Source organism: Providencia sp. PROV175, from assembly GCF_032707045.1.
Lineage (GTDB): Bacteria > Pseudomonadota > Gammaproteobacteria > Enterobacterales > Enterobacteriaceae > Providencia > Providencia hangzhouensis.
The window spans coordinates 3690492-3748162 of sequence record NZ_CP120533.1; the positions used below are offsets into that span (position 1 = coordinate 3690492).

61 protein-coding genes and 1 other RNA gene (2 of these 62 cut by a window edge) are annotated in these 57671 nt (G+C 41.9%); 32 read left to right on the top strand and 30 right to left on the bottom strand.

The window, feature by feature from the left end; all coding sequences use genetic code 11:
- From P3L44_RS16785 to dagF, 4 genes are all read left to right on the top strand, one after another.
- Nucleotides 1-431, top strand: the 3' portion of a protein-coding gene (locus P3L44_RS16785) for a DUF4310 family protein (RefSeq protein ID WP_004258187.1). 220 nt of this gene lie to the left of the window's left edge; only the last 431 of its 651 coding nucleotides appear in the window; the start codon falls outside the window, past its left edge; its stop codon occupies nt 429-431.
- A 410-nt stretch (nt 432-841) separates the two neighbouring features.
- A complete protein-coding gene (locus tag P3L44_RS16790) occupies nt 842-1981 on the top strand; it encodes an amidohydrolase/deacetylase family metallohydrolase (protein WP_272661588.1) in 1140 nt (379 codons plus the stop codon).
- On the top strand, nt 1965-3077 hold the full coding sequence (locus P3L44_RS16795) for a DgaE family pyridoxal phosphate-dependent ammonia lyase (RefSeq protein ID WP_140171513.1): 1113 nt from the start codon (nt 1965-1967) through the stop codon (nt 3075-3077). Before P3L44_RS16790 ends, P3L44_RS16795 begins: the two co-directional genes overlap by 17 nt.
- A gap of 1 nt (nt 3078) precedes the next feature.
- Nucleotides 3079-3819: a 2-dehydro-3-deoxy-phosphogluconate aldolase gene (dagF, locus tag P3L44_RS16800; RefSeq protein WP_004258199.1), complete on the top strand. Its 741-nt coding sequence runs from the start codon at nt 3079-3081 to the stop codon at nt 3817-3819.
- 138 nt (nt 3820-3957) lie between these two features.
- Here the strand turns inward: dagF and P3L44_RS16805 are convergent, their stop codons facing one another.
- From P3L44_RS16805 to rsmI, 3 genes are all read right to left on the bottom strand, one after another.
- Nucleotides 3958-5034 carry a 4Fe-4S binding protein gene (locus tag P3L44_RS16805; RefSeq protein WP_272661587.1) on the bottom strand — a complete coding sequence of 359 codons (1077 nt, stop codon included), beginning with the start codon at nt 5032-5034 and terminating at the stop codon, nt 3958-3960.
- A gap of 311 nt (nt 5035-5345) precedes the next feature.
- An RNA gene (rnpB, locus tag P3L44_RS16810) (RNase P RNA component class A) lies at nt 5346-5719 on the bottom strand.
- A gap of 94 nt (nt 5720-5813) precedes the next feature.
- Nucleotides 5814-6686, bottom strand: a complete 873-nt coding sequence (gene rsmI / locus P3L44_RS16815) for a 16S rRNA (cytidine(1402)-2'-O)-methyltransferase (protein WP_004258206.1) — start codon at nt 6684-6686, stop codon at nt 5814-5816.
- A gap of 61 nt (nt 6687-6747) precedes the next feature.
- Between rsmI and P3L44_RS16820 the strand changes: the two genes are divergently transcribed.
- The 4 genes from P3L44_RS16820 (at nt 6748) to dolP (ending at nt 10158) form a co-directional block, all read left to right on the top strand.
- Entirely contained in the window at nt 6748-8448 is a 1701-nt protein-coding gene (locus P3L44_RS16820) for a penicillin-binding protein activator (protein ID WP_140171511.1), read from the top strand.
- Between the two features lie 37 nt (nt 8449-8485).
- A complete protein-coding gene (locus P3L44_RS16825; protein ID WP_004258211.1) occupies nt 8486-8866 on the top strand; it encodes a YraN family protein in 381 nt (126 codons plus the stop codon).
- Nucleotides 8867-8982: 116 nt separating this feature from the next.
- A complete protein-coding gene (gene diaA, locus P3L44_RS16830) occupies nt 8983-9573 on the top strand; it encodes a DnaA initiator-associating protein DiaA (RefSeq protein WP_004908326.1) in 591 nt (196 codons plus the stop codon).
- 9 nt (nt 9574-9582) lie between these two features.
- Nucleotides 9583-10158, top strand: a complete 576-nt coding sequence (dolP, locus tag P3L44_RS16835) for a division/outer membrane stress-associated lipid-binding lipoprotein (protein WP_004258215.1) — start codon at nt 9583-9585, stop codon at nt 10156-10158.
- Between the two features lie 63 nt (nt 10159-10221).
- Here the strand turns inward: dolP and mtgA are convergent, their stop codons facing one another.
- From mtgA to arcB, 3 genes are all read right to left on the bottom strand, one after another.
- Complete coding sequence (mtgA, locus tag P3L44_RS16840) at nt 10222-10944, bottom strand: monofunctional biosynthetic peptidoglycan transglycosylase (protein ID WP_140171510.1); 723 nt, start codon at nt 10942-10944, stop codon at nt 10222-10224.
- An 8-nt stretch (nt 10945-10952) separates the two neighbouring features.
- Nucleotides 10953-11603, bottom strand: a complete 651-nt coding sequence (elbB, locus tag P3L44_RS16845; protein ID WP_096864412.1) for an isoprenoid biosynthesis glyoxalase ElbB — start codon at nt 11601-11603, stop codon at nt 10953-10955.
- A gap of 232 nt (nt 11604-11835) precedes the next feature.
- Nucleotides 11836-14181: an aerobic respiration two-component sensor histidine kinase ArcB gene (arcB, locus tag P3L44_RS16850; protein ID WP_140171509.1), complete on the bottom strand. Its 2346-nt coding sequence runs from the start codon at nt 14179-14181 to the stop codon at nt 11836-11838.
- A gap of 300 nt (nt 14182-14481) precedes the next feature.
- On the opposite strand from arcB, the gene P3L44_RS16855 reads away from it, so the two are divergent.
- Nucleotides 14482-15888, top strand: coding sequence for an FAD-dependent oxidoreductase (locus tag P3L44_RS16855; protein WP_272661586.1), 1407 nt, complete (start codon nt 14482-14484; stop codon nt 15886-15888).
- A gap of 73 nt (nt 15889-15961) precedes the next feature.
- On the opposite strand, the gene sspB is transcribed toward P3L44_RS16855, so the two are convergent.
- From sspB to zapE, 5 genes are all read right to left on the bottom strand, one after another.
- Nucleotides 15962-16453 (bottom strand): ClpXP protease specificity-enhancing factor, encoded by a 492-nt coding sequence (sspB, locus tag P3L44_RS16860; RefSeq protein ID WP_172412237.1) that lies wholly within the window; start codon nt 16451-16453, stop codon nt 15962-15964.
- A 7-nt stretch (nt 16454-16460) separates the two neighbouring features.
- Nucleotides 16461-17102 carry a stringent starvation protein SspA gene (gene sspA, locus P3L44_RS16865; protein ID WP_004258227.1) on the bottom strand — a complete coding sequence of 214 codons (642 nt, stop codon included), beginning with the start codon at nt 17100-17102 and terminating at the stop codon, nt 16461-16463.
- 544 nt (nt 17103-17646) lie between these two features.
- On the bottom strand, nt 17647-18039 hold the full coding sequence (gene rpsI / locus P3L44_RS16870; RefSeq protein WP_004258235.1) for a 30S ribosomal protein S9: 393 nt from the start codon (nt 18037-18039) through the stop codon (nt 17647-17649).
- Between the two features lie 14 nt (nt 18040-18053).
- Nucleotides 18054-18482 (bottom strand): 50S ribosomal protein L13, encoded by a 429-nt coding sequence (gene rplM, locus P3L44_RS16875; RefSeq protein WP_004258237.1) that lies wholly within the window; start codon nt 18480-18482, stop codon nt 18054-18056.
- A gap of 307 nt (nt 18483-18789) precedes the next feature.
- The gene (gene zapE, locus P3L44_RS16880) at nt 18790-19920 is read right to left on the bottom strand and encodes a cell division protein ZapE (RefSeq protein ID WP_140171507.1); all 1131 of its coding nucleotides are present in this window, start codon (nt 19918-19920) and stop codon (nt 18790-18792) included.
- A gap of 347 nt (nt 19921-20267) precedes the next feature.
- Here zapE and zapG point away from each other — a divergent pair, with 347 nt between their 5' ends.
- The 3 genes from zapG to degS all read left to right on the top strand — a co-directional run bounded on the left by zapG (nt 20268) and on the right by degS (nt 23625).
- Nucleotides 20268-20672 (top strand): Z-ring associated protein ZapG, encoded by a 405-nt coding sequence (gene zapG, locus P3L44_RS16885; RefSeq protein WP_004258244.1) that lies wholly within the window; start codon nt 20268-20270, stop codon nt 20670-20672.
- Between the two features lie 378 nt (nt 20673-21050).
- Nucleotides 21051-22445, top strand: coding sequence for a Do family serine endopeptidase (locus P3L44_RS16890; protein ID WP_036958026.1), 1395 nt, complete (start codon nt 21051-21053; stop codon nt 22443-22445).
- A 115-nt stretch (nt 22446-22560) separates the two neighbouring features.
- Nucleotides 22561-23625, top strand: coding sequence for an outer membrane-stress sensor serine endopeptidase DegS (gene degS / locus P3L44_RS16895; protein ID WP_004258255.1), 1065 nt, complete (start codon nt 22561-22563; stop codon nt 23623-23625).
- A gap of 99 nt (nt 23626-23724) precedes the next feature.
- On the opposite strand, the gene murA is transcribed toward degS, so the two are convergent.
- The 7 genes from murA to mlaF form a co-directional block, all read right to left on the bottom strand.
- Complete coding sequence (gene murA / locus P3L44_RS16900) at nt 23725-24987, bottom strand: UDP-N-acetylglucosamine 1-carboxyvinyltransferase (protein ID WP_004258258.1); 1263 nt, start codon at nt 24985-24987, stop codon at nt 23725-23727.
- A 52-nt stretch (nt 24988-25039) separates the two neighbouring features.
- Nucleotides 25040-25294 carry a BolA family iron metabolism protein IbaG gene (gene ibaG, locus P3L44_RS16905; RefSeq protein WP_004258269.1) on the bottom strand — a complete coding sequence of 85 codons (255 nt, stop codon included), beginning with the start codon at nt 25292-25294 and terminating at the stop codon, nt 25040-25042.
- Between the two features lie 222 nt (nt 25295-25516).
- The gene (mlaB, locus tag P3L44_RS16910; RefSeq protein ID WP_004258270.1) at nt 25517-25807 is read right to left on the bottom strand and encodes a lipid asymmetry maintenance protein MlaB; all 291 of its coding nucleotides are present in this window, start codon (nt 25805-25807) and stop codon (nt 25517-25519) included.
- A gap of 1 nt (nt 25808) precedes the next feature.
- Entirely contained in the window at nt 25809-26438 is a 630-nt protein-coding gene (gene mlaC, locus P3L44_RS16915; protein WP_140171506.1) for a phospholipid-binding protein MlaC, read from the bottom strand.
- Between the two features lie 35 nt (nt 26439-26473).
- Nucleotides 26474-26977, bottom strand: coding sequence for an outer membrane lipid asymmetry maintenance protein MlaD (gene mlaD / locus P3L44_RS16920; protein WP_004258272.1), 504 nt, complete (start codon nt 26975-26977; stop codon nt 26474-26476).
- Nucleotides 26978-26980: 3 nt separating this feature from the next.
- A complete protein-coding gene (mlaE, locus tag P3L44_RS16925; protein ID WP_004258277.1) occupies nt 26981-27763 on the bottom strand; it encodes a lipid asymmetry maintenance ABC transporter permease subunit MlaE in 783 nt (260 codons plus the stop codon).
- Nucleotides 27764-27769: 6 nt separating this feature from the next.
- Complete coding sequence (gene mlaF, locus P3L44_RS16930; RefSeq protein WP_004258281.1) at nt 27770-28573, bottom strand: phospholipid ABC transporter ATP-binding protein MlaF; 804 nt, start codon at nt 28571-28573, stop codon at nt 27770-27772.
- Between the two features lie 476 nt (nt 28574-29049).
- Here mlaF and kdsD point away from each other — a divergent pair, with 476 nt between their 5' ends.
- From kdsD to rnk, 11 genes are all read left to right on the top strand, one after another.
- Complete coding sequence (gene kdsD, locus P3L44_RS16935) at nt 29050-30018, top strand: arabinose-5-phosphate isomerase KdsD (protein ID WP_036958027.1); 969 nt, start codon at nt 29050-29052, stop codon at nt 30016-30018.
- Nucleotides 30019-30032: 14 nt separating this feature from the next.
- Nucleotides 30033-30593 carry a 3-deoxy-manno-octulosonate-8-phosphatase KdsC gene (kdsC, locus tag P3L44_RS16940; protein WP_140171505.1) on the top strand — a complete coding sequence of 187 codons (561 nt, stop codon included), beginning with the start codon at nt 30033-30035 and terminating at the stop codon, nt 30591-30593.
- A 16-nt stretch (nt 30594-30609) separates the two neighbouring features.
- Entirely contained in the window at nt 30610-31185 is a 576-nt protein-coding gene (gene lptC / locus P3L44_RS16945; protein WP_004258294.1) for an LPS export ABC transporter periplasmic protein LptC, read from the top strand.
- A gap of 1 nt (nt 31186) precedes the next feature.
- A complete protein-coding gene (gene lptA / locus P3L44_RS16950) occupies nt 31187-31747 on the top strand; it encodes a lipopolysaccharide ABC transporter substrate-binding protein LptA (protein WP_004908264.1) in 561 nt (186 codons plus the stop codon).
- A gap of 5 nt (nt 31748-31752) precedes the next feature.
- A complete protein-coding gene (gene lptB, locus P3L44_RS16955) occupies nt 31753-32478 on the top strand; it encodes an LPS export ABC transporter ATP-binding protein (protein WP_004908261.1) in 726 nt (241 codons plus the stop codon).
- A 41-nt stretch (nt 32479-32519) separates the two neighbouring features.
- Nucleotides 32520-33965, top strand: coding sequence for an RNA polymerase factor sigma-54 (gene rpoN / locus P3L44_RS16960; protein ID WP_272661585.1), 1446 nt, complete (start codon nt 32520-32522; stop codon nt 33963-33965).
- 22 nt (nt 33966-33987) lie between these two features.
- Entirely contained in the window at nt 33988-34275 is a 288-nt protein-coding gene (gene hpf, locus P3L44_RS16965; protein WP_004258306.1) for a ribosome hibernation promoting factor, read from the top strand.
- A 93-nt stretch (nt 34276-34368) separates the two neighbouring features.
- The gene (ptsN, locus tag P3L44_RS16970) at nt 34369-34836 is read left to right on the top strand and encodes a PTS IIA-like nitrogen regulatory protein PtsN (RefSeq protein WP_004258311.1); all 468 of its coding nucleotides are present in this window, start codon (nt 34369-34371) and stop codon (nt 34834-34836) included.
- Nucleotides 34837-34955: 119 nt separating this feature from the next.
- The gene (rapZ, locus tag P3L44_RS16975) at nt 34956-35807 is read left to right on the top strand and encodes an RNase adapter RapZ (RefSeq protein WP_004258318.1); all 852 of its coding nucleotides are present in this window, start codon (nt 34956-34958) and stop codon (nt 35805-35807) included.
- Between the two features lie 5 nt (nt 35808-35812).
- Entirely contained in the window at nt 35813-36085 is a 273-nt protein-coding gene (npr, locus tag P3L44_RS16980) for a PTS phosphocarrier protein NPr (protein WP_272661584.1), read from the top strand.
- Nucleotides 36086-36299: 214 nt separating this feature from the next.
- Nucleotides 36300-36710 (top strand): nucleoside diphosphate kinase regulator, encoded by a 411-nt coding sequence (gene rnk, locus P3L44_RS16985; RefSeq protein WP_004908251.1) that lies wholly within the window; start codon nt 36300-36302, stop codon nt 36708-36710.
- Between the two features lie 133 nt (nt 36711-36843).
- Here the strand turns inward: rnk and pmbA are convergent, their stop codons facing one another.
- On the bottom strand, nt 36844-38184 hold the full coding sequence (pmbA, locus tag P3L44_RS16990) for a metalloprotease PmbA (protein WP_140171503.1): 1341 nt from the start codon (nt 38182-38184) through the stop codon (nt 36844-36846).
- A 185-nt stretch (nt 38185-38369) separates the two neighbouring features.
- Between pmbA and yjgA the strand changes: the two genes are divergently transcribed.
- The 3 genes from yjgA to P3L44_RS17005 all read left to right on the top strand — a co-directional run bounded on the left by yjgA (nt 38370) and on the right by P3L44_RS17005 (nt 39648).
- A complete protein-coding gene (gene yjgA, locus P3L44_RS16995) occupies nt 38370-38915 on the top strand; it encodes a ribosome biogenesis factor YjgA (protein WP_004258329.1) in 546 nt (181 codons plus the stop codon).
- A gap of 173 nt (nt 38916-39088) precedes the next feature.
- The gene (locus P3L44_RS17000) at nt 39089-39322 is read left to right on the top strand and encodes a hypothetical protein (protein ID WP_094961512.1); all 234 of its coding nucleotides are present in this window, start codon (nt 39089-39091) and stop codon (nt 39320-39322) included.
- Nucleotides 39319-39648: a low molecular weight protein tyrosine phosphatase family protein gene (locus P3L44_RS17005; protein WP_140171502.1), complete on the top strand. Its 330-nt coding sequence runs from the start codon at nt 39319-39321 to the stop codon at nt 39646-39648. The genes P3L44_RS17000 and P3L44_RS17005 overlap by 4 nt, the downstream gene beginning before the upstream one ends.
- On the opposite strand, the gene P3L44_RS17010 is transcribed toward P3L44_RS17005, so the two are convergent.
- The 11 genes from P3L44_RS17010 to P3L44_RS17060 form a co-directional block, all read right to left on the bottom strand.
- Nucleotides 39645-40232 (bottom strand): RBBP9/YdeN family alpha/beta hydrolase, encoded by a 588-nt coding sequence (locus P3L44_RS17010; RefSeq protein ID WP_094961511.1) that lies wholly within the window; start codon nt 40230-40232, stop codon nt 39645-39647. The genes P3L44_RS17005 and P3L44_RS17010 overlap by 4 nt on opposite strands.
- A 60-nt stretch (nt 40233-40292) precedes the next feature.
- Nucleotides 40293-40580 carry a barstar family protein gene (locus tag P3L44_RS17015; protein WP_004258345.1) on the bottom strand — a complete coding sequence of 96 codons (288 nt, stop codon included), beginning with the start codon at nt 40578-40580 and terminating at the stop codon, nt 40293-40295.
- A 13-nt stretch (nt 40581-40593) separates the two neighbouring features.
- Nucleotides 40594-41082 carry a ribonuclease domain-containing protein gene (locus P3L44_RS17020; RefSeq protein WP_004258351.1) on the bottom strand — a complete coding sequence of 163 codons (489 nt, stop codon included), beginning with the start codon at nt 41080-41082 and terminating at the stop codon, nt 40594-40596.
- Between the two features lie 109 nt (nt 41083-41191).
- Nucleotides 41192-42637 carry a metalloprotease TldD gene (gene tldD, locus P3L44_RS17025; RefSeq protein WP_110591211.1) on the bottom strand — a complete coding sequence of 482 codons (1446 nt, stop codon included), beginning with the start codon at nt 42635-42637 and terminating at the stop codon, nt 41192-41194.
- Between the two features lie 5 nt (nt 42638-42642).
- Entirely contained in the window at nt 42643-43494 is an 852-nt protein-coding gene (gene nit1 / locus P3L44_RS17030) for a deaminated glutathione amidase (protein ID WP_004258360.1), read from the bottom strand.
- Complete coding sequence (yhdP, locus tag P3L44_RS17035; RefSeq protein WP_272661583.1) at nt 43494-47285, bottom strand: AsmA2 domain-containing protein YhdP; 3792 nt, start codon at nt 47283-47285, stop codon at nt 43494-43496. The genes nit1 and yhdP overlap by 1 nt, the downstream gene beginning before the upstream one ends.
- A gap of 13 nt (nt 47286-47298) precedes the next feature.
- Nucleotides 47299-48768, bottom strand: coding sequence for a ribonuclease G (gene rng, locus P3L44_RS17040; RefSeq protein ID WP_004908223.1), 1470 nt, complete (start codon nt 48766-48768; stop codon nt 47299-47301).
- Entirely contained in the window at nt 48765-49352 is a 588-nt protein-coding gene (locus P3L44_RS17045; protein ID WP_140171498.1) for a Maf family protein, read from the bottom strand. Before P3L44_RS17045 ends, rng begins: the two co-directional genes overlap by 4 nt.
- A 35-nt stretch (nt 49353-49387) precedes the next feature.
- Nucleotides 49388-49876, bottom strand: a complete 489-nt coding sequence (mreD, locus tag P3L44_RS17050) for a rod shape-determining protein MreD (protein ID WP_004258382.1) — start codon at nt 49874-49876, stop codon at nt 49388-49390.
- Between the two features lie 44 nt (nt 49877-49920).
- Nucleotides 49921-50889, bottom strand: a complete 969-nt coding sequence (mreC, locus tag P3L44_RS17055; RefSeq protein ID WP_272661582.1) for a rod shape-determining protein MreC — start codon at nt 50887-50889, stop codon at nt 49921-49923.
- A gap of 85 nt (nt 50890-50974) precedes the next feature.
- Nucleotides 50975-52018 (bottom strand): rod shape-determining protein, encoded by a 1044-nt coding sequence (locus P3L44_RS17060; RefSeq protein WP_004908213.1) that lies wholly within the window; start codon nt 52016-52018, stop codon nt 50975-50977.
- 605 nt (nt 52019-52623) lie between these two features.
- On the opposite strand from P3L44_RS17060, the gene P3L44_RS17065 reads away from it, so the two are divergent.
- From P3L44_RS17065 to panF, 6 genes are all read left to right on the top strand, one after another.
- Nucleotides 52624-53604 (top strand): oxidoreductase, encoded by a 981-nt coding sequence (locus P3L44_RS17065; protein ID WP_140171497.1) that lies wholly within the window; start codon nt 52624-52626, stop codon nt 53602-53604.
- A 235-nt stretch (nt 53605-53839) separates the two neighbouring features.
- Nucleotides 53840-54304, top strand: a complete 465-nt coding sequence (gene aroQ / locus P3L44_RS17070) for a type II 3-dehydroquinate dehydratase (protein ID WP_004258402.1) — start codon at nt 53840-53842, stop codon at nt 54302-54304.
- Nucleotides 54305-54322: 18 nt separating this feature from the next.
- Nucleotides 54323-54793: an acetyl-CoA carboxylase biotin carboxyl carrier protein gene (gene accB / locus P3L44_RS17075; RefSeq protein ID WP_004258405.1), complete on the top strand. Its 471-nt coding sequence runs from the start codon at nt 54323-54325 to the stop codon at nt 54791-54793.
- Between the two features lie 12 nt (nt 54794-54805).
- Nucleotides 54806-56152 carry an acetyl-CoA carboxylase biotin carboxylase subunit gene (accC, locus tag P3L44_RS17080; protein ID WP_140171496.1) on the top strand — a complete coding sequence of 449 codons (1347 nt, stop codon included), beginning with the start codon at nt 54806-54808 and terminating at the stop codon, nt 56150-56152.
- A 174-nt stretch (nt 56153-56326) separates the two neighbouring features.
- On the top strand, nt 56327-56569 hold the full coding sequence (locus P3L44_RS17085; RefSeq protein ID WP_140171495.1) for a DUF997 family protein: 243 nt from the start codon (nt 56327-56329) through the stop codon (nt 56567-56569).
- Nucleotides 56559-57671, top strand: the 5' portion of a protein-coding gene (gene panF / locus P3L44_RS17090) for a sodium/pantothenate symporter (protein ID WP_272661642.1). Its footprint extends 348 nt past the window's final position; only the first 1113 of its 1461 coding nucleotides appear in the window; its start codon is at nt 56559-56561; its stop codon lies off the right edge, out of view. The genes P3L44_RS17085 and panF overlap by 11 nt, the downstream gene beginning before the upstream one ends.

A 57671-nucleotide genomic window follows, 5' to 3' on the forward strand; every position in this document is an offset into this window, starting at 1 on the left:
CTAGGATCATCGAAGGTTCATTGGTCGGTATTTTAGATATCGGTGGTGCACTGCAAACCGGTATTGGCCTCGGTGTTCCCGCCTTATTTTTAGCCGCTGGTTGGGATTTTTTAGTCACTAACTTCTGGATGTCGTTACTAACTGGCTTATTCCTTGGCGTATTAATCGGCTTACTGATTGTATTTGCACGTAAGTTCACGATTGCTCAGGCTAACTCAACCTTTGGTGCTGACGTCATGATGGGTGCGGGTAATACCTCTGGCCGTTTCTTAGGTCCATTAATTATTTTAGCTGCGATGGCCGCATCCATTCCAATCGGAATTGGCTCTTTAATTGGCGCATTGATTTTCTATGTATGGCAAAAACCCGTTGCCGGTGGCGCCATTTTAGGTGCTATGTTGTTCGGTTATTTCTTCCCAATCGTCGCTTAACCAGCTCTCTCCCGGGGCATATGCTCCGGGTTACTGAATAGCATAAATTAAAAACAGACTCGAAATAGTTCAAAGAGTAGCGGAAGTGCTGCCAACAACGCTGCGGTTGACATCATTTAGAATGCGCACTTAGGCATACTCTAAATAATTCAAATTGCAGATAGGCGGCAAACGACGATATCCCTAGGAGCATACAAAAGTATGTGACTAGGGTAGCGGAAGTGCTGCCAACAACGCTGCGGTTGACATCATTTAGAATACGCACTTAGGCATACTCTAAATAATTCAAATTGCAGCTAGGCGGCAAACGACGATATCCCTAGGAGCATACAAAAGTATGTGACTAGGGTAGCGGAAGTGCTGCCAACAACGCTGCAGTTTGAAGTATGACGAGTATCGAGAGGACAACTATGTACACTTTAATCATCAAACAAGGTAAGCGTATCGATGGCTCGATTATCGACATTCTTATTAAAGATGGAAAAATCGAAGCGGCAGGCCCTGAATTAGCGAATAATCAGCAAGCCGAAAAAGTCATTGACCTACAAGGAAAAACTTATGTCAGTGCTGGGTGGATTGACTCTCATGCTCATTGCTTTGTTGAGTCACCTATTTACTTCGATGACCCTGATTTAGCAGGAGCCGCTGGCGGAGTTACCTCACTGGTTGATGCCGGTAGTGTCGGTGCTGATGATATTGATAAATTTTATCAGCTCACCCAGAAAGCAAAAACGAATGTCTTTTCTCTGTTAAATATTTCACGTATTGGCATCATTGCGCAAAATGAATTGTCGGATATGAACAACATCAATGAAGCCTGCTTTCAAGACGCTATCGAACGCCACTCCGGCTTTGTTGTTGGTATGAAAGCCCGTATGAGTAAAAGTGTGGTTGGTGAAAATGGCATTACCCCACTGATTAAAGCTAAAGAAATGCAGAAAAAACACCATCTTCCACTCATGGTGCATATTGGCAACAACCCGCCGGATATTGATGAAGTCGCTGATTTACTGACGCGCGGCGATATCATCACTCACTGCTTTAATGGCAAACCCAATAAGATTTTAGGCGAAGATGGCTACCTAAAACCATCAATTGCTCGCGCACTCGCACGGGGTGTCATATTAGATGTTGGTCATGGCGGTGAAAGCTTTAGCTTTAAAGTTGCAGAGCAAGCGATGCGCATTGGCACTTACCCTGACATCATCAGTTCCGATATTTACCACCGCAACCGCGTTAATGGCCCTGTTTATAGCCTCGCTTTTGTGATGACCAAATTTCTGTGTATGGGCTTTAGTGCGGAACAAGTGCTTCGCTGCGTTACCGAAAAAGCCGCCAACTTCTTATCGTTACCCGCAAAAGGCTATTTAAGGCCGGGCTTTGACGCCGACATAACCCTTTTTGACCTTAAAGAAGAGCAAACAGAGCTCACGGATGCAGAAGGCGAACACCGTATAGGAACTCACCGCTTCGTACCATTGGCTGCTATCGTCGGTGGAAAACACATTATTCATGCACAAGGTGAATCAGAACATGCAATCGATTTATGATAAATATCAGTTAAAACACGTTATTAATGCCTCTGGCCGCATGACAATTCTGGGTGTTTCAACGCCAACTCCAGAAGTTGTTGAACGTGTTGCTTATGGATTAAATAATTATTTTGAAATTAAAGACTTAGTTAATAAAACTGGCGAATATATTGCTAATCTATTAGATGTTGAAGCCGCAGTTGTTGTTTCCTGCGCATCTGCCGGTATCGCACAAGCTGTTGCAGCGGTGATTGTACAAGATGATGATGATTTACTGCTCAATTTGCATTCATCCAACAAAGTTGTTCCACGTGAAATTATTTTACCTAAAGGCCATAACGTTAATTTTGGTGCCCCTGTGGACACAATGGTAAGCTTAGGTGGCGGTAAAGTAGTCGAAGCGGGTTTTGCTAATGAGTGCAGTGCCGCCCAGTTAGCAGCAAAAATCACCCCCAATACAGCCGCTATTTTGTACATCAAATCACACCATACCGTGCAAAAAAGCATGCTAACCGTGGAACAAGCCGCCAAAGTGGCTCATGACCACCAGCTACCACTGATCGTTGATGCCGCAGCAGAAGAAGAACTTACCGCTTACTACCAAGCCGGTGGCGATATTGTGATTTACAGCGGAGCAAAAGCAATCGAAGGCCCAACAAGCGGTCTGGTTATCGGTAAAAAACAATATATTGAGTGGGTAAAACGCCAAAGCCAAGGTATTGGCCGTGCGATGAAAGTAGGTAAAGAAGGTATTTTGGGGCTCACACTCGCTATCGAACAGTACCTGACTGCGACCAAAGAAACAGGCGCAGAAATGGTTAATCGAATGAGTCAATTCATCAGTGATTTAAATGCCATTAAAGGTATCTCTGCTCGAATCGTCTGGGATGGTGCAGGACGTGATATTGCCCGTACCGAGATTAGCTTTGATGAAAAAATGATAGGCAAAACCACTTACCAAATCATGGCTGAGCTAAAGCAGGGCGATACCGCGATTTACTTCCGTGAGTACAAAGCCAACGAAGGAAAAGTAGAGGCTGACATTCGTAGTGTTAGCACTGAACAACTTGATGTTATTTCTAAGAATATTCGTTTGTTAGTAGAAGGAATTTAAGATGAAATTGTCACCGAATTTTTATCGTGACCGTGTCTGTTTAAACGTACTGGCAGGCAGCCATCAGAATGCAAAAGATATCTATGCCGCAGCAGAAACCTTTGTTGTTGTTGGTGTTTTATCTAAAAATTACCCTGACTTAGAAAGTGCAATTGCTGATATGCGCATTTATGCACAAGAAACCGATAATGCATTATCAGTTGGTCTCGGCGCTGGCGACCCAAATCAGTCAACCATGGTGTCGTTAATTGCAAAAGAAGTTCAACCACAACACGTTAACCAAGTATTCACTGGTGCACCAATTAGCCGTGCACTATTAGGCCAAAACGAAACCTTCGTGAATGCGCTTATATCACCAACAGGCACGGTAGGTATGGTGAAAATTTCTACAGGCCCACTAAGCTCTCAAGCGCCAGATGGCATTGTTCCGGTTGAAACTGCCATTATGATGCTTAAAGACATGGGTGCTGACTCAGTTAAGTTCTTTAATATGAAAGGATTAACATATATTGAAGAATATAAAGCCATTGCCAAAGCTTGCGCTGACTTTGATTTTTCTTTAGAGCCTACAGGCGGCATTGATTTAGATAACTTTGCTGAAATTTTGCAAATTGCCCTTGATGCAGGCGTGAAAAAAATCATCCCTCATATTTATAGTTCCATCATTGATAAAGAAACGGGCAACACTCGCCCAGAAGATGTACGTCAATTATTGCAGATGGTTAAGCAAGCGGTTAATTGATGTGGTAGTAAGCAGTAAGTCAGAAAATAAATATAAGCGAGTAAATAAGTATAAATAAGCAGTACAAAATCTGTCATCATGACAAAACAACAAGTTGCCCCGCTCATCATTGTATGCAGCGGGGCTTTTTATTGCACATCAATGACCTATCATTCTTGCATTTGGTATAATATGAAACCAATAATTATCAGGTACTGGGCTATCCCAAACGCCAAAATACATAGCAATACCAATAATAATAAATAAAACTGCTAAGGTTAGAATTGCCATCATCCAACCCGATAAGCGAAATTGATGTTTTTTTGTTGGCACTTGCAATGAAAAATCCAACGTTGATGCAACAGGGCAAGATTCAACGCAAGTCATACATCCCGTACATTCCACCGTTCTTACAGTAATTAACTTATCGACAGGTATCCGTGATGGGCAGTTCTTGGCACATTTTCCGCAATCAATACAACTTTCCACATTTCGCCGAATTTTAAATGGCGAAAATAGCGAAAAAATGCCTAACAAAGCGCCATAAGGGCACAAATAACGGCACCAAGCATTACGAATAAACAAGCTTGCTATCACTAAAATGACCACAGTAATAAGCGAAAACAAGCTAATATAACGAAAAAAATCCAACATTTTTACGTCAATAATGATCCCATAAGGCGACATCATAAAATATTGGATCATCTGCGCAGACATGGAAAATGCAATATAAAGAAAGAAACCTAATAACAAATATTTTAGGCCTCTTAAAGGGATATCGAGCCATTTAGGTAAGCTAATTTGGTTTTGATAACGAAAGACTTTTTTCCCTAACTTACCAGTGTACTCTGATATTGTGCCAATCGGGCACATCCATGAACAAAATGCTTTTTTGAACAGTAAGCTAATCACAATAAAAGAGACTAATAAAAACATTGAGGCCGCATGAATTGGCGGAAAACTCCCCGTTTCCAAGGTATATTTTAAATTCATTAACCCCGCAATCGGCAGCCAACCTTCAATTCCACCAGGGCGAGGAAGGTGAATTGTCGCCCCTCCAGTTTCGTAATATCGTACCCAGTAATAGAAGGTAACTCCAATATAAATATTGATCGCCAATAGCGTGAACTGTACAAATTTACGCCATGTTGATGCATTTCGCCAATCATTCCAAGGGAGTTTTCCCCCAGTTGTACCTGGGCGACGTTGGTACCTTACACGTGATTTCTTTATCATCTACGCACATCTCTTTAACATGCATTATAAATACCACTATTGTAATTACATATTCACATAGCGTATTGATTTGCATCAGAGCGTGACGATATTGATGATTTCAGAAAAACGAGGTGACAAGATTAGCTTGCGGCAATAAACAGCTCTAAATAGTTCAGCTTGTAGGTAGGCGGCAAGGGAGGATATCTCTAGGAGCATACATAAGTATGTGACTAGAGTAGCCGAGAGCAGCCAACACCCCTACAAGTTAAAATATGACGAGTAATAAAAAAGGCTATAGCAATAAAAGTGCTATAGCCTTTTTTATTTGTCTGTGGAGTTGGCCGATAAGCCGGGTTCTGTCATGGACAACCATTCATCTAGGCCAGCACTTGCGCACTGGCTCCAGCAACCTACCCGAGTTCAATGCGGGCCGCACCATATGAACCCCTATTTGGTCTTGCTCCGGGTGGAGTTTACCGTGCCACGAACTGTTGCCAGTCGCGCGGTGCGCTCTTACCGCACCCTTTCACCCTTACCTGATCCTGTAAACAGGCCATCGGCGGTTTGCTCTCTGTTGCACTAGTCGTAGGCTCGCGCCTCCCAGACGTTATCTGGCACCCTGCCCTATGGAGCCCGGACTTTCCTCCCCTCTATCCGTCTCCCGAAGGGACTACGATAAAGCAGCGGTTGTCTGGCCAACTCCGCGGCGAATTATAGGCACTTTGTTGTTGCTTGTACAGACTCTAGCGTGGGCAATTTACCACTTATATCAATCAAATCGGGTATTTGCCCAAAAATCATTCATCACTTTGATTATCAAGCATCAACTTATACAACATATTTTTCTTGAGACCATAAATTTCAGCCGTGATTGCAGCCGCTTTTTTAGGGGGTAATTCTTTTTGTAATAAATTTAATGTTCTCACCACTTCAGGGGAAACTGCGGAGTCATCCGCTGGCTTTTTATACCCTTCGACAATCAACACCATTTCGCCACGGTGACGGTTTTCATCTTCTTTTACCCAAGCGAGTAATTCCCCCACTGGGCGGCCTTCAATGGACTCCCACGTTTTCGTAATTTCACGTGCTAAAACAACATGGCGATCCGGCCCCCAGACTTCCACCATATCTGCTAAACTGTCTAACAAACGGTGGGTTGATTCATAGAAAATCAGCGTGCGAGTTTCTTGTTCGAGTGATTGTAAAACATCTTTACGCCCTTTTGTTTTAGCAGGTAAAAAACCTTCATAACAAAAACGGTCTGAGGGTAAACCCGCTGCTGATAACGCGGTAATAGCAGCACAGGCACCCGGTAAAGGTACGACACGAATACCCGCTTCGCGGCAACGATTAACTAGATGATAACCTGGATCATTAATTAAAGGTGTACCCGCATCGGAGACTAATGCGATACTATCACCTTGTTGAAGTCGACTAATTAATTGATCTGCCTTTTGCTGTTCATTATGATCATGCAGAGCAAACAACCGTGCATTTATCGCAAAATTCTGTAATAGAATGCCTGAATGCCGAGTGTCCTCTGCTGCAATAAGGTCAACATGTTTAAGAACATCCAACGCGCGTTGCGTTATATCCCCCATATTACCAATTGGGGTAGGGACAATATACAGCGTGGATGCCATAACCACAGCTTGATTAGGTTGGTTCATTGTTTCATCCGAATAGCCGGTTTAAAATTAAGCAATTGAAAAATACACCATTGGATACAGTATGCGTCCTTCAATTTTTTTGCATTTGAAAAAAGGGTTAATCTGCACAGCAATGCTGTCCACATTTGCACTGTCAGGGTGCCAAATTGTCTCGGAATACTTTCCGTCAACCCAAAAAACGCCTGAGCAAAGCACATCTGATGATGCTAGCCGTTACCAAGCAATCCTTGATGCTGCACAAGGTAAGCCTTCAATGGAGGCGATAAGGGCCTACATTAGCCAAGAACCTTTATTAAAAACAGCCGCTGAACGCCAAGCTAATATTGATGGGTTATGGCAGATGTTAACACAGTTAACGCCAGAACAAATTCATGGAATTGGGGCAGATGAAAATATTCTCCAAGGCTGGGTCGATCTTTTAGATATTTATCAAAACAACCGAGACGACACAGATGCTTTACTTGCAGGCTATAACGATTGGAAAATGCGTTACTCGAATAACCCTGGAGTGATGACAACGCCGACTCTTTTGCAACAAGCCATGATACCTCAAGTGGGCAAAAACCCTAAGATTGCATTGTTTTTGCCCATGAGTGGGCAAGGACAAGTATTCGGTCAAGCGATTATGCAAGGCTTTATGGATGCACAAAAAGGCCTGCCTCAAGGGCCCGCTACTCAAACAGCCATAACACCGCCACCAAGTAGTGGAAATGATGTGCTTGACCAAATTTATGAACAAGTTGCAGCAACAACAGGTAATGCTCCCACTTCTAGCGATAGCGACGTGGTGACATCAACTTTGCGTATTGATGCCGCCCCTGTGAATACCCAAAGCGTCAAAGTGTTTGATACCACAAACAAGCAAATGCCTGAGCTTATTGAACAAGCGAAAAATGAAGGTTTCAATCTTATTGTTGGGCCATTATTAAAAAGTGACGTTCAAGTTATTACCCAAATGGGAGCGCCTGTTAGTGTGCTCGCCCTCAATGAGCTTGATGCGAACCAATTACAGCCTCGACCTAATCTTTGCTATTTTTCATTATCGCCAGAAGATGAGGCACAAAATGCTGCCGCTTACATGAAAGCTGAAGGTAAGCAAATGCCATTGGTACTAGTTCCCGCTAATGCTTTCGGTGATAGGATAGCCAAAGCCTTTGCACAAGGGTGGCAAGAAAAAGGCGGCGGAACCGTTTTAATGCAAACCTTTGGGTCTGTCCCTTCTTTAAAAGAGTCGATTAATCGCGGCGCAGGTATCCGTATGACAGGAACGCCTGTGAATACCGGAATACAATCGATAGACTCACAATATGTCGATTCAACTGGTGCGATTGACGGCGTTTATATTGTTGCCACTCGTGATGAGCTGACCTTAATCAAGCCAATGATTGAAATGGCAATTAGTTCTCGTTCTCGTCCTTCGCTTTATGCAAGCTCTCGCAGTAACCAAGCCGGATCTGGCGCAGACTACCGCTTTGAAATGGATGGCGTTAAATTTAGCGAAATCCCTTTACTCGCAGGTGCAAACAATAACTTACGTAAACAAGCCCAACAAAAGCTGAACAATGATTACTCTTTATTCCGCTTATATGCCATGGGTATTGACGCATGGTCTTTAGCCAACAATTACGACAAACTACAGCAATCGGGACAATTTCGTATCAATGGTGCATCAGGAACCTTGAGTACTACACCAAACTGTGTAGTGTTCCGAGAATTACCTTGGTTGCAATTTAAACAAGGCAAAGTGGTTTCCTCACAATAACATCACTGAATACTTCATTTTTTCAGACAAGGACGTCATGAAAATTATGCCAAAAGCCATACAATGGTTAACAGGCCGGTACTATGAAAATCAAGTGCTCGCATTCCTGAAACAGCAGGGATTAACATTTGTTGAACGTAATGCAAGGAACCGAGGCGGAGAAATCGACCTCATCATGCGAGATAATACAGGTTGGGTATTTGTTGAAGTTCGGTTTCGCAAGAATTGTGATTACGGAGATGCACTTTTATCAGTAAACTGGCACAAACGTCGAAAACTATTAGCTGCTGCCAAATATTGGCTCTCACAAAGGCAAGAAAGTTTTGAAACCAGTGCATGCCGTTTTGATATCTGCGCCATCACGGGAAACCAATTTGACTGGATACAAAATGCATTCAACGAAAATGATATTTATTAACAAATGATATAATCAGTTTTATACGCTGATCATGCAGTCAACAAAGCTATAATTCAAATATAATGGCAATATACAAAAATAATTTGAATTATATCGAGGCGACAAAGGAAAAACTCGTGCTAGACCGAATAAAAGTTTGCTTCACTGAAAGTATACAAACTCAAATAGCAGCTGCTGAAGCGCTGCCTGATGCCATTTCAAGAGCCGCGATGATGATGGTTCAATCTCTACTCAATGGCAACAAAATTTTATGTTGTGGTAATGGTGCTTCTGCCGCTACTGCACAACGTTTTGCTGCGAGTATGATCCATCGCTTTGAAACCGAACGCCCTAGCTTACCCGCTTTAGCACTTAATACAGATAATGCAGTGTTAACTGCGATTTCGGGTAGTAAGCAGCCTTCTGAAATTTATGCGAAACAAGTTAGAGCATTAGGGCAACATGGTGATGTTTTGATGGCAATTTCAACCCATGGTAATAGTAGCGATATCATTAAGGCAGTTGAAGCCGCCGTGACTAGAGACATGACAATTGTCGCCCTAACAGGTTATGACGGAGGGGAACTCGCAGGTTTACTTGGCCCCCAAGATGTTGAAATTCGTATTCCATCCCAACGAAGTGTTCGAATTCAAGAAGTTCACCTTCTTACTGTAAATTGTCTATGTGACCTCATAGATAATACTCTTTTCCCACATCAGGACGATTAAGGAGATAAAATGCGATTAATTCCGGTTTTTGCCATAGTCATTAGTACTATTCTATTACAAGGTTGTATTGGTGCTGCTGTAGTCGGTTCCGCTGCTGTTGCAACAAAAAGCGCAACTGACCCTCGTACAGTTGGTCAACAAGTTGACGATGGCACCTTAGAAGCTCGAGTTAGTGGGCAACTGAACAAAGATAAAGAAATTACGGGCAAGGCTCGTATCATTGCAACCGCTTATAAAGGAAATGTTCTGCTAACAGGCCAAAGCCCTGATATGGCTTGGGCTGAACGAGCAAAACAAATAGCCTCTAACGTTGATGGCACCATCGCAGTTTATAATGAAGTCCGTAGTGGTGAGCCTGTTGATTTAGGTACAGCCTCAAAAGATACTTGGTTAACAACCAAAGTTAAATCTAAAATCCTCGCGAGTGATAGCGTTAAATCTGGTAGTGTGAAAGTCATTACTGAAAACGGTGAGGTTTTCTTGCTAGGTGTATTAACAAGGCAAGAAGGAGATGCAGCGGCGAAAATCGCTAGTGAAACAGATGGTGTTCGTCGAGTAACGACTGCTTTCACTTATCTTAATTAATCATAAACAATAATATATTGTTATAAAAACAAAAGCCGTGGGTTAAAAACCATGGCTTTTTTCTTATTCGTTCATCAACTGGTTTATTTTCAGATAATTCTTACCTCCCAATAAGTGCATTTGGTTCAAGATCCAAGCTTGCCTTTTGAGCACATAAGAAGATGGTTTTTTTACACTATATCTATGAGGATTAGGCAAAACCGCAGCTAATAGTGCAGCCTCGCTCATCGAAAGCTTGCTAGCAGGCTTATTAAAGAATTTATTTGCAGCCTCTTCTACCCCAAAAACCCCATCACCAAACTCTACTATATTAAGATAAACGGTCAGTATTCTTTTCTTTGACCATAAAAGCTCCATAACAGGGGTCATTACTGTCTCTAAGCCTTTTCTTAACCAACTTCTTCCATCCCATAACCACACATTTTTTACTGTCTGCTGTGAGATAGTTGAAGCCCCTCTAATTGTTTGTTTATTACTCAAATTATGTTTGTAAGCTCGCTCAATTGCATCAAGGTCGAACCCCCAATGATGAGGAAAATTTTGATCTTCCGCTGCAATTACTGCTAAATAGATATACGGAGAAATGTGATTTTCATCTACCCATTCAGAATGAGACACATAAGAAAAATTTAAGTTTATCCATGCGCTAACTTGCCGTTCAATCATCACTGCAGAAAAAGGCACTGGTATGTATTTAAATAAAATGACTGAACAAATCCACACCACAAGTAATGAAAATGTGATCTTCTTTAACCAGTGCCATAATCTAGAAACAATAGTTCGCATTCAAATAATCACGCCATTTCCAATACTTTCTTAACAAGCTTATTAATACCCGTATTTGCTTCAGAAATTGATTGAGCTAGCATATAAGCAGGTGTTGTAACAACTCGGTTAACTTCATCAATTACAATATCATCAACAGCACATTTAATATGTTTCCCCCCCATAATTTCTATTTGAGCAATCGTTTCACTATCATCTCCAATAGTTAGTTCTACTGATGTATTTAACATTTTAGGAAGCATCACTGGAGCAATACACATCAGCCCTAGCGGCTTTTTCTGTTGGTGCATTTGGCGTACTAAACTTAATAGTTCTTTATTAATTTCACACTCGCTTCCTTTAACTGCGAAATCACATAAATTTTTTGCCGCCCCAAAACCACCAGGAATAATGAGGGCATCTAGCTTTGAAGCATCAGCTGACGATAAAGGTGATATTTTTCCACGTGTAATACGTGAAGACTCTTCCATTTGGTTACGTTTTTCTGTTTTTAATTCTCCATTTATATGATTTATAACAGTAGGTTGTAACTCATCAGGCGCAAAAAAATGAACTTCAGCATTATATTGACTCAAAGCTAGCATAGTTAGCACTGACTCATGAATCTCGCTTCCGTCAAAAACACCGCAGCCACTTAAAATAACCGCAATTGATTTCATATCTTCCTCCATTTGTAGTAAATTATCTCTCAGGCGCTAAGGTGCATAAACATCAATCTTCATCACAGATTTTAATGAATCTTGTAACAGATTCGCTAAATTTTGGTATCTTGATGTTGCCCTTTACAGTGATATACCTAATTTTATGATTTACAAAAAACAAAAAGCACATGCAAATCAACGATTTCCCTGGTGTTGGCGCAGTATTCGCGCACCCCAACTTCGGTTGGGGTTATTTTTTTGTACGCTCATCAACCCAGTTTCTCAAAGTTTCTATATCTGCTTTCCAATCCTGTTTTAATTCATCGACCCATTCTTGCACATTGTCCCACCATGCAGGTAAATCAGGAGATTGAATCTGTTGTGCAATTTTCTGTAAGTTCTTTAAGCCAACAGAACCTGCTGCGCCTTTGATTTTATGAGCTTCCTCAACAATCCCTTTTTGGTCTTTAGCCACCATATTTGAATCAAGAATAGCTAAGTAACCCGGCAGCATTTTTTCAAAGACATCTAGACCATCATAAATAAGCTTAGGGCCAACTAACTCAATATACTGTTCTAGCATATCGCAATCGAGCCTAGATTCATCAACACTCGAAGTCTCATGCTCACCCGATATTTTTTCAGGTTGAGTAGATTGTTCCCCCCAAAATTGCTCAATAATTTGGGTCAATGCTGGAACTGATAATGGTTTACTCAATACCCCATCCATACCTGCATCAAAGTATTCTTTTTTATCTTTAAGAACATTTGCCGTTAAAGCAATCAATGGTGGTAAGTCTTGCTTATCATACTGCTGTTTGAGTTGCCGAGAGATATCTAGGCCTGTCATATCAGGTAATTGGATATCCAATAAAACTAAATCATATTCTCCAGGGGCAAACATCTCGAGAGCATCTTTCCCATTCATTGCCACATCAACCGTATTTCCTAAATTTTCTAATACAGAACAAGCAACAACAACATTCAGTTCAATATCTTCTACGAGTAAAATATGTAATGCAGGCAATGGGTAATCGTCTTCACTATCTTGCTGTTCAATAACATTACTTTCAACAACAGGCGCTGTGATAGATAAAGTAAAGGTGGAACCTTGGCCTATTTCACTTTCAACTTGTATATCGCCTCCCATATTTTGTGCTAAGCGACGAGATACAGAAAGCCCAATACCCGTTCCAGTTGCAGGTTTACCTCCAGCAGAATCTGTTACTTGATAATACATTGCAAAGATTTTATCTAATTCGCCCTTAGGTATACCTATGCCACTATCCTGAACCCTGAAAAACAATTTATTTTCAGCTTCTTGCCAAATACTAAGCTTCACTTCACCTTTTTGCGTGAACTTAACTGCGTTACCAATTAAATTCCACAATATTTGCCGCAAACGAGTCCCATCAGTTAACACCGTTTTCGGTAATGCAGGGGCAACATCCATGACAAATTTAAGCCCTTTTGGCTGTACCAATAATCCACTTAAATTCTCTAAATCATTCACAAATTCAGATAATGTGATGGGCTGGTTATCTAACTGAACTTTACGGCGTTCAATTTTATCCATCTCAATAATATCATTGAATATATTACCTAACGTAACGGCACTTACATGAATAGTTTTTAAATAGCTAGATTGTTCCGAAGTTAAATCTGTATCTAATAAAATTCGGCTCAAACCAACAATGCCGTTAAGGGGGGTACGAAGCTCGTGGCTGATTGTAGAAATAAAGGTGGTTTTCTCCCTACTCGCGCTCTCTAACGCCTCCTGATAGCGTTTACGCTCCGTTATATCGCGCCCAAAGCCCATCAGACCATGGCGTTTACCAACGCGATCATAAAAAGGCACTTTACGAAGTTCAAAACAGGCTTTACGACCATCTGGATATACCAACCATTGTTCATAAGTGAGAGAAACATTATGACGAAATACTTTTTCATCGGTTTCCATAACCTTAGAGGCAATTTCAACATCATAAATATCTAATGGAGTTAACCCAACTAAGTGTTTTTCACTTTTTCCAGTCAATAGTTCCATTGCCCGGTTACAACCCGAAAACTCATTATTTTCGTTGCGGTAATAAACTAAATCAGGTGAGGCATCGAGGAATGAACGAAGTAAAACAGATTGCTGCTCAAGTTCAATTTGCGTCTGCTCACGGTACTTCATTTCTTGTTTTAATTGTTCCAGAAGTTCTAAATGAGCACGCTCTGCTTTTTCTCGCTCTAGAATTTCAAGGTTAAGCTGTTCAATATTTCCCTGTAACTGAGTGTTTAAATCAGCATCACGTTTTCGCATAACTTCAAGTTTATCAACCATTCGCGATAAACGCTGCCGAGACTCTTCAAGCTGCTCAACCACCACCGACAAAAAGTAAACAGCTAATGGGGTAATAATTAACCCAAAGAAAATTGACCCCACCATATCGAGGCTATCAACATGCCCTCTTAAAACAATTGTCACTGCCATTTGCATTATCATGGCGAGAACAACGAGTGCAGATGCGAGTAACAGAGAAAATCGCACCAGCCCGAGCTTCATCATTAAATCGACATAGTATTGCGCAAGGCCGCGAAGTACTTTCATAACTACCCCTTAGTTAAATTCTCTTTGAATCATATATCAAACAAGGCAGTTTCGGATGATTATTCACTCGAAATGTCGATCCTGCTCATTCAATAGCCATTTTTTACTATTAATGATAAAAAACAATCAGGTATTTTCTTTGTGTTAGATAAAGTAAAAATTTATTTTGGGTGTTTTTTAATCAAAATCACATAAAAATCAAAACAATAACGCTACTGTTTCTTGTGGAAGGCCGCTAAAATCAAAGTAAAAGCCCAAGCTATCTCAAGTAAAATCAGACAAAATTCAGTAAGGAATGCCATGAGTTCAAATATTTTCGGTCCCCAACGTTGCGAGCCCCCCAAAAAAGCGTTGGAAATCCGTAAAATAGAGTTTACTGAAGTCTATGAATCCAATAATGCCGTCGATGCACAACAGCAAGCCAACCGTTGCCTCTCTTGCGGTAGCCCTTTTTGTGAATGGAAGTGCCCACTACATAACCCAATATCAAAGTGGCTCAAGCTTGCTGCTGAAGGTAAAATTATCGAAGCTGCTGAATTATCTCACCATACCAATAGTTTACCTGAAATCTGTGGGCGCGTTTGCCCACAAGAAAAACTCTGCGAATTAGCATGTGTACTTCATGATACAACAGGTTCTGTGACTATTGGTCATATTGAGCGGTATATTAATGATACTGCTTTTGCGATGGGGTGGCGGCCAAACCTTTCCCATATTAGCTCTGTAAACAAACGTGTCGCCATTATTGGTGCAGGCCCTGCGGGTCTTTCTTGCGCAGATGTGCTTATTCGAAATGGTGTAAATGTCGTCGTTTTTGATAAACACCCTGAAATAGGGGGCCTACTAACCTTTGGTATTCCGTCATTTAAGCTAGAAAAGAAGCTAATGGTCCAAAGACGGGAAATATTTACAGAAATGGGGATTCAGTTTCAATTAAATACTGAAGTAGGTACGGATATCTCTCTAAACGAGCTTCTTTGCAATTATGACGCTATTTTTATTGGTACTGGTACTTACCAAGCAATTCGAGGTAACTTACCTAAAAAAGCGATTCAGGGCGTTTTTGAAGCACTTCCCTATCTAATCGCAAATACACGCCATTTAATGCAACTTTCCAACCCTAATGGCGAACCCTATATTAATTTACACGCAAAAAGAGTCATCGTATTAGGGGGTGGAGATACTGCAATGGATTGCGTACGTACCGCTGTTCGTCAAGGAGCGAAGCAGGTTAGCTGTTTCTATCGTAGAGATGAACAAAGTATGCCAGCCTCACGAAAAGAAGCCGCTAATGCATTAGATGAAGGAGCCCAGTTCCATTTTAATATGCAAGTCACTGAATTTGTGATTAATGAGCAGCAGCAACTTATGGGAGTTTATGCCGCTCGTACGCAAAATGGCGAATTAGAAAATGGCCGTTATCAAGTAGAACTAATTAAAGATTCAACTTTTTTTATCGAAGCCGATGCCATAATTGTGGCTTATGGATTTATTCCTCATAACCAAATTTGGTTAGATAAACCGTTAATCCAGCGCGATAAATATGGTCATATTATAGCAAACCGTAACAGTCCCTTTCCTTATCAAACCTCCCATGAAAAAGTGTTTGCCGGCGGGGATACAATAAGAGGCTCAGATCTTGTTGTGACTGCTATTGCTGATGGGCGCAATGCTGCTGAAGGGATTTTATTATTTTTAGGGGTTTAATGATTTATTTATATAAAAAACAGAGGGTTTATTCCCCTCTGTTCACTCATTAACTGCTAACCCGGCTAATGGATTATTTGACAACCCTTAACGAAGGCCGACCTTTTGGTGGTCGTGGTGGTTCATCCCCTGATGGCTCATGCGAATTTTCATCCACAGATTCAGTTTCATGAACTAAAGAAATGTTGTCTTCAAGCTCTTCGACCTGTTCAAAACCTGCTGATAACTCTGCATCATAAGCAGCTTCAGGCTCAAACATCATTCCAGCCCCATTTTCACGTGCATATACCGCCATAATTGCGGCCATTGGGACATAAACTTGGCGAGGTATCCCACCAAAGCGAGCATTAAAACGCACTTCTTCGTTGGTTATTTCAAAATTACCAACAGCTCTTGGCGCAACATTCAATACAATTTGCCCATCTCGAGCAAATTCCATCGGAACGTTAACCGCTGGAACGGTGACATCAACCACCAAATGCGGAGTCATATCGTTATCAAGCAACCACTCATAGTGGGCACGTAACAAATAAGGGCGACGTGGTGACATTGCTGTCATTTCCATCATTCTTTTAGCCTCTTGTAGACAAACGCATTTCGCGCTCAGATTCAGTCAACGATGCTAAGAATGCGTCACGTGCAAACACACGTTGCATATATAATTGCAGATATTTGCTGCTAGATGGGTTCAATTCAATACCGAGTACAGGTAAACGCCATAGCAATGGAGCCAAATAGCAATCTACGAGACTAAACTCTTCACTCATGAAGAATTCCATTTCAGCAAAAACAGGAGAAACCGCAATCAGTTCTTCAGAGAGTTGGCGACGAGCATTTGCTGCCTCTTGCGCACTACCGTTCTCTATTTTGCTCATTAATGAATACCAATCATTTTGAATGCGGTGCATCAATTGACGGCTAGTCCCACGTGCAACTGGATAAACAGGCATTAATGGCGGATGAGGAAAACGCTCATCAAGGTATTCCATGATAATGTGTGGGTCATACAGAGTCAGGTCACGATCAACTAATGTTGGAACGCTTTGGTATGGGTTGAGATCAATCAGATCTTGAGGCAGATGACCGGGTTCGACATGTTCAATTTCAACACTTACCCCTTTTTCAGCCAAAACAATCCGTACCTGATGGCTAAAAATGTCAGTAGGGCCAGAGAACAATGTCATTACCGAACGTTTATTAGGAGCGACAGCCATTAAAACCTCCAAAATACAAAATGGACGAAATGTAATTAATTTTTAATTACCCATTACCCATTTTAAAATCCCCTGTGTTTAACTCTCATTTATCCATACTGAAAGTCAACACAACCCTCCCGCACAGTAAAGGCGAGAAATGTGAAATAAAAAAACAGGGGCACATTCTAACAGATTTTGTACAACTTAGGGGGAACACACTGAAAAAATCACAGATTTATTTCATTTTTAGGTTCGAAAAGATAAAAATTTAGAATTTTCCAATGAAAATACAAGAATAAAAAGAATAAAAAACCTAAAGTTAGCTCCAGAGTTTGAGTTGTATTTAGTAGGGTTATCCCAATATTGCTCCACTAATCATTATTTTTGATTTTAGACTAAATTATTATTTTCTCTTTTATTATATTCATTCTTTTATAAAGAATCATAATTAGACACAGCTATTCTAGCATCAATAATAAAAATGTAAGTAAAACAATAGGCAATAAAAAACCCGCCATTAAGACGGGTTTTTTCATCAATTTTATACCCAAAGGGTAATAAATTAACGTTTGGAGAACTGTGGACGACGACGTGCTTTGCGCAGACCCACTTTTTTACGTTCAACAGAACGCGCATCACGGGTAACGAAACCAGCTTTACGCAGATCAGAACGAAGAGTCTCATCATAAGCCATCAGTGCACGAGTAATACCGTGACGGATTGCGCCTGCCTGACCTGAAATACCACCACCTTTAACAGTGATGTACAGATCCAATTTTTCCAACATTTCAACCAACTCTAACGGCTGACGAACGACCATGCGCGCAGTTTCGCGACCAAAGTATTGTTCCAGTGTACGTTGATTGATTGTAATGTTACCGCTACCCGGCTTAATAAAGACACGAGCAGATGAGCTTTTGCGGCGACCAGTGCCGTAGTATTGATTTTCAGCCATTGCTATAATCCCGATTAAATGTCAAGAACTTGCGGTTGTTGAGCCGCGTGGTTGTGCTCATTACCTGCGTAAACTTTCAGTTTACGGTACATTGCACGACCCAGAGGTCCTTTTGGCAACATGCCTTTAACCGCGATTTCAAGCACACGCTCAGGACTGCGAGCAATCATTTCTTCGAAAGTTGCTTGCTTGATTCCACCTACATGGCCAGTGTGGCGATAGTAGATTTTGTCTTCGCGTTTATTGCCGGTAACAGCAATTTTTTCTGCATTCAGAACGATGATGTAATCACCAGTATCCACGTGCGGAGTATATTCCGCTTTATGCTTACCGCGCAGACGGCTAGCAATTTCAGTTGCAAGACGGCCTAAAGTTTTGCCATCTGCATCAACAACGTACCAGTCGCGTTTTACGGTCTCTGGTTTAGCTGTAAAAGTTTTCATTAAAACTTACCCAATATTGAAGTTACACGTTGGTGAACACTCATGTTCATAAGCTTTCTGAGGTTCACACGACTCTTTGTCCAGTAAACCTACCCCTTCGAGCAGCCTAACTGGCATTAATGCGTTATTTTTTGGGAAATAAAAAACAACGCTGTAACGTGGGGTCGCAAGATTATAGAGAAGTCAGAAACAAAAATCGACCCCAAATGCATTTTTTTTACGTTTGCTCAAATAAACATCGCATATTGTACTTAAATCATGCAATTCAGGTAACTTGTTCGCTAATAACCCTGCTTTGTCGTTTACCTTAAGTTAAATGAGGTATTTTCAGGTACTCTTCACTTTGCATTTCTTGCAATCGAGACAAGCAGCGTTGGTACTCAAACGCCAAAAGTTGCCCTTGATACAGCGACTCCATTGGCACTTCAGCATTAATGACTAATTTAACTTTTCGTTCGTAAAACTCATCAATTAACGCTAAAAAACGACGCGCTGGATTTTCATCTGTTGCTCCCATCACGGGGACATTGTACAGCAACACAGTGTGGTAGCAATTTGATAGGTAAATGTAGTCATTTTGGCTACGAGGCTCTTCACACAGAACTTTAAACTCGATGGCTAGCACCCCTTCCGCAGCATGAATGGCTTGCATCTTACGATGATTAACCTCTAAAACGGGATTTTGCTCCCCTTGCTTACCCGCCAATTTAACGAAAACCTCATCTAAATGCTGACGATTTTGAGAATTAATTGGAGATAAAAAAAGATGCGCTTGAGTTAAAGTTCTTAAGCGGTAATCAATGCCTGCATCGACATTCATTACATCACAGTATTTTTTAATTTGCTCAATAGCAGGTAAGAAACGAGCTCGCTGCAAACCGTTACGATAGAGATTATCAGGGATGATATTTGAGGTAGCAACCAGTGTGATACCTCGAGCAAATAGCCCTTCGAGTAAAGTGCCAAGGATCATAGCGTCGGTAATATCTGACACAAAAAATTCATCGAAGCACAACACATCTGTTTGTTTTTTAAACTCATCCGCAATAATATCCAGCGGGTTCTCTTGCCCTTGTAATGCCATCAAATCTTCTTGTACTTTCTTCATAAAGCGATGAAAATGTAAGCGAAGTTTACGGTTACCCGGTAAACTTTCGTAAAACATATCCATCAGCCATGTTTTTCCACGCCCTACTCCGCCCCACATATATAACCCTTTTACTGGGGTAATTGGTACTGTCGATGCTTTACCAAGAAGGCGGCTAAAGCGTTGCTTTATACCTGAGGGCTTATCTTGTAAAGTGGAAGAAGTTGTATTAACAAGCTGCTGATATATTTTATCTAAGCGTTCTACAGCGAGCTTTTGTACGTCATCTGGCTGGTAGTTTCCATCAGCCAGCGCTTGTTGATAACGCATTGTAGGGGTCATCGGCGACATTAACTGAATAATCCTTAAAAATTTTTCGGTTTTTTTACCGTTATTTGATATACACTGCCTTTATTATAACCAGATTCAGTTATCATTTAACTTTCGGTTAACGAGCCGCTATAGAGTAAGGAAATTCGATTTAAGATTCCACTCTTAATAAGTTGTTGACTAATTTAACCTACCTACTTCAAGGCTTGTAGATTTTGTCATCACTTAACTAGCCAAATTACAATATGTTAAGACGCTTTACTTGACGCTTACATGCAACTTGAATTATTTAAGGTATAGTAACGGTAACAACATTTAATTTCTGCGAACATTGAATCTGTGAACATTGAAGTAATGAAGGAGTCAGCATGACCTGGGAGTATGCATTAATCGGATTGATTGTGGGTTTTATCATCGGTGCATTAGTTGTGCGCTATGGCAACCCAAAGCTTCGCCAACAAAAAACAGCGCAAGCTGAGCTAGACAAAAAAAGTACTGAACTCGAAGAGTACCGTAAAGAACTTGTTAGCCATTTTGCTCGTAGCGCAGAATTATTGGATAAAATGGCGCGCGATTACCGCCAGCTTTACCAACACATGGCACAAAGTTCATCTGAATTAATGCCTGATATGCCAGCACAAGACAACCCATTTAACTATCGTTTAACCGAATCTGAAGCAGATAACGACCAAGCGCCTGTTAAAATGCCACCAAGAGATTATTCAGATGGTGCTTCGGGTCTATTCCGTCCTATTGATGAGAAAGAAAAGTAAATTTTTATCTTTTATCACCAGTAAGCAGTGCTTACTGGTGATTTCCTATAAAACCTACTAAATTTTATCACTTTCCGTGTGTCTTCCATTATTAAATTTTTAGTTAATAATTCTGAACAAGATTTCCATCCAAATATAATTTAATAATTTATTTATCTACTGTATAGAAGTTAAAGTTTCACTTAAGGTACGTGTAAATAGATGTAAAAGAGTGGATATTCGCTACCCGTCATGGGAACTTTTGCGCATAATCGGTGGTCATAGTCATCAGTAAAATTGAATCTGATACCAACCAATATTATTTCAACGCATTGTGTTTCTTCTAAAACTGCATTCACAGTGAGTTGATAACTTATTCTTGAGAGAATCGACTGAATTATGAAAAGAAAAAACTTTTTTCTTACCGCAGTAGCAATGAGTTTAGGCTTATCTTTAGCGGCTATTCCTGCGGTTAGTAGCGCAGCATTGCCTGCCACTTTACCTGCAACAGCACAAAGCCAGAACATGCCTAGCTTAGCTCCAATGCTTGAAAAAGTATTGCCAGCTGTAGTGAATATTCATGTGTCTGGTACTCGCGTACAGAACCAACAAATTCCAGAAGAGCTTAAATTCTTTTTTGGCCCGAATATACCACAACAGCAACAAAGCGTACGTCCATTTGAAGGCTTAGGTTCTGGTGTCATTATTGATGCTCAGCAAGGTTATATTTTAACCAACAACCATGTAATTGATGGCGCCGACAAAATACAAATTCAATTAAACGATGGCCGTGAAATTGCCGTTAACTTAATTGGGAAAGACCCACAAACCGATATCGCGTTATTGAAAATAAGCAATGCAAAAGATATCAAAAACTTAACTGCTGTTAGTATTGCAGACTCTGACAAATTGCGTGTAGGTGATTTTGCGGTTGCAGTCGGGAACCCATTTGGTTTAGGGCAAACAGCAACATCTGGCATTATCTCAGCATTAGGTCGTAGCGGCTTAAACCTTGAAGGCCTAGAAAACTTTATCCAAACCGATGCTTCCATTAACCGTGGTAACTCTGGTGGTGCTCTCGTTAACCTAAACGGTGAATTAATCGGTATCAACACGGCGATTTTGGCACCTGGCGGCGGTAATATCGGTATCGGTTTCGCGATCCCAAGTAATATGGCGAAAAACCTTAGCGAGCAGTTAATTAAACATGGTGAAGTAAAACGCGGGATCTTAGGCATCAAAGGTACTGAAATGAACTCCGATATCGCTAAAGCATTTAATATTGATGCACAGCGTGGTGCCTTCGTGAGTGAAGTTTTACCTAAATCATCTGCAGCTAAAGCGGGTATTAAATCCGGTGACGTGTTAGTTTCCGTTGATGGTAAACGCATTAATAGCTTTGCAGAGTTAAGAGCCAAAATCGGTACCAGCCAAATTGGTAAAGAGATCACTATTGGTTTAATCCGTTCAGGCAAACCGATGGAAGTCAAAGTGGTTCTTGAGAACGATGAAGGCTCAACAACTAAAGCTGAAAAATTGAGCGAATCCTTATTAGGTGCAACAATTTCGAATGCAACCGTTAGCAATACTAAAGGTGTACAAGTTGATAGCGTGGCACCAAAATCGCCAGCTGCCGCCATTGGCCTCGTAAAAGGCGATTTAATCTTTGGTGTTAATGACGCTCGAGTTGAGACTATTGAACAATTCCGTAAGATTATTGATGCTAAACCTCCTGTATTAGCAATGAAAGTATTACGTGACGGTGAAACCTTATATTTACTGATGAAAAATTAATTCATCAAAAACCATCTGAAAATCAACAAAACAGGTACAGTATCACTCTGCTGTACCTGTTTTTTTATGTTATGCTCTGAACATGTTTAAGCAATAACTAAATATTCTATATCCTATGGTGAAGAAGCTAACCTTATCTGTCATGCTTGGCCTGTTGACTGCATTGATTATTATCGTTGCGGTTCCTTCGTTGCGCCCCCAAGGTTTAGCCGACTTATTATATGGTAAAACAAATAGCGAGCCCGTCAGTTATAATAAAGCAGTACGCCGTGCTGCGCCTGCGGTAGTCTATGTTTACAGTAGCTCAAAAGGTAGTTTTTCCCAGTCAGGGCGTGAATTAAAATCCCTTGGTTCGGGTGTGATCATGAGCCCAAATGGCTACATTATCACGAATAAACACGTCGTTGATAACCCAGACCAAATCTTAGTCGCTTTACAAGATGGTGCTATTTTTGATGCCTTACTGGTTGGCTCGGACCCATTGACTGATCTCGCCGTATTGAAAATTGACGCTGATAACCTACCCGTTATTCCAATTAATACGCAACGGGTCACTCATGTTGGTGATGTCGTACTCGCTATTGGTAACCCTTATAACATAGGCCAAACCGTTACTCAGGGGATTATCAGTGCAACGGGTCGCGTAGGGTTAAGCTCTACCCGTCGGCAAAATTTCCTGCAAACCGATGCCTCAATCAACTCGGGTAACTCTGGCGGGGCATTAATTAATACCGAGGGGGAGTTAGTTGGCATTAACACACTTTCTTTCACAGCAGGCCAAGGCATTAGTTCTGAGGGGTTAAGCTTTGCCATTCCAACCGCCCTTGCCACTAAAATCATGGATAAGCTAATCCGTGATGGCCGAGTGATCCGTGGTTATATTGGTATTACGGCGCGTGAACTGCCTCAAATTAGGTCAAATAACAATAATATTAACCAAATACAAGGCTTGCGGGTTTTCCAAGTTGCCCCAAATGGGCCAGCAGCTAAAGCGGGCATACTACAAGGGGATATTATTTTATCGGTTGATGGCAAACCTGCCATTTCAGCCGCAGAAACTATGGATCTAGTCGCAGAAATCCGCCCTGGAAGCAAGACCGCAGTGCAAATCTTACGAGATGGCGAAATTAAAAATATTGATGTGATTATTGAAGAAATTCCTGATGAGCAGGCAGGATAATCATTGATAAATACTCTTTCGTAAAAAAAGGTTGCTCGATATCGAACAACCTTTTTTGATTCGCTGAATGGGGAAGCCCTCATTCACCCTACCAATGCATTAATCATCTGAATGTACGCGCTGAATATCAGCACCTAAACCACGTAACTTATCTTCGATGTGCTCATAACCACGGTCAATATGATAAATACGGTCAACTGTCGTTGTCCCTTCAGCAATGCAGCCCGCAATAACTAAACTTGCAGATGCTCGTAAATCTGTTGCCATTACCTGCGCACTAGTTAATTTTTCAACACCGTGACATAACACAGTATTGCTTTCAATTTCAGCATGAGCTCCCATACGGATCAGCTCAGGGATATGCATAAAACGATTCTCAAAAATCGTTTCAGTGATCATCCCCGCCCCATCAGCAACAAGATTAAGTAAGCTAAACTGTGCTTGCATATCAGTTGGGAACCCTGGGTGTGGTGCTGTACGTAATGTCACCGCTTTTGGACGCTTGCCTTCCATATCTAGGCTAATCCAATCATCACCGATTTCAATTTTAGCCCCAGCTTCACGCAATTTAGCTAGCACCGCATCCAGTGTATCTGGGCGAGCATTACGGCAGATGACTTTACCGCGTGAAACCGCAGCAGCAATCAAGAATGTTCCCGTTTCAATACGGTCAGGCAGTACTTTATAAACTCCACCACCTAAACGTTCAACACCTTCAATTACAATGCGGTCAGTCCCTGCCCCAGTGATTTTTGCACCTAAGGTATTTAGGAAGTTAGCAGTATCTTCAATTTCAGGTTCACGTGCCGCATTTTCAATTATTGTGGTTCCTTCAGCTAAGGTTGCCGCTGTCATAATAGAGACTGTCGCCCCCACACTGACTTTATCCATCACAATGCAAGCACCTTTTAAGCGACCATCAACCGTTGCTTTCACATAACCATCTTCTAAAGCAATCTTTGCGCCTAATTGCTCTAAACCAGAAATATGTAAATCAACAGGGCGAGCACCGATAGCACAACCACCTGGTAAAGAGACTTCACCATGACCAAAACGGGCAACCAATGGCGCTAAAGCCCAAATGGATGCACGCATGGTTTTAACGAGGTCATAAGGCGCGCAGTATGTCGTTACCGTGCTTGCATCGACATATACTGAGCCATTGCGTTTTACTTTAGTACCAAGTTGATTTAATAATTTAATCGTTGTGTCAATATCCCTCAAATGAGGGACATTCTGTATTTCTACTGGCTCTTCAGCCAACAGAGCAGCGAACAGAATTGGTAATGCCGCATTTTTTGCGCCAGATATCGTGACCTCACCCTCTAAGCGGGTTGGTCCTTTAACTAAAAACTTATCCATTCAAGTATTCTCGTATGTCGAATTTTACAGTCTGTTCGCTTAGGCTTTGAAATCAAAGGCCACTAAGTTTACGATCGCGCTCCCATTGCGCAGGGGTGTACGCTTTAATAGACAAAGCATGAATGCGGTTATCCGCAATATACTCCATTAAAGGTGCATAAATTGCTTGTTGTTGCTTAACACGGCTCATGCCGTCAAACATGTCACCGACAGCAATAACCTGAAAGTGGCTACCATCACCAGTAACAATAGCCTCATTCAGAGACAATTTTTCCATCAATACTTGCTTAATTTCGTTGGTATCCATAATGACTCAATTTATTAATTATTTGTGATTTATAATTTTACTCTAAATAGTGCAAATTGCATGCGTTGCATACAGAAACATCGCAATAAGAACAGCCAGAGCTTAATCCTCTATCCTAAAGGATTAGGCTTAACACTTAAACCAAAGAAAACGCCTCTCGTGCCGAAAAGCACATAGAGGCGCTCATTTTTACATAACTTGACCCAATTTAGGATATTTAACCTAATTGAGAATAACCTCTTGAACCCCGTATAGCTCAATCAATGTCTTCAAATTATCACTGACACCAGTAATATTCAGTGAACGGTTTTTAGCTTGGAATTCACCTTTTAAGCGAACGAGCATCGCCAACCCTGTTGAGTCCACATGTTTAAGACCAGAAACATCTATACTTTCAGTATGTTCTAGCGATGACTCTTTTTTATTCCAAAAAGACATAAGCGAATCACGGTCTAATGTCCCGTTGAAATATAGCGTTGTTTCAATGAGTTCCCATGCTAACAACTGACTCATATTACTTATTCTCTTCTAAAGTAATAGGTGCTTTTGCACTGATTTCTAACTGTTTTGTTAAGCCATCAACACCGTGCTTACGTAAAATATCACCCCATTCATTTTGCTTAGTTGTGATCATACTCACACCTTCTGCAATCATGTCGTAAGCTTGCCAGTAGCCAGTTTTACTATTTTTACGCCATTGGAAATCTAAACGTACGGGAGGGCGGCCGTTGGTATCAACAATAGTCACACGAATAGCAACAATGTTTTTATCTCCCAACGGTTGCTCTGGTGCTATTTGATACGTTTGACCATGGTACATGGCCAATGCTTGACCATAAACTTGCTCAAGGTAATCTTCAAACGCTTTGAAATAAGCCTCACGCTGTGCTGGAGTTGCCCCTTTATAATAGGTTCCTAACACCAAAGCCCCTGCATATTTAACTTGTACATAAGGTAATAATTCCTCACGAACAATTGTTCTAAGGTACTCAGGGTCTTGCTTAATTTTAGGTTGCTCTGATTTCAAGCGGTTAAACGTTTTCGCCGCCGCTTCATCCATTAATTTATAAGGGTTGGTTTGGTCTACTGCCATGGCAAATGGCGCAATTGCCAACATAGCAACCATCATTAAACGTTTAAACATAATTCATTCCTTTATTCTTCAAAGGGAGCATCAAATTACTGTGCAGTTGACTCTGGCTCTGCACCTTGGCTATCACCACTTTTATATAAAAACTGGCCAATTAAGTCTTCTAATACCATAGCTGGCTTAGTATCTTCAAGACGCCCGCCATTTTTTAAGATTGCTATACCTAATTCTTCATCATCTGGGCCGATATTCATTGCAATATACTGTTCACCCAACAAACCTGACGTGCGAATTGACAGTGAGCTAGAATCAGGAATATTGTCGTATTCGCTCAATAAATCAATTTTAACTTCAGGAACATAATTCTTTTTATCTAGTGTGATACTGGCAACTCGGCCAACCACCACACCACCAACTTTAATTGGTGAGCCTTCTTTTAAGCCACCAATATTTTCAAAAGAGGCTGAAATTTGATAGGTGGATTGGCTTCCTATCGATTTTAAATCAGCGACTTTTAAACATAAAAAGATAATTGCGGCAATCGCCAGCAACATAAAACAACCAACCCATATTTCACTTTTTTTACTTTGCATGACTTAGTTCCCAAACATCAGTGCGGTAAGTACGAAATCCAGTCCTAAAACAGACAATGACGCATGCACAACTGTTCTTGTTGTAGCTTGGCTTATCCCCTCCGAAGTTGGGATGGCATCATAGCCATTAAATAATGCGATCCAAGTCACTGTGATAGCAAAGACTAAGCTTTTAATCACACAGTTGACTAAATCTAGCCGCCAATCGACGGAAGATTGCATTGAAGCCCAGAAAAAGCCCTCATCAATCCCCTTCCAGTCAACCCCAACTAGTGCGCCACCTAAAATACCGACAGCAACAAAAATAAGAGATAACAACGGCATACTAATAAAACCAGCCCAAAACCGTGGGGCTATCACACGCCTAAGCGGGTCAACTGCCATCATTTCAAGGCTAGAAATTTGTTCAGTCGCTTTCATTAAGCCAATTTCAGCTGTTAATGCAGAACCCGCTCGTCCAGCAAACAACAATGCGGTCACAACAGGGCCTAATTCACGTAATAGTGAAAGTGCCACCATCATACCTAAGCTAGCTTCAGCACTAAACGTAGTGAGAACCAAATAACCTTGTAACCCTAAAACCATCCCAATAAATAACCCTGAGACAGCGATGATCAGCAATGACTGCACACCAATGGCGTACAATTGCTTCATCAATAATGGCCATTGTTTACGAAACTCTGGTTTGCCGAGTAAGGCGCGAAACAGCATGTAACCTGCTCGACCAAACGCGGAAAATATATCAATCCATCGGCGTCCGAAGGCTGCTATCGCCTTTATTATCATCTTATTTTACCCTAATAAATCAGCTAGATAATCATTGGCGGGAAAACGGAATGGAACAGGCCCATCCGCAATACCATCAAGAAATTGTCGCACACGAGGGTCTTGGTTTTCACGTAATTCCTCGCCTGTTCCCTGAGCAATCACGTGCTGCTGTGCAACAATATAAGCATTATCTGCGATGCTCAATACTTCTGGAACATCATGGGAAACCACGACACAGGTCACACCCAGTGCTTGATTAAGCTCATCAATCAATTTAACCAAAACCCCCATAGTAATCGGGTCTTGACCGACAAAAGGTTCATCAAACATGATTAAATCTGGGTCAAGTGCGATAGCACGCGCTAATGCAGCACGCCGTGCCATACCACCTGACAATTCGGATGGCATTAATTTTGCGGCGCCACGTAAACCAACCGCCTCTAATTTCATCATTACCGTAGTGTGAATCAGCGATTCTGGCAGATTCGTGTGCTCACGTAGAGGGAAAGCCACATTATTGAATACATTCATATCCGTAAATAGCGCCCCTGATTGAAACAGCATGCTCATCTTTTTACGGGACTGATACAGCTTTGAGCGTGACAGCGTTGGAATATTGTCACCATCAAACCAAATTTCACCTTCGTTTGGCCGTAATTGGCCCCCAATCAAGCGCAGTAATGTGGTTTTACCAATCCCTGACGGCCCCATAATTGCCGTAATTTTCCCACGAGGAACGGTCAGATTAATATTCTCAAATATTTTCCGATTTCCTCGAGTAAAGGACATGTTCCGTACTTCAATTAAGTTGTCTGTCTGTGCTTGCATGTTAAATAACTCGTTATACACCACGCGTAAATGTTTTTATCCGTTCAGATGTTACCGAAAGATAAACTGAAAATCGTCAAATATCACAACAAAATAGAATTTATAGTATTATAGCGTCGAAAATATGACTTTTAGAATTACAACTCTGTTTTTATCAAAAGGAAACAGAGAAAAAACAATATAATTTATTTATAGTCAGCAAAAACTATCACTATTAACAGCAGATAGCTCTTAGAATGTTGTGATTACCTAACTTGAGGATACGCGAATTTGCATATCTGTTTTTGGTTCAAGATGCTAATAAAACCATCTTGTACGTATTAAATTCTACATCGAAGCACCCTAAAATACTCATTAAGTATAAAACTAACATTAAAAAGTGCTTAACTGACAAAATACTTACTGATACTAAGTATTCGTTATACAATTTGATTTCGCTAATCCGATTAACTTAAAAGCTACGCATGGAACTAGAAATGTCAAACTTCGATTTTCAGAAAGTAGGTAAAGAAGTTCTCCATATCGAACACGAAGGTTTAAAAAACCTAGAACAATATATCAATACTGACTTTGACAACGCTTGCCAGCTTATTTTTAACTGTGAAGGCAAAGTCGTCGTAATGGGAATGGGGAAATCGGGGCATATTGGCCGTAAAATTGCCGCTACACTAGCAAGTACAGGAACGCCATCATTTTTTGTTCACCCAGGGGAAGCTAGCCACGGTGACCTTGGGATGATTACTCATAAAGATGTTGTGTTAGCTATTTCAAATTCTGGTGAGTCAGGGGAAATTTTAGCCTTACTTCCTGTTTTAAAAAGAATTAAAGTGCCTTTAATCTGTATGACTAACAACCCTGAAAGTAATATGGGAAAATATGCAGATGTCCACTTGTGTATCAAAGTACCTCAAGAAGCCTGTCCTTTGGGGCTAGCACCGACCACGAGTACAACAGCGACACTTGTAATGGGAGATGCATTAGCTATTGCCTTATTAACTGCACGCGGGTTCACGGCGAATGATTTTGCGCTTTCGCATCCAGGTGGCGCACTTGGGCGCAAACTTTTACTCCTCGTTCGTGATTTAATGAATACGGGTGATGAAATCCCCCATATTCCTAAAAGCGCGTCTTTACGTGAGGCTTTAGTGGAAATCACCCGTAAAAAACTGGGGATGACAGTCATTTGTGATGATGACATGAATATTGAAGGTATTTTCACTGATGGGGATTTACGCCGTATCTTTGATATGGGAATCGACCTAAATAACGCTAAAATTGCTGATTTAATGACCCCCGGTGGAATTCGGGTATCACCAACAATGCTAGCGGTTGAAGCACTAAATTTAATGCAATCTCGGCACGTGACTTCGTTATTAGTCGCAAATGATAATAAATTAGTCGGTGTGCTACATATGCATGATCTGCTACAAGCCGGTGTTGTATAACATAAGGAAATACCATGACGTCTATCTTTTTGGAAACCTGCTATGGCCCTGTTGCCAATACTGTTTTAAATAAAGCAGAAAAAATCAAATTACTGATCTGTGATGTTGATGGTGTCATGTCAGATGGCTTGGTCTATATGGGGAATAATGGCGAGGAACTCAAAGCTTTTAATGTCCGTGACGGCTATGGGATACGCTGCTTATTAACTTCCGGTATTGAAATCGCCATCATAACAGGAAGAAAAGCGAAACTTCTTGAAGATAGGGCTCAAACATTAGGCATTACATATCTTTACCAAGGTCAAAGCGATAAGCTTTTGGCGTATTACGAACTGTTAGATACACTACAATTATCAGCTGAAGAAATAGCTTATATTGGAGACGACCTGATTGACTGGCCTGTTATGGCCAAAGTAGGCTTATCCGTCGCCGTCGCTGATGCCCATCCTTTGTTATTACCGAGAGCTGATTACGTGACTCGTATTGGTGGGGGAAAAGGTGCAGTCCGCGAACTTTGTGACCTTATTTTGCTTTCTCAAGACAAACTGGAAGAAGCAAAAGGTTTATCAATATAACGAATAGATTGAATTCATGAGCAATGCGAAGAAGTGGTTAATTGTTATTTTATCCTTAGTAGTATTAGGCCTTATCGGCTGGAATTTAGCGGGTAATGATTCCGACAGTGCAGAGGATAAAGTAATTAATGATGGGCAACCTAATTATCAAACTGATGATTCAGTGACTTTTGTCTATAATCCAACGGGTAATTTAGCGTATAAACTCGTTTCAGAGAAAATAGATAATTATACTGAAGGAAAAATCACGTGGTTTTCGAAACCTGTTCTAACCACTTATAACGAAGCTGGCGAGCCAACCTGGACGGTTAAGGCTTTCAAAGCACGGTTAACGAACGATAGAATTCTCTATTTATATAGCGATGTTCAGGTTGATAGCTTAACCAAAGAGTCGCAGATCCAACGAATTACAACTGAGAGTGCAGTTGTCAATTTGACAACACAAGACGTTTCATCTGATGATAAAGTGACCATTATTGGACATGGTCTCAATTCTACCGGTATGAAAATGAAGGGAAACCTTCGTACAAAAACGGCTGAATTAATCGAAGATGTAAAAACTCATTATGTGTTACAACCAGAAGAGCATTAAAATGAATCAAGTAACTAAGAAACGTTTTATTCAAGGAGCTGTTGCCAGTGCAATTTTGGCTCTTAGCCTACCTGCGATGGCATTAAAAAGTGATACGCAGCAGCCAATGACGATTAATTCGGTCAAACAATCTCTTGATTTAGAAAAAAACGTCACCACCTTTACTGATGATGTTGTTATTAAACAAGGTTCTATTGATATCAGAGCCAATAAAGTGGTTGTAACACGTCCAAGTAGTGACTCGGATAAAATTGTGATTGAGGCCTTTGGGACCCCGGTTACCTTTTACCAATTACAGGATGATGGTAAACCGATTAAAGGCCATGCCAGCAAAGCCCGTTATGAGGTTGATAAACAACTCGTCACATTAACAGGTAATGCCTATCTTGAGCAGTTAGACAGCAATATTCAGGGTGACAAAATTACCTATTTAGTTCCAACGCAACAAATGGAAGCGTTTAGTGATAAAGGTAAACGCGTCACCACCGTGATACTGCCGGCACAATTGCAAGAAAAAGGCCCTGCGGCAAATAAAAATTCATCAGCAAGTAAGAGTAAATAACTGTTATGGCGACACTAACCGCTGAAAATCTAGCTAAAGCCTATAAAAAACGTAAAGTCGTTGAAGATGTCAGCTTGGAAGTTAAATCAGGTGAAATCGTTGGCTTATTGGGGCCAAATGGTGCCGGTAAAACAACGACCTTTTATATGGTGGTGGGTATTGTTCAGCGGGACGCTGGCAAAATTATGATTGATGGTGAAGATATCAGCCTTCTACCGCTGCATGAACGTGCGCGCCGCGGAATTGGCTATCTTCCTCAAGAAGCCTCAATTTTTCGCCGCCTCAGTGTTTATGATAACTTAATGGCTGTGTTAGAAATTCGCGAAGATTTGAGTTCCCAACAACGTAAAGAACGTGCTGAAGAACTGATGGAAGAATTTAGTATTACTCATCTTCGCGACAGCATGGGGCAGTCGCTATCTGGTGGGGAACGCCGTCGTGTTGAAATTGCTCGTGCACTTGCTGCTAACCCAAAATTTATTTTATTAGACGAACCTTTTGCGGGTGTTGACCCTATTTCCGTCTTAGATATCAAAAAAATTATTCAGCACTTAAGGGATTACGGCCTCGGTGTGTTAATCACCGACCATAACGTGCGTGAAACCTTAGATGTGTGTGAAAGAGCCTATATTGTCAGCCAAGGGCACTTAATTGCTCATGGGTCACCAACCATGATCTTAGAGAACGAGCAAGTAAAACGTGTATACTTGGGTGAAGGTTTCCGGTTATAAATTACCGTGTTGTCATTTTTTAGGGAGATTAAAGCAGATTCATGAAGCAAAGTTTGCAGCTTAGAGTCAGTCAACAACTTGCAATGACCCCTCAATTGCAGCAAGCTATCCGCTTGTTGCAGCTGTCTACACTTGAGCTTCAGCAAGAAATTCAACTCGCCTTGGAAACAAACCCACTGCTTGAGCAAGAAGAATTAAATCCCGAGACTGAATCTATTGACTCCCTGAATGAAAATGCGGATACCAGTGAGCTTGATACCAAAGATGCGCTCGAAAACCATGATATGCCGGATGAGCTCCCTTTAGATACTAATTGGGATGAAATATATACGGCAGGAACGCCGTCAGGCACCAGTAATGATTATAATTTTGATGAACTCCCTGTTTATCAAGGTGAAACTACGCAAACATTACAAGATTACCTGACGTGGCAAGCTGAACTGACCCCTTTTACTGACACAGACAGGGCAATCGCTACTGCCATTATTGATTCAATAGACGATTCCGGTTATCTGACAACAGCTATTTCTGATATACATGAAGGGATTGATAACCCTGAAATTAGCATAGAAGAAGTCATCGCTGTCCTAAAGCGTATTCAGCATTTCGACCCGCTGGGTGTTGCAGCACAAGATTTAAAAGAGTGTTTATTAATCCAATTGTCGCTGTATCCTCAGCAAACTGATGGGCTACAAGATGCAAAGCGCATTATTAGTAACCATATTGATTTGCTGGCTAACCGTGATTTTCGCCAGCTGGGTAAATTAACTCGCTTAAAAGAAGATGCACTAAAAACCGCGATAGACCTGATTTTAACGCTGAATCCAAAACCCGGCCAATCCATCAATACTGGGGAATCAGAATACGTCATTCCTGATGTTTTAGTGAAAAAAATCGCAGGGCACTGGCAAGTTGAATTAAATACAGATAGCATCCCTAAACTAAGTATTAATAACCATTATGCTTCGATGCTAAACAATTCAGCAAATGAAGATGACTCTCAATATATTCGTAGTCATCTACAAGATGCAAAATGGCTGATTAAAAGCCTTGAGAGCCGCCACGAGACACTATTAAAAGTCGCGACTTGTATTGTAGAACAGCAACAAGAATTCTTTGAGCTGGGTGAGGAACACATGAAACCGATGATACTGGCCGATATCGCCTATCAAGTGGACATGCATGAATCAACCATCTCACGAGTAACAACTCAAAAGTTTCTCCATAGCCCACGAGGCATTTTTGAGTTGAAATATTTTTTCTCCAGCCATGTCAATACGGACACAGGTGGCGAAGCCTCCTCAACCGCAATTCGAGCATTGGTGAAAAAACTGGTTGCTGCTGAAAACCCAGCAAAACCATTGAGTGACAGTAAATTGACGAGTATGCTTGCAGAACAAGGCATTCAAGTCGCTCGCAGAACTGTTGCTAAGTATCGAGAATCGTTATCCATTCCGCCCTCTAACCAGCGTAAGCAACTGGTTTAATTGATAAAATAAGGAAGATTGTATGGAATTTCAGATTACTGGACACAATATTGAAGTTACTCCTGCATTGCGCGAGACTGTTGAGAAAAAACTCAAAAAATTGGAGCAATTGTTTGATCGCATTAACGGTATCCAAGTTGTCTTGAAAGTTGAAAAAGTTCAGCAAATTGCTGAAGCAACCGTGCAAGTTAATGGAGCGGATCTCCACGCATCAGCGGAAGAAAATGATATGTACGCTGCTATAGATATACTCGTAGACAAGCTGTCGCGCCAATTAACCAAACATAAAGAAAAACTGAGACAACATTAATGCATTGATGCGGCTTATTAATTAGCCTAATAATGTTTCAAACCAGATGGTGGGATACACCATCTGGTTTTGTAGTCCTAAGTGAACAATAAAATGAATAGTGATATAGAAATCCAGTTAAACGTTGTTTTATCATCAGCCTGTACACGTAATAATATTGTGTGCACGAGTAAAAAAAGAGCTTTAGAAATTATTAGTGAGCTGGCTGCCGTTGAATTGGAATTACCTGAAAATACGGTATTTGAAGCGTTATTAACCAGAGAAAAAGTTGGCACAACAGGTATTGGTGGTGGTATTGCCATTCCTCATGGAAAGCTGAATGAAGGTGAAAGTAGCCGTGCTGTCGGTGTTTTTTTACATTTAGAAGAACCCATTGCTTTTGATGCAATTGATAATCAACCTGTGGACTTGCTTTTCGCTTTACTTGTGCCATCTGACCAATGTAAAACGCACCTGCATACGTTGTCGCTTATCGCCAAAAAACTAGCCGATAAAACGCTCTGTAAACGCCTACGCAGTGCACAAAGTGATGAAGAGCTATACAGCATAATTACAGAGTAAGTGATAAATTATGTATCTTGCCATATGCAAATGATATTGTTATGGTTTCTAAATAATATTAATTGGCAAGTACTGCTTTTCAAGAAACTCATTATTAGGAAACAAAAGGGAGCAAGCTCATGGTGCTGATGATAGTCAGCGGCCGTTCCGGTTCGGGGAAATCCGTTGCCTTACGTGCGCTGGAAGATATGGGTTTCTATTGCGTAGATAACCTACCGGTTGTATTACTACCGGAGTTAGCGAATTCACTGGCTGATCGTAACATTTCAGCAGCGGTTAGTATCGACGTGCGTAATATGCCCGATAATCCAGAGATTTTCGAAGAAGCGATTGATAAATTGCCTTCAACCTTCTCTCCTCAATTGTTGTTTCTAGATGCTGACCGCAACACGCTTATTCGCCGTTACAGTGACACTCGTCGGTTGCACCCACTTTCAAGTAAAAATCTTTCACTTGAGAGCGCAATAGATGAAGAAAATGAGTTACTTGAGCCTTTACGCTCTCGTGCTGATTTAGTCATCGATACTTCTGAAATGTCCGTTCATGAATTAGCTGAAATGCTAAGAACACGTTTGATGGGCAAGCGTGAGCGTGAACTGACAATGGTGTTTGAATCCTTTGGTTTCAAACATGGTATTCCTATTGATGCCGATTATGTATTCGATGTACGGTTTTTACCCAACCCACACTGGGACCCGAAATTGCGCCCGATGACAGGCCTTGACCGGCCAGTCGCTGCATTCTTGGATAGGCATACTGAAGTCCATAACTTCATCTATCAAACTCGTAGCTATTTAGAATTATGGCTGCCGATGTTAGAAACCAATAACCGTAGCTACTTAACTGTTGCAATTGGCTGTACGGGAGGTAAACACCGTTCCGTGTATGTCGCAGAGCAACTTGCCGACTATTTCCGTTCCCGTGGTAAAAACGTGCAGTCACGCCATAGAACCTTGGAAAAGCGCAAATAACAGCAATGACAGTAAAAGCCACAATAACGCTCAAAAATCGGCTTGGAATGCATGCAAGGCCTGCTATGTTACTCTATGATTTAGTTAAACAATTTAACTCAAGAGTTATTTTGCGTAATAATAATCAAATTGAGGCTGAGGCCGATAGCGTTATTGCGATGTTGATGTTAGACTCAGAACAAGGCAGTAAGATTGATATCGAAGTTAGCGGCCCAGATGAAAACCAGACCTTGTCCGCAATTATCAACCTATTCGAAAACAGGTTTGATGAAGAATAGCGGATATCGCTGATGAAAAGCAGCTGAGTTTCAAGCTAGCTACTGATAATATCAATCAGTAGATTTTTATCTAGGCAGGCTTAGAGATCGTGATCATGATCTCTTCCCTTTAAAGCGTATAGCGCCTAATATTTTAAACAAACTTATTTCTAGCGACACCCCCTACCTTATGGGTGGGGGGTGTTTGCTTTGTATGTCTCTATTGGAGTGTGGTATGACAAAGCCAACAATTATTATCAATGATTTAGATGCTGAACGTTTAGATGCACTGATGGAACAGCCGGCTTATGCGGGCACACCAGTTGCCGAAGCGCTCAATGATGAACTTGACCGTGCAGATATTTTAAGCCCGCAAGAGATCCCTGCGGATGTGGTCACGATGAACAGTACCGTTCGCTTTTTGGATTTAATCAGCAACGAAGAACGCACGCGCACCTTAGTTTACCCTGCGTCCCTGAAAGATAGTGCAGAACAACTGTCTGTTATGGCACCGATTGGGGCAGCTTTGTTGGGCTTGCATGTAAACGATGAAATCAGCTGGGAACTGCCAAACGGCGTGCAAACACGTGTTCGCGTATTGGAAATCGTTTATCAGCCAGAAGCAGCAGGTGAGTTCCACCGTTAATCATGATAACGGCTGAATTAAGGAAGGCTTAGCGAAAAAAGTTTTATTTAAAAAACTCAGGTAAGTCCTCTGACATATTCAGGCACTCAATTGAGTGCCTTTTTTGTTGCCTTTAAATGGGCAGAGTAGAAACCTACTCCCCAGCAATACTCATTTCTGGGATCAATACCGAACCACACTGAATATTACTGCGGGTTTCAATATCATCGGCAATAGTGACCATATTCGCCCACATCTCTTTTAGATTTCCAGCAATGGTAATCTCACTCACAGGATATTGAATTTCACCGTTTTCGACCCAAAAACCTGAAGCCCCACGAGAGTAATCACCTGTGATACCACTAACCCCTTGTCCCATTAATTCAGTAACGATTAGCCCTGTTCCCATTTGTTTCAGCAATGCATCGAATGAAAGCCCTTGGCCTGCAATACGCCAGTTATGGATACCTCCAGCATGCCCCGTACTTTGTAAACCCAATTTTCTTGCAGAATAGCTGGTCATTAACCACGTTTGCAAAACGCCATTTTCGACAATATTGCGCTCACAGGTACGTACGCCTTCGCTATCAAAAGGTGATGACGCCAACCCGCCCATTAAATGGGGTTGCTCATTGATAGTTAGCCAGCTTGGTAAAATTTGCTTTCCTAAGCTATCTAATAAAAAAGAGGATTTACGATAAATGCTGCTGCCACTAATCGCGCCCACTAAATGACCAAATAAGCCTGTTGCCACTTCTGCTGCAAAAATAACAGGGGCTTTCATCGTAGGTAATTTACGTGGCGATAAACGAGATAAAGTACGACGAGCACACTCCTGCCCAACCCACTCAGGCGACTGTAATGCCCCTAAGCTACGGCCAATCGTATAAGCGTAATCACGTTCCATCTCACCATTTTGCTCAGCAATCACACAACTTGACATCGAATAGCGGCTTGAACAATAGCTTTGCAGCATGCCATGGGAGTTACCAAATACACGAACCCCGTAGTGCCCATTAAAGCTACCGCCTTCCGTATTCACAATGCGGGAGTCTGCATTTAATGCTGACATTTCCGCAATCGACGCTAAGCGGATCGCTTCTTCAGGAGAAAGTTCGCTCGCTTGAAACAAATTGAGGTCTGGTGCTTCAAAAGCCAGCAAAGATTTGTCTGCCGGCCCTGCACACGGGTCTTCTGAGGTGTAGTTAGCAATATCAATTGCCGCCTGAACAGTCCGTTCAATAGCTTCAGGGCTTAAATCTGTTGAAGACGCACTGCCTTTACGTTGTTGATGGTAAACGGTGATCCCTAGCGCTCCATCACTGTTAAACTCAACATTTTCGACTTCCCCTTGGCGGGTACTCACACTAATCCCAGTGCTTTTGTTTACTGCAACTTCCGCAGCATCACAACGTGTTTTAGCAAATTCTAATGCGTGCGCGACGGCTTCTTCGAGTTTTTTACGTTGTTCGGTGACTTGTTCAGTTACACTCATGCTTTAGTCCAATCAATAATGTGGGGGAAACGTGATTTTCTGCCCTAACAAGCAAATGCTAGGTAGTCATAGAGGGGTTTTCCCAGTTACAATATATAATAGATGAATGTTAACACTCACAACACAGTAAATCATATTAATTACGCGTAATTAAACCACTGTGTTCGGTAAAAAGGAAAATCGATATGGCCAAACAGCCTGATGACTGGCTGGATGATATCCCAGCGCCGCAAGACGAAGAAGACGAGGAAATCATTTGGGTCAGTAAAAGCGAAATTAAACGCGATGCTGAGATCCTCAAAAAGTTAGGGGCTGAGCTCGTTGATTTAAGTAAAAGTGAATTAGAACGCATCCCGTTAGATACTCAATTACTTGAAGCCATTGAACTTGCCCAAAAAATCAAACGTGAAGGCCGTCGCCGCCAATTGCAATTGATTGGTAAGTTATTACGTTCACGTGAGGTTGAGCCCATTACTGAGGCTCTGGACAAGCTTAAAAACCGCCACAACCAGCAAGTGGTAATTTTACATAAACTGGAAGACTTACGTACCCGTTTATTAGATGGCGGTGATGAAGTCATTGAAGACGTGGTTGCCCTGTTCCCACAAACAGACAGGCAACAACTGCGTGCATTAGTCCGTAATGCAAAAAAAGAGCGTGAAGGCAACAAACCGCCAAAAGCTTATCGCCAAATCTTTCAATATTTGAAAGATCTCTCTGAAATGGCTTAATGAATTATCCCCTATGCTACGGCTAGGGGATTTTTTTTTGTAAATTAAGCAATAATCTGAAAAAGCCAGAAGCGTGTTGATAGCGCTGCCGAAACAACCTATCATGCCATTGTTAGACATACTCTGACCCGTATTATCGCGGCTGCTGAACCCCGATAAATAATGAGGAAGATATGGATAATACCCGAAATAGAGCATGGCGCAGAGCCAAAGCTCGAATCAATAAATCCCGTGATCAACTAAATTCACGACTAGTTGACTGCTATACACCTGAAAAAAACTGGAAACAAATGTACGGCCGTAGCGAAAAAATGATCCGTGCAGCCCAATTAGGTATGGCATACCCGCAAGTAAGTAATATACAGCTTGCCCGTATTAGCCTTGAAGAGATACACAACAACTCGTGAATATTTTATTCATTTGCAGTAAAAACCAATGGCGTAGTCCAACCGCTGAACAGATCTGGCGCAACCATGAAAGTTGGGTCACCCGTTCAGCGGGAACGAGCCGCAATGCGAAGCGCCCTGTTAATGCGGATTTAATCCGCTGGGCAGATGTAATTTTTGTGATGGAGCAAAAACATAAAAACCGCTTAAAAGCAGATTTCCCCCGCCTTTTGGAATACAAACCGCTTCATGTTCTGGATATTCCTGATGATTACCCATATATGGACCCAGAGTTGATTGAAATACTCAAAACCAGTGTGCCTAGTGTTCTTACCAACCATAACTAGCTAAAATGCGTTTTGATCGTATCAAGTAGTGTTTTGAACTCAGTATAGCCTTCTCTATCAAGGAAATGCCCAGCAGATTCCTCAATAATAACCTGTGTTTTTAAGGCCTCTGCCAATGCTTTCGAAGACCCCGGCGACACAATTTCATCATTGGTTGATATAATCGATATTCGATTATTTGCCACTTTTATGAGTTCGTCATAATTCAATGGTTCAACGGTGTGAGGCTGTAATTCAGGCAATGTAGGCTGTTCTTCGTCAAACCCTGATACCAATACATAACCTGCCACCGATTGCCCTGCATGTTGAAGAAACCGCAATGCAGTAACGCAACCTAAGCTATGGCCAATCAAAATCGTATTTTCATCAATATCAAAAGGTAAATGCTGCAAGCGCTGCTGCCACCTTTCAGGGTTGGGGGCTAAAGAGTCAGGCATGGTGGGGACGTTAACAAAAGCGCCTAAGGCTTCAAGCTCTGATTTCAACCATGGAAACCAATTTTTTTCAGGGGATGCCGTGTAACCATGAACAATAAGAAATTTTTTTTCTTTTAGTGGAAATGCAGTGCAAGTAACGTTATTCATCCTAAAGACCCCTATCAGCTCAGTTATCTTATTTAGACTTTACCATGAGTGATAGGAATATTAGTTAGAGCTTTTTGTTATATCTAAAGCAAAAATAAACTCTTCTTCCCACATGTCTTGTGCGTCATTCATCACATCAATAACATCTGCGAATTTTATACGCTGTTCCGCGCTCATATGTGAAAACGTGATGGTTACAGGTAACTCAATGCCTGCGGAAACCATGTCCCACAAAGCATCAAGATTATGACCAAACCAATCAGGAAGGGAAAATTGTTGAGCAAATTGGTCATAAAAATCATTCAATGAGTTTATCTGCCTGAAATCAAAGCTCACCTGTTTGCTCATCACGGTATTTCCTTTAGTTGACTTGTGTAAAGCTCTTATAATGGTCATGAGTCACAAAAATCATCCCATCTGATGAGTATAGCAAACGGTCCGCCCCGCGATGGCCACAGCGATAATTAATGTCTGCTTCAAACCATTGGCGTCCTTGTGCAATGGGTAAACTTTTCTCACGGTTAGAAAAACGGTCGCCGCCAATCGCTCTTCCAGGTAACACATCGCAAAGATTACCTTTTTTCGCATCCCATCCGGCTTCACGGGCTTGTTTTTTCGTCATATAGAAAGCGGGAAGTTTTTGATATTTTTCCATAAAACTAACCACGTTATCTTGTGCAGTCAGCTTATCAATCGGTTGTGGTGTTTCTTTTGGCGTTATCGCTTCACGAGAAGGTGGATTGCTTTGATTAACGGATGGTTCAGATGGTGTTTTATCTCCACCATTAAAATAAAGGCTAATCACAATCAAAATAGCCATCAATACGACGGGTAAAAAACGTTTATTCATAACACCTCAGTTGTTTTGTGCTTTGCAGGCACACAATCGCCCCAGTCACAACATCGACAAGAAGTTGTTACAAGGGCGAGCAGAGCCTAGTTTATATCGCCAAGAACGATTATGCGGTACCGCCAACAGTCAGTTTGTCCAGTTTTAATGTAGGTTGGCCTACACCAACAGGGACACTTTGGCCTTCTTTGCCACAAACACCAACGCCTTTATCTAGCGCTAAGTCATTACCAACCATTGAAATCTGCTGCATAGCTTCAACACCCGAGCCAATTAACGTCGCTCCCTTCACAGGAGAAGTAATCTTACCTTTTTCAATCAGGTAAGCTTCTGATGTTGAAAATACAAATTTACCTGAGGTGATATCTACCTGACCACCACCAAAGTTTGGTGCATAAATGCCTTTATCCACACTCGCAATAATTTCTTCTGGCGTTGATGTACCTGCTAACATGTAGGTATTGGTCATACGCGGCATAGGTAAGTGCGCATAAGATTCACGACGTGCATTACCTGTTGGAGCAACTCCCATCAGGCGTGCATTCAGTTTATCTTGAATATAATTACGTAAAATACCATTTTCTATTAGGACGTTATACTGCCCAGGTACCCCTTCGTCATCAATGGCGAGAGAGCCTCGACGGCCCGCTATCGTGCCATCATCCACCACAGTGCACAGTGGTGATGCCACTTGTTCGCCTATTTGACCTGAAAAAACAGAGGTGCCGCGACGGTTAAAGTCACCTTCTAAACCATGGCCTACCGCTTCATGCAATAGAACCCCTGGCCAACCAGCACCCAGCACAACCGGCATCATTCCAGCAGGCGCTGCGATCGCAGACAAATTCACCAGCGCCATACGCACCGCTTCACGTGCATATTGCTCAGCAACCACTTGCCCTTGATGAATTTCCAAGAAATATTCGTAACCATAACGGCCACCACCGCCACTTGCACCGCGTTCGCGCTTACCGTCATGTTCCACCAGCACGCTGACCGACAAACGCACTAACGGACGAACATCTGCCGCCAAAGTGCCATCTGTTGCGGCGACTAGCACTTGTTCATAAACACCCGTTAAACTGGCATTGACTTCGATAACACGTGGGTCTTCTGCGCGTGCAACTTGGTCAACACGGTGCAGCAAATCAATTTTTTGTTCCCGCGATAAGCTTTGCAGTGGGTCTGCTGCTGAATACAGTTTTTTATATTCAACATTAGTTAAAATTTGTGATTTACCAGAGCCTTGCTCATTCACAATGCTGCGTGCTGCGGTCGCACTTTGTGTCAGCGCATGTAGCGAAATTTGGTCTGCGTAAGCAAAACCGGTTTTTTCACCACTGACTGCTCTCACACCAACACCTTGGTCGATATTGTAAGAGCCATCTTTGATGATCCTATCTTCAAGCACCCATGATTCATGGAAGCTCGATTGAAAGAACAGATCCGCATAATCCAGATGGCGCTCAGATAACAAACCTAAAATGTCATACAGATTTTCTTGCCCAAGGCGGTTGGCGGCCAGCAAATGTTCGCTGACAGAAACTAAACTCATATTCGTTACTCTTTGGTTTCTTTTTTAATCAAGGATGTCAATTGCGGTCTAAAGCGGTTATGTTTCACCACTTTGATTTGCTCTCGCATGACACTCAAGCTGTCCGTTTTAATATTCAGTACCGTAGACGCAACTGCATCCACGTTCTTTTTCATCACTTTACCCCACCCATCAACTGCAAGGCTGTGCCCCCATGTGCGACGCGTACCGTGCACACCGACTTGAGCAGGCGCTAAAATATAGCATTGGTTTTCTATCGCACGAGCACGTAATAACGGCTCCCAATGTGCTTGACCGGTGTAACGGGTAAATGCAGCAGGTACAGAGATAATTTCTGCGCCTTGTTCACGTAATGCTTGGAATAAACCAGGAAAACGTAAATCATAGCAAATTGTCATGCCAAGACGACCAACGGGTGTATCAACGACAGTGATATGTTCACCGCGTTGATAAATCACAGACTCGTTATAAGTGCCTTGCTCGTCTTCGATATTGACATCAAACATATGAATTTTATCGTAGCGAGCTTTAATATTTCCTTCGGAATCAAATAATAAGCTACTACTTGTAATACGTTCAGGGTCTTCACGGCTAATCATTGGCATTGAGCCAATTAAAATCCAAACATGATAACGTTTGGCCATTTCGCTGATCGCACTTTGCAAAGGGCCTTTTCCTTGCTCTTCCGCTTGTTTACGATAAGTCGCCGCATCCGCAAATAACAATGCATTTTCAGGGGTCAGTACTAACTCAACAGTCTCTGGTAACTGTTTGATCTGTTGTTCGATTTGCGCCAAATTGTGTTTAGTATTATTTCCGCTACATAACTGCAAAAGTGCAACGTTGCCATTTTTCATTACTCTTGAGTCTCCTTCAGTTGACGTAATACTTCATCAATTTTCGGCTCGTCCAAACTACCTGTTACTCGGTAACGAATAACGGAAACTTTACTCCATAGTGGACCGAGCACTTTCGTTGCCGCAAATACGGCAGCGCCTGCAAATGGGTTTACTACAAACGCGGTTGCTACTCCTACTGTAGCAGATATTTCCGGTGTAATGACGGCTTCAACATTAATTTGGCGTTTAACAAGATCAATTTGGCCATTAAAAGCGATATCGGCAACTAAACCATCAACATAGGTATTTTTCGAAACCAGTACACCATTTTTAATGGTCGCATCCCCTTTAATGGAGTCAAAATCAAAGTCATCACTAAATGTATCGCTAAAATCAAATCGTAGTTTACGCAACAGGGCATCAAAACTGACTAGACGCAATATTTGCCCTGCACGACCACCGCCCATTTGTGCAATCGCTCCTTTGCCCAATTTTGCAGACATTTTACCATTTAAAGAGGCGATATCTGGTGACCAAGGCAAATTAGCCCAATCTAAATCAAATTCAATAGTATAAGGTGATTGGATAATGGGAACCAATATACCAAAATACGCCGCCGTTTCGTCAAAAGCTTCACCGGTTAATGAACCTGCAATTTGTGTTTTATTGCCTTTTTCGCTGTTCCAAATAGCATCTAACTTTAATTTCGTGACGCTGTTATCTAGCGTGCCATCTGTCAGTTGCAATAAAGTGCCTTTAGGTTGGATATTAGCGCTAATTTCCCCCAATTTCTGCCCAGCGACCCAACACTCTTTACAGTGAAACTGCAATTGTGGCCATTGGCTAAAATCAAATTGTGTTGTGGCAAGGTCATTGATTTGAGCACTAGAGGAAGTGCTAGGGTTGTAATACAAATAATCAATAGCGACCTGCCAAGGCTGTGAAGCAAAGATTTGTAACGAGCCTTTTAGGTTTTCACTGTTGATACTGACCAACTGCTCAGGCCGTTGTAAATCATAAGAAAAGTTTACTGCGTTCCATTGCTGCCCAGCGAGGTAGATTGATGGAATATTGACCTGGAGCATATCCGGCAAGCCAATATTCATACCACCTTCGCGGCTATGGGATGACACTAGTAACCCAGCTAATTTCTCCCAGTTCATATCAGTAATCGCTGGCAAATCGACAATAAAAGCTGAGTTTTTAGGGAGTTCAGGAATACCGTCACGCCATTGGGCAATATGGGCTTTTAATAAACTCAGAGGTTTGTCACTCAATCCCCATTGAGTATTAAAACCAATGCGCTTACCGATATCACCACCAACTACCAACTGTTCTGTTGTTCCTTTAGCCTGAACATTAATTTGCCCAAGTTCGGCTAATAGAGCGTTATCAATAGCGGGTAGCTGGCTTTTCAGTTGTTTTAGCCCTGCCGTGACATCGATTTGTAAGCCAACGGGTTCTTTCGCCGTATTTGGAATGGTGATGGCAACTTGGCTTTTCCAGTCAGTGGTTCCTGATAATTTTTGTTTAATCTCAGCAGGTAACATTGCCAACTTATTTACCACCCAGTTTCCGTTAATATTCACATCCACTAAATAATTTTTTGCTTGATCTGTAGTGGTGAAATCGACAGTAATTGGCTGTTCAAACCAGTGTCCACGCAGGTTTTCACCGCGTAAATCTCCATTGTTAAACTCAAAGCTGCCCGTCAAAGCAGAAATAGTGCTATCAATTGGCTGAATATATAAATCGTTTTTATTGAGATTGACCTTTCCTTTGGCGACAACATCCTTACCCGCCACCAGTGGAATAGATAACCCTAACTGGCCATTAACAGTTCCCCCAATTTGTAACTCTTCAAGCGTATCGCCAATTGAGTGGTTCATCGGGGTATGCACAAAATATTGCTGGATTTGTTTGCCAGTTCCATTGATATCTGCATTGATATACAGCATTTCTTTAGTGTAATCAGGGATATTGGCATCAAGATTGGTTGCTGTGGCATCCGCCAGTTTTACCGTTGGTGCATGCATAAATAGCCCTGCACGCCTAAAGTCTAAATCCATATCTAAGTTCAATAATGCAGGCCATTCACTGTCATATTCGAATGTCGCATTACGCAGAGGGACATAAACTTGGAATTGCCCATCATTGTTATCGTATGGGAAATGAGCTGGGTCACCTTTATAGACCAACGTCGCATTATCTACACTACCTGCGATAATGGCTTTCGTCAGGTAATCCGCCACATCTTGCCCCATTAATTTTTGTGGGAAATAACGCCACGCATCCCCTGCATCATCTAAACGAATTCCGGCAAGAATGGCGAGATCGGCATAATTTCCTTTTTTCGCTTTTGCGTAACGAAACTCACCATTTGCCCAAAGAGACTGAGCTTGTACCTCTAATGATGGGCTCCACAGTTTAAATTCACTGTCATTATTTACCCAATGGAACTGACCTGTTGCCGTCTCTATTAAAAAAGGAGCTTTAAATTCATCGCGATAGTCCACTTCACTATCTTGCAAGCTAACTGTGGCACTACCACTTTGCATGCCACCAATTAAAACACCCGAAAAATGATTGACTGAAGGCAACTCTTTCCATTTTTTCCAGCTGACATTTTGCCAATCCATGTTGATTTGTACGTTTTCAGGCATGTTTTGTGTGATATCAAGGGCAAATTCACTCACTACACCAGTTGGTTGGCGATGTTGCCAATCTTGTACCATTTCAGGAGTCAAAAAAGAAAATGTGGGCAAAACTTCGCTTAAACGTTCGAGTTCAATATCTTTAGCACGGATGCGCCAATGGTCATTATCTTGATATTTTTTGCTGGCAGGCAAATACAATACAGAGACGCTCCCTTGCGGCCAGATAAACTCATTGGTTTTCAAGGTATCAAGCTCAGGAATGTTAAATAACCACCCATTCCCCTGCCTTTTCATTCGCAAAAGCAAATCATTAACTTGTAGGTTTTGGGCTAATTCGCCCGTTCCCCAGTTAGCTTCGCCTTGTCGTAGTTGAATAAGGCCGCTGTCAATTCGATGATTTCTCAGGGTTACCCAAGAAGACAGGCTAAAATTGGCATCCCGCAATGAAGTATTGTCACGCAGCCAGCGGCTAAGCCATGGCTGCATATCAATATTATCCGCTTGTAGATAAAAAATGCCGTCACTTAACACGCCGTTTTTATCTGACACATCAAGCTTTACTTGCAGATAGCCATGCTGCTTATTAATGGTTTCAAGACTCACAAAACCTTGAGCACGATGCCGTTCATTGTCATTCAGCCATGAAAGCTCGGGTAAAATCAGCGTTGTTTTTTGTTCAGAAGGTGTGAGGAAGGTTAATTGGCTTTCTTTTAATATAAAGTGGTCGAATTGCCGTAAAAATAGCTCTTCAATGCTATCTAAAGACTCGCCTTTCGCGGAGTCTCCAAGGCTTAAAGGAACTTTATAATCAACATTTAACTGATAGAAGGTTAAATCACGAAAGCGCCAGCGTAGAGAAAATAATGAGCTCCAGATATCTAACTCAACCGTAATGGTATTCGCGGTAGCATCCGTAGTTTTACTCTGTAAAGCGACATCGGATAACGTCAGTACAGGGCCAAAAGATTGCCAAGCTCCTTCGATTTTACCAATTTGTACAGATACATCGGTCTTTTTTTCAACATAATCGACCAGATCTTGTCGATAGTTGTCAATATTTGGCAGAAGAAAACGCAGCCCTGACAGCACTAATGCACACAGCAATAATATAACCGCGGTCGTCACCAGTGCTACACGTGGCAGTCGTCTCACTCAAATCTCCTTATTACATCATTACGACGTCAAAACGTTCCTGACTGTAAAGAGGTTCAGTCTGAACTTTAACTTGCTTCCCAACAAAGATTTCAACTTCTGCAAGGGCATGTGATTCATCCCCTTTAAGGACATCAACCACCGCTTGGGATGCATAAACTAAGAACCTATCTGCATCGATAGTCCGGTGAACGCGAACTATTTCACGTAAAATTTCATAACAAACTGTTTCTACTGACTTAACGGTTCCACGCCCTTGGCAAGTTGGGCAGTCATCGCATAACACATGTTCTAGGCTTTCTCTTGTGCGCTTACGCGTCATTTCAACTAAACCCAGTTGCGAAAAACCATTAATGGTGGTTTTGACTTTATCTTTGCTCAATGCCTGTTCTAATGATGCTAGCACACGCCGACGATGTTCAGGGTCAACCATGTCGATGAAGTCAATAATAATAATACCGCCTAAGTTACGTAAACGCAGTTGCCTTGCTATCGCTTGAGTCGCCTCGATATTAGTATTGAAGATGGTTTCTTCAAGATTACGATGGCCAACAAATGCCCCAGTATTGATATCAATCGTCGTCATGGCTTCAGTTTGGTCGATAATCAAATAACCACCTGATTTTAGCTCCACTTTTCGATCCATGGCTCGCTGAATTTCGTTTTCAACGTCAAACAAGTCAAATATTGGCTGATTACCTTGATAAAGTTCGAGCTTAGCCGTCATTTCTGGTACATACTCTTCGATAAACTCTTGCAATTGAGTATAGGTCAAACGGGAGTCAACACGAATACGATCAAGATGAGCACCTGCAAAATCACGGATAATGCGGTAAGCAAGCGCTAATTCACCATAGATTTTTGTGCGAGTCACATTACGTTTTTTTCGTTCAATCACTTTCGCCCACAGGCGCTTTAAGAAGGCCGCATCCTGTTTAACTTCCTCTTCCCCGACCCCTTCTGCTGCCGTACGGATGATAAAACCACCATTTTCATCACAATACTGTGAAACACACTCTTTTAGGCGTTCTCTTTCAACTTCACTTTCAATGCGTTGAGAAACGCCTACATGGGAAGCTCCTGGCATAAAGACCAAATAGCGAGAAGGGAGAGTTATATCTGTAGTAAGGCGAGCGCCTTTGGTGCCAAGGGGGTCCTTGACGACTTGAACGATTAAATCTTGTCCTTGCTTAACGAGCTCAGCAATATCCCTGACATGAAAGTTTTTTTGTTCGTCACCCGCAATGCATTCCGTATGGGGCATAATATCCGAAGCATGCAAAAAGGCCGCTTTATCTAGACCAATATCAACAAAGGCCGCCTGCATCCCCGGTAAGACACGGCTCACGCGGCCTTTGTAAATATTCCCTACTAATCCTCTTTTTGCTTCTCGCTCAACATGAATTTCTTGTAATATCCCACCATCAATATAAGCAACGCGCGTTTCAGATGGTGTAATGTTCACTAATAGTTCCGCAGTCATGACTTCCCCTTACCATCACTTAACGCTAAAAATCGCTGAATTAGCTCGTCTGTTTCAACCAGTGGTAAACCAACAACCCCATGGTAGCTGCCATTAATTTTACGTATAAAACGCCCACCAATGCCTTGAATTCCATAAGCGCCAGCCTTATCCATTGGCTCTCCTGACTGTATATAATCCCGTATTTCGAGTAAAGATAACTCGCGGAATGTCACATCTGTCACAATTAGTGACTGCATTGTCTGTTGACGGTTGGATAAGGCAATAGCCGTCATCACTTGATGGGTTTTTCCTGATAATGCACTTAGCATCTCTTCTGCGTGCTGATTATCTCGCGGTTTTTCTAAAATTTCCCCTGCGAGAACAACGATTGTATCTGCGCCCAAAACCGGTTGATTATCGGGTGCAATCGCAACACCGGCTAAAGATTTATCTCGTGCAAGACGTTGAACATAGTCTTGAGGCAACTCCCCCTCCTGCCACTGTTCTTCTACCTCTGGACGTAAAACCTCAAAGGTATAATTAAGTTGCTGAACAAGTTCACGTCGACGGGGGGAGCCGGACGCAAGATAAATTAAACACATAAACTGTATTCCCAGTCAGACCGACAACTAACACCCTAACATACTGAAAATTGCCGACGAATTTTACGTAAAAGTAAAAAGAGCCATGGCCATAGAATACCATTCACTAAGCTATTCCAAAATACTTGCGGGTGGAATAATACTTGTGATGATAGAAATTCAGCCCAAAAAACAGCAAGATCTTGAATGATAGTGAGTAACATAATCACCAGAGCTTGCTGCCACAACGCCATATTACGCAACAATTGGTGTTTATAAGAGACGAGATAGCAAATAATGCTAAAAGAAAGAGCATGCACTCCCAGTGCAGAGCCCTGAATGGAATCTACGATAATCCCTAAAATAAAACTCGTACCAACACTCACTCGGTGTGGTAATGCCATCACCCAATAAGTGAGAATCAACAGAAGCCATGATGGCCGGTAAAAACTGAGTTGTTCCGGCCAAGGCATGACTTGTAAAATCAACGCAATAAAAAACGATAACCAAATGATGGCACGGCCATTTCCGCGATACTCATCCATGCTAATTTACTCTCTTGCCCATAACCATACTGTGTTTCCTCTACTTATGGTTGTGACGTCGGAGCCATTGATGGTGGCAATGGAGGCCCCTGAATTTCATTCGGATTAGGTAACACTTGCGGCAATACTTTCATTAATCGTTCATTTGCTGCACGATAAACTTCCGAAGGCTGTAGTGGCGTTTTAGGGTCGTTATCATTTCCCCATAATAACAGAAGGTAACGTAAACGCTGCAATTCGGCGCTCGGCTTCGCGCTAATGATGGTATACGCTCGTTGTGTGTCGTGTTTTACGACAGAGACCACCCCTACTGGATAACCTTCAGGGAAACGCCCCCCTAGCCCTGACGTGACAAGGACGTCACCAACACGAATATCGGTATTTTCAGGTAACGGTTCTAATTGGATATCATCAGCACATCCAGAACCGGCTGCAATCACACGAACATCATTACGTAATACTTGCACAGGCAATGCATGGGTAGTGTCACAAATTAGCAGGACACGGCTATTAAAATTACTTACCCCAACCACTTGGCCAACAACACCTTTATCACTAATAACAGGCTGCCCTTCATAAACGCCTTCATTACTGCCTTTATCTATAACCACTTGGTCACGATATGGCGTATTCGCGCCTGAAATAACTTGCGTTACCATCATGTGTTCATCTTGGCGAAGTGGTGAGCCAAGTAACTCCCTTAAGCGTGCATTTTCCTGCTTAAGTTGCTCTAAAAGCAAGTTGTCCGCTTTTTTCAGTAATAGCTCTTGTCGTAAGGCTTTGTTTTCGAATTGCAGTTGTTCTCTTGAAGAGAAACTTTCCGAAATATTATCTAGAAATTGGCGTGGGCCATTCGCTAAAAAATAGAATGGGCTAACCGCCGTGTCTAAGTAGTTACGGACTTTATTGAAAGGCTCAAAACGATGGTCAATCACCACCAGTACAAGTGCAATGATTACCGCAAAAAATATGCGTAACTGTAGGGATGGACCTCGCCTAAAAATTGGCTTCATGTGTGGCTAAGTTTCGCTAATGTCAGAGGAACAAAAAATAGTCAAAACAGTTGGAGAACCTCCCCAACCGTTTCTAAAAGGCCATTTAGTCTTCGCTAAACAGGTCGCCACCGTGCATATCAATCATTTCTAACGCTTTACCGCCGCCACGCGCGACACAAGTTAGTGGATCTTCTGCAACAATAACCGGGATACCCGTTTCTTCCATCAATAAGCGATCTAAATTACGAAGAAGCGCGCCACCACCCGTTAAGACCATACCGCGTTCTGAGATATCTGAGGCCAGTTCAGGAGGACACTGTTCAAGTGCTAGCATTACCGCACTGACAATTCCTGTCAGAGGTTCTTGCAATGCTTCTAAAATTTCATTGGAATTCATTTTAAATCCGCGAGGCACACCTTCTGCAAGGTTACGACCGCGAACTTCAATCTCGTAAACTTCATCGGTTGGGAAAGCAGAACCAATTCCATGTTTGATGCGTTCTGCTGTCGCTTCACCTATCAGCGAGCCGTAATTACGACGTACATAGTTAATGATAGACTCATCGAAACGGTCACCACCAATACGTACCGAAGAAGAGTAAACAACGCCATTTAAAGAAATAACAGCGACTTCTGTCGTACCACCACCAATATCAACAACCATTGAGCCTGTAGCTTCTGATACAGGTAACCCAGCACCAATAGCTGCAGCCATCGGCTCTTCAATTAAGAAGACTTCACGCGCACCCGCACTTAGCGCGGACTCACGAATGGCTTTACGCTCAACTTGTGTTGCACCAACAGGCACACAAACAAGGACTCGCGGACTAGGGCGTAAAAAACTGTTGCTATGAACTTGTTTGATGAAGTGCTGTAACATTTTTTCAGTCAAGAAAAAGTCAGCGATAACACCGTCTTTCATTGGCCTGATTGCCGAAATATTGCCTGGTGTACGTCCCAGCATCTGCTTCGCTTCACCACCGACTGCAGCAACGCTTTTTGGCGATCCAGAGCGGTCTTGACGAATAGCAACTACAGAGGGTTCATTTAATTTTACGCCTTGTCCTTTGACATAAATAAGGGTATTGGCCGTACCCAAGTCAATAGACAGGTCATTAGAAAACATGCCACGAAATTTTTTAAACATAACGAAAGAGTTATCCTGCAAGCTGGGGACGAATTTAAACCCGTCTACTCTACCAACCACTTGAAGCTGCCTCAAGGCGTTAATGAGCTGCTTCTATAAATATGGTTAATTCATCTATTTTTCACGTACCGTACTGTACATGCTTCTTATGTAAACGAAGCAGATAAAAACCCCAAAAATAGATATTAATTGTATTCTTTACCTACAGGATAAAATTATACAGAAAAACATCTACTCTTTGGTTGTTATATACTCCATCTTTTTCTTCCCAGTGTGACAAGTTATTGGGGCAACAAGTTCAAATATTATTTAGTTCTTTTTATTATTGCTACACACTGGCTATTTCCAATACAAATTGGGTGAATTCGCTGGGTGTTCGCTCTATTATCTACCAAAAACGCGGCAAATTTATGTCAATACGCAAAATGAATCCGTCGAGATGCGATATTTTGCATGATAAAAGCCTATTTATGCCAGAAAAAAATTATTTTTTACAAATTAATTACAATATTAATAGCTTAAACACTGTCACTACGTCAATGAATTACCCGCAAATTTTAGGCACTTTTAAAGTACATATTTAATCATTTTATTAGGAGTGAAAGATGAAAGCTCTCATCCTGCAACAATCGGAAGATAAAATTATCTCAGGCATTCAACCTCTAACGACAGAAATGCTCCCGGCCGGTGATATTATAGTCGATATTCATTGGTCCACACTCAATTATAAAGATGGGTTAGCCATTTGTGGAAAGGCGGGAGTTGTTCGCCAATATCCGATGGTACCTGGTATTGATTTTTCAGGCGTGATCCACCACAGTGAAGACCCACGCTTCCAAGTTGGCCAACATGTGCTACTGACTGGATGGGGGGTGGGTGAAACGCATTGGGGCGGGTTAGCCTCTCAAGCAAGAGTCCCCGCAAAGTATTTAACCCCTCTTCCAGAAAATTTGTCCTTAAAACAAGCAATGGTTATTGGCACCGCCGGCTTTACAGCAATGCTTTGCGTAAATGCCCTAGAAGAAGCTGGTGTGACTCCTGATAAAGGCGAAGTCATCGTAAGTGGTGCAAGCGGTGGTGTAGGTAGTACTGCCGTGCAATTACTCTCTTTATTAGGTTATGAGGTTGTCGCGATTTCAGGTCGTGAAGAAAACAGCAGCTACCTGCAAAGTTTAGGTGCCAAGAGGGTATTACCTCGTAGTGATTTCACTCATCCTGCTAAACCATTAGACAAACAGTTGTGGGCGGGTGCGATTGATACAGTAGGTGGTGAATTACTCGCTAATCTTCTTGCGCAAACACACTATAATGGGACTGTTGCCGCCTGCGGCTTAGCGGGTGGCTTCGACTTACCAACCAGTGTCATGCCATTTATTTTACGTAATGTCCGCCTACAAGGTGTAGATTCGGTTTACTACCCTGCCGCAAATCGCCCTAAAGTATGGCAACGACTCGCGGAACTTCTACCTCCGTCTTTCTATGAGCAAGTCAGCAATGAGATTAAATTAGAAGATTCTGTCGAATATGCAAAAAAACTCTTAAAAAATGAAGTGACTGGGCGTACGCTAGTTAACCTGCGAGGTTAGTCACCAATTTATTGCGGTACTTTCGCCTAAATAGGGATTACCGCACATTTTCTAAAATAAATTCGGGTATTTTCTCTGATAAGACCAGTATTTTGCTGCTATATGTCACGAAATAATTATAATGACGAACCTTGTCAGTAGAAAATCCATTTATTTTTATGATAAAAGATGACAAACGCTTAGCATCGCGTTATGTTGTCGGGCTATTGATAATATCGTCGGAGTTAGCAGCATAATGGCAGAAGATATTCACATTTTACTCTTGAATGGGCCAAACCTAAACCTGCTAGGTACACGGGAACCCGATAAATACGGCAACCAAACTCTTGCCGATATCGTATCCAAGCTGGAGTCAGAGGCTAGCCAGTTAGGGGTAAAATTGAGTCATTTTCAGTCAAACGCAGAATTTGAACTCATCGATAAAATTCATGCTGCACGTCATGATGTTGATTTTATTCTCATCAATCCGGCTGCATTCACACATACCAGTGTTGCACTACGTGATGCATTACTCGCGGTGAGTATCCCGTTTATCGAGATCCACTTGTCTAATGTGCACGCTAGGGAATCATTTCGCCAACATTCTTATTTCTCCGATAAAGCAATCGGTGTAATTTGTGGTCTAGGTGCTGATGGTTATAGTTTTGCTTTACAGGCAGCGGTTAACCGTCTGCGCCTAATTAATTCAATCCAAATATAAGAGTACGGAATCATATCCATGGATATTCGTAAAATTAAAAAGCTGATCGAGCTGGTCGAAGAGTCTGGCATTTCTGAACTGGAAATTTCTGAAGGTGAAGAGTCAGTACGTATCAGCCGCGTTTCACCTGCTTCCCAGGTTATGGCTGCACCTCAACAATATTACTCAGCACCGGTTGCACAACAACCTGCTTTGGCTAATGCGGTTGCACCATCTGAAGCTATGGTAGCGCCAGCTGCACCTGCTGCAGTTGCAGGTCATCAGGTTCGCTCACCAATGGTCGGTACTTTCTACCGCGCGCCAAGCCCTGAAGCGAAACCATTCGTTGAGATTGGTCAAACGGTCAGCGTTGGTGACCCACTTTGCATCGTTGAAGCGATGAAAATGATGAACCAAATCGAAGCAGATAAAGCAGGCGTTGTTAAAGCCATTCTGTTGCAAAACGGTGATGCAGTAGAATTTGACGAGCCATTAGTTGTCATCGAATAACGAGGCGTTTCCATGCTGGAAAAAATTGTTATTGCTAACCGCGGAGAAATCGCATTACGTATTTTGCGTGCCTGTAAAGAACTCGGCATCAAAACAGTAGCGGTTCACTCTACGGCAGATAGCGATCTAAAACACGTGTTACTGGCTGATGAAACAATTTGTATCGGCCCAGCAGCATCAGCGAAAAGTTACTTAAATATCCCTGCGATTATTTCCGCAGCGGAGATTTCAGGTGCTCAAGCGATTCACCCAGGATATGGTTTCTTGGCTGAAAACGCAGATTTTGCAGAACAAGTTGAAAACTCTGGTTTTGTTTTTATCGGTCCAAAAGCTGAAACCATCCGCCTAATGGGTGATAAAGTTTCTGCAATTAACGCGATGAAAAAAGCCGGTGTACCTTGTGTTCCGGGTTCTGATGGCCCATTAGGGAACGACACTGAAAAAAATAAAGCCATCGCAAAACGTATCGGCTTCCCTGTCATCATCAAAGCATCTGGTGGTGGTGGTGGTCGTGGTATGCGTGTGGTACGCAATGAAAAAGATTTAGAATCTTCGATCAACCTGACACGTGCTGAAGCGAAATCCGCTTTTAATAATGATATGGTTTACATGGAAAAATTCCTTGAAAACCCACGTCATATTGAAATTCAAGTCATGGCTGATGGCCAAGGCCATGCGGTTTACTTGGCTGAGCGTGACTGTTCAATGCAACGTCGCCACCAAAAAGTGGTTGAAGAAGCACCAGCACCGGGTATTACACCTGAAATTCGCCGTAATATCGGTGAGCGCTGCGCTAATGCGTGTATTGAAATCGGTTATCGTGGTGCAGGTACCTTTGAGTTCTTGTTCGAAAACGGTGAGTTCTACTTCATTGAAATGAATACCCGTATTCAAGTTGAACACCCAGTAACTGAAATGATCACTGGTGTAGACTTGATTAAAGAGCAACTGCGTGTTGCCTCTGGGTTACCATTATCTGTGAAGCAAGAAGACATCGTGGTGCATGGCCATGCTGTTGAGTGCCGTATCAACGCAGAAGACCCAAAAACCTTTATCCCTAGCCCAGGTAAAATCACCCGTTTCCACTCACCTGGTGGTTTTGGCGTACGTTGGGAATCTCATATTTACGCAGGCTACACTGTACCTCCGTATTATGACTCAATGATTGGTAAATTAATTACCTATGGTGAAACTCGTGAAATCGCTATTTCTCGTATGAAAAATGCGTTAAACGAATTAATCGTCGATGGTATTAAAACCAATATTGAATTGCACCAAATGATTATGAACGATGAAAACTTCCAAAAAGGTGGAACTAATATCCACTATTTAGAGAAAAAACTGGGTATTGCTGAATAAGTCAGCGATAACCTGTTTAACTTATCGTCAATCGATACCGTAACGCCCTGCGTTGCGGTATTTTTTTGTGTTAAATACGCTTTAGTGCACTTTTCTTCTGGTATTTTTCACACTCAGTCCACAGATTATCGTACAATTGCTGATTATTTTTATGGGAATGAAGGGGAATAACGGGTGGATAAACGTTTTCTTCAATCAAATAAAGAAGCGCGCTGGTCATTTTATTTGACTATCGCCTATCTGGTCGGCTGGGTTATTAGTGTCTACCTACCGGACAACACGCTTGGAATTACAGGGCTACCACTGTGGTTTGAATGGTCTTGTCTCATCTTACCCATCATTTTTATTTTGCTCTGCATTATGATGGTTAAACTGATTTTTAAAGACATCTCTTTGGAGGAGAATGATGCAGATTGAAGTTCTCCTGCCTCTTGTCGGCTACCTAGCTCTCGTCTTTTTGCTATCCATTTATGCATATAAAAAACGAACAAAAGGCGAGTTTTTAAATGAATACTTTTTAGGTAATCGTTCAATGGGCGGCTTTGTCCTTGCGATGACCATCACAGCAACCTATATCAGTGCGAGTTCTTTTATTGGAGGACCGGGAGCTGCCTATAAATATGGCCTAGGTTGGGTGCTATTGGCGATGATCCAACTCCCCGCGATTTGGCTTTCCCTCGGCGTGCTAGGTAAAAAATTTGCTATTTTGGCGCGTCGCTATAATGCCGTTACACTCAACGATATGCTGTATGCACGCTACCAAAGTCGGTTTTTAGTGTGGTTTGCCAGTGTTAGCCTACTCATTGCCTTTTTTGGCGCGATGACAGTGCAATTTATTGGTGGTGCGCGCTTATTAGAAACAGCAGCAGGTATTCCATATACTTACGGGTTAATAATTTTTGGGGTATCTATCGCACTCTATACCGCAATTGGTGGGTTTAGAGCCAGCGTCCTGAATGACGCACTGCAAGGCCTAGTGATGCTTTTAGGTACGGTGATCCTGCTGGTTGCAATTATTTACCATGCAGGTGGTTTACCCGCAGCCATAGAAAAAATGCATACCATAGACCCAAAATTGGTTTCGCCTGAAGGTGCAGATGATATTTTAAGCGGGCCATTTTTAGCTTCGTTTTGGGTTTTAGTCTGTTTTGGGGTGATTGGTTTACCTCATACTGCGGTACGTTGTATTTCATATAAAGACAGTAAAGCAGTTCATCGAGGTATTATTTTGGGAACCATCGTCATGGCGATACTGATGTTTGGTATGCACTTTGCGGGAGCTCTCGGTCGTGCAATTTTACCTGACCTCACAATCCCAGACCAAGTGATCCCTACTTTGATGGTACACGTTCTACCACCATTTGCAGCGGGAATTTTCTTAGCGGCACCGATGGCCGCAATTATGTCAACGATCAACGCACAACTACTACAGTCCTCGGCAACCATCGTAAAAGATATCTATCTGAATACCATGCCAACACAAATCAAAAATGAAAAGCGTCTTGCACGGATCTCTAGC

What these genes read in the sequence shown, in the direction of transcription:
- P3L44_RS16790 (WP_272661588.1), top strand. Translation starts at nt 842, where the DNA reads ATGTACACTTTAATCATCAAACAAGGTAAGCGTATCGATGGCTCGATT.
- P3L44_RS16795 (WP_140171513.1), top strand. Translation starts at nt 1,965, where the DNA reads ATGCAATCGATTTATGATAAATATCAGTTAAAACACGTTATTAATGCC.
- dagF (WP_004258199.1), top strand. Translation starts at nt 3,079, where the DNA reads ATGAAATTGTCACCGAATTTTTATCGTGACCGTGTCTGTTTAAACGTA.
- P3L44_RS16805 (WP_272661587.1), bottom strand. Translation starts at nt 5,034, where the DNA reads ATGATAAAGAAATCACGTGTAAGGTACCAACGTCGCCCAGGTACAACT.
- rsmI (WP_004258206.1), bottom strand. Translation starts at nt 6,686, where the DNA reads ATGAACCAACCTAATCAAGCTGTGGTTATGGCATCCACGCTGTATATT.
- P3L44_RS16820 (WP_140171511.1), top strand. Translation starts at nt 6,748, where the DNA reads ATGCGTCCTTCAATTTTTTTGCATTTGAAAAAAGGGTTAATCTGCACA.
- P3L44_RS16825 (WP_004258211.1), top strand. Translation starts at nt 8,486, where the DNA reads ATGAAAATTATGCCAAAAGCCATACAATGGTTAACAGGCCGGTACTAT.
- dolP (WP_004258215.1), top strand. Translation starts at nt 9,583, where the DNA reads ATGCGATTAATTCCGGTTTTTGCCATAGTCATTAGTACTATTCTATTA.
- mtgA (WP_140171510.1), bottom strand. Translation starts at nt 10,944, where the DNA reads ATGCGAACTATTGTTTCTAGATTATGGCACTGGTTAAAGAAGATCACA.
- elbB (WP_096864412.1), bottom strand. Translation starts at nt 11,603, where the DNA reads ATGAAATCAATTGCGGTTATTTTAAGTGGCTGCGGTGTTTTTGACGGA.
- arcB (WP_140171509.1), bottom strand. Translation starts at nt 14,181, where the DNA reads ATGAAAGTACTTCGCGGCCTTGCGCAATACTATGTCGATTTAATGATG.
- P3L44_RS16855 (WP_272661586.1), top strand. Translation starts at nt 14,482, where the DNA reads ATGAGTTCAAATATTTTCGGTCCCCAACGTTGCGAGCCCCCCAAAAAA.
- sspB (WP_172412237.1), bottom strand. Translation starts at nt 16,453, where the DNA reads ATGGAAATGACAGCAATGTCACCACGTCGCCCTTATTTGTTACGTGCC.
- sspA (WP_004258227.1), bottom strand. Translation starts at nt 17,102, where the DNA reads ATGGCTGTCGCTCCTAATAAACGTTCGGTAATGACATTGTTCTCTGGC.
- rpsI (WP_004258235.1), bottom strand. Translation starts at nt 18,039, where the DNA reads ATGGCTGAAAATCAATACTACGGCACTGGTCGCCGCAAAAGCTCATCT.
- rplM (WP_004258237.1), bottom strand. Translation starts at nt 18,482, where the DNA reads ATGAAAACTTTTACAGCTAAACCAGAGACCGTAAAACGCGACTGGTAC.
- zapE (WP_140171507.1), bottom strand. Translation starts at nt 19,920, where the DNA reads ATGTCGCCGATGACCCCTACAATGCGTTATCAACAAGCGCTGGCTGAT.
- zapG (WP_004258244.1), top strand. Translation starts at nt 20,268, where the DNA reads ATGACCTGGGAGTATGCATTAATCGGATTGATTGTGGGTTTTATCATC.
- P3L44_RS16890 (WP_036958026.1), top strand. Translation starts at nt 21,051, where the DNA reads ATGAAAAGAAAAAACTTTTTTCTTACCGCAGTAGCAATGAGTTTAGGC.
- degS (WP_004258255.1), top strand. Translation starts at nt 22,561, where the DNA reads ATGGTGAAGAAGCTAACCTTATCTGTCATGCTTGGCCTGTTGACTGCA.
- murA (WP_004258258.1), bottom strand. Translation starts at nt 24,987, where the DNA reads ATGGATAAGTTTTTAGTTAAAGGACCAACCCGCTTAGAGGGTGAGGTC.
- ibaG (WP_004258269.1), bottom strand. Translation starts at nt 25,294, where the DNA reads ATGGATACCAACGAAATTAAGCAAGTATTGATGGAAAAATTGTCTCTG.
- mlaB (WP_004258270.1), bottom strand. Translation starts at nt 25,807, where the DNA reads ATGAGTCAGTTGTTAGCATGGGAACTCATTGAAACAACGCTATATTTC.
- mlaC (WP_140171506.1), bottom strand. Translation starts at nt 26,438, where the DNA reads ATGTTTAAACGTTTAATGATGGTTGCTATGTTGGCAATTGCGCCATTT.
- mlaD (WP_004258272.1), bottom strand. Translation starts at nt 26,977, where the DNA reads ATGCAAAGTAAAAAAAGTGAAATATGGGTTGGTTGTTTTATGTTGCTG.
- mlaE (WP_004258277.1), bottom strand. Translation starts at nt 27,763, where the DNA reads ATGATAATAAAGGCGATAGCAGCCTTCGGACGCCGATGGATTGATATA.
- mlaF (WP_004258281.1), bottom strand. Translation starts at nt 28,573, where the DNA reads ATGCAAGCACAGACAGACAACTTAATTGAAGTACGGAACATGTCCTTT.
- kdsD (WP_036958027.1), top strand. Translation starts at nt 29,050, where the DNA reads ATGTCAAACTTCGATTTTCAGAAAGTAGGTAAAGAAGTTCTCCATATC.
- kdsC (WP_140171505.1), top strand. Translation starts at nt 30,033, where the DNA reads ATGACGTCTATCTTTTTGGAAACCTGCTATGGCCCTGTTGCCAATACT.
- lptC (WP_004258294.1), top strand. Translation starts at nt 30,610, where the DNA reads ATGAGCAATGCGAAGAAGTGGTTAATTGTTATTTTATCCTTAGTAGTA.
- lptA (WP_004908264.1), top strand. Translation starts at nt 31,187, where the DNA reads ATGAATCAAGTAACTAAGAAACGTTTTATTCAAGGAGCTGTTGCCAGT.
- lptB (WP_004908261.1), top strand. Translation starts at nt 31,753, where the DNA reads ATGGCGACACTAACCGCTGAAAATCTAGCTAAAGCCTATAAAAAACGT.
- rpoN (WP_272661585.1), top strand. Translation starts at nt 32,520, where the DNA reads ATGAAGCAAAGTTTGCAGCTTAGAGTCAGTCAACAACTTGCAATGACC.
- hpf (WP_004258306.1), top strand. Translation starts at nt 33,988, where the DNA reads ATGGAATTTCAGATTACTGGACACAATATTGAAGTTACTCCTGCATTG.
- ptsN (WP_004258311.1), top strand. Translation starts at nt 34,369, where the DNA reads ATGAATAGTGATATAGAAATCCAGTTAAACGTTGTTTTATCATCAGCC.
- rapZ (WP_004258318.1), top strand. Translation starts at nt 34,956, where the DNA reads ATGGTGCTGATGATAGTCAGCGGCCGTTCCGGTTCGGGGAAATCCGTT.
- npr (WP_272661584.1), top strand. Translation starts at nt 35,813, where the DNA reads ATGACAGTAAAAGCCACAATAACGCTCAAAAATCGGCTTGGAATGCAT.
- rnk (WP_004908251.1), top strand. Translation starts at nt 36,300, where the DNA reads ATGACAAAGCCAACAATTATTATCAATGATTTAGATGCTGAACGTTTA.
- pmbA (WP_140171503.1), bottom strand. Translation starts at nt 38,184, where the DNA reads ATGAGTGTAACTGAACAAGTCACCGAACAACGTAAAAAACTCGAAGAA.
- yjgA (WP_004258329.1), top strand. Translation starts at nt 38,370, where the DNA reads ATGGCCAAACAGCCTGATGACTGGCTGGATGATATCCCAGCGCCGCAA.
- P3L44_RS17000 (WP_094961512.1), top strand. Translation starts at nt 39,089, where the DNA reads ATGGATAATACCCGAAATAGAGCATGGCGCAGAGCCAAAGCTCGAATC.
- P3L44_RS17010 (WP_094961511.1), bottom strand. Translation starts at nt 40,232, where the DNA reads ATGAATAACGTTACTTGCACTGCATTTCCACTAAAAGAAAAAAAATTT.
- P3L44_RS17015 (WP_004258345.1), bottom strand. Translation starts at nt 40,580, where the DNA reads ATGAGCAAACAGGTGAGCTTTGATTTCAGGCAGATAAACTCATTGAAT.
- P3L44_RS17020 (WP_004258351.1), bottom strand. Translation starts at nt 41,082, where the DNA reads ATGAATAAACGTTTTTTACCCGTCGTATTGATGGCTATTTTGATTGTG.
- tldD (WP_110591211.1), bottom strand. Translation starts at nt 42,637, where the DNA reads ATGAGTTTAGTTTCTGTCAGCGAACATTTGCTGGCCGCCAACCGCCTT.
- nit1 (WP_004258360.1), bottom strand. Translation starts at nt 43,494, where the DNA reads ATGAAAAATGGCAACGTTGCACTTTTGCAGTTATGTAGCGGAAATAAT.
- rng (WP_004908223.1), bottom strand. Translation starts at nt 48,768, where the DNA reads ATGACTGCGGAACTATTAGTGAACATTACACCATCTGAAACGCGCGTT.
- P3L44_RS17045 (WP_140171498.1), bottom strand. Translation starts at nt 49,352, where the DNA reads ATGTGTTTAATTTATCTTGCGTCCGGCTCCCCCCGTCGACGTGAACTT.
- mreD (WP_004258382.1), bottom strand. Translation starts at nt 49,876, where the DNA reads ATGGATGAGTATCGCGGAAATGGCCGTGCCATCATTTGGTTATCGTTT.
- mreC (WP_272661582.1), bottom strand. Translation starts at nt 50,889, where the DNA reads ATGAAGCCAATTTTTAGGCGAGGTCCATCCCTACAGTTACGCATATTT.
- P3L44_RS17060 (WP_004908213.1), bottom strand. Translation starts at nt 52,018, where the DNA reads ATGTTTAAAAAATTTCGTGGCATGTTTTCTAATGACCTGTCTATTGAC.
- P3L44_RS17065 (WP_140171497.1), top strand. Translation starts at nt 52,624, where the DNA reads ATGAAAGCTCTCATCCTGCAACAATCGGAAGATAAAATTATCTCAGGC.
- aroQ (WP_004258402.1), top strand. Translation starts at nt 53,840, where the DNA reads ATGGCAGAAGATATTCACATTTTACTCTTGAATGGGCCAAACCTAAAC.
- accB (WP_004258405.1), top strand. Translation starts at nt 54,323, where the DNA reads ATGGATATTCGTAAAATTAAAAAGCTGATCGAGCTGGTCGAAGAGTCT.
- accC (WP_140171496.1), top strand. Translation starts at nt 54,806, where the DNA reads ATGCTGGAAAAAATTGTTATTGCTAACCGCGGAGAAATCGCATTACGT.